Source organism: Stenotrophomonas sp. 63632_Sma, assembly GCF_056482875.1.
Genome location: NZ_CM151220.1, coordinates 4,657,501 through 4,715,171, shown reverse-complemented (window position 1 = coordinate 4,715,171; position 57,671 = coordinate 4,657,501). Strand labels below are relative to the sequence as shown.

The following is a 57,671-nucleotide window of genomic DNA, read 5'->3' as shown; positions in this document are numbered from 1 at the left end:
CACAGGCCGGAAAGGGGGGAAATGGATGGCTCAGACTACCACCGAGCGCCCGCCTTCGGAATGCTTGTCCCCTACTTATTCACAAAAACATCCACAGCTATTGCACAGCCCAGTGAATTCGCGTAGCTGCCAGGGGTTGACTTGGGGCGGGGTACCTCTCTAGAATTTCCGGTTCTTTCCGTCCCATTCATACGAGAGGCCCCCAATGGCCACGAAGCGCACCTACCAGCCCAGCAACCTCAAGCGTAAGCGCGACCACGGCTTCCGTGCCCGTATGAAGACCGCTGACGGCCGCAAGATCCTGTCGCGTCGCCGCGCCAAGGGCCGCAAAGTCCTGAGCGCCTGATTGCCATGCCGCACATCGCGGCAGACGCAATCCCTTCGACAGTGAATACTGCAGACCCGCGCAAGCGATTCCCTCGCTCTGCGCGGGTTCGCACGCGAGCCGAATACTCAACGGTCTTCAACGGCGCCCGCCGTGTGTCCGATCCGCTGATGACCCTGCACTGGCTGCCGGCTGACCGGCCGGCCAGGCTGGGTCTGGCGGTTTCCCGCAAGGTTGATCCGAACGCCGTCGGGCGTAACCGGATCAAGCGCGTCCTGCGCGACATCCTGCGTCAGACACGTACCGACATCCAGCCAGGCGACTTTGTCGTCGTGGCTCGAAGTGCTGCGCGTTCCGCCAGCAACGACGAGATCCGCCAGGCCTTCCTGCGCCTGCTGCGTCGCCTGCGTGCATTGCCCACGCCGGGCGTGGACGGCACAATGCCGCCGCCTGATGGCATCGCAACTCCTTCTTTGACCGAGCCGGCATCGCGTCCCGGCCCCGCCGAGCCTGTCCGCTGATGAACCAGACCCGCGTATTCCTCATTTTTGCCTGGCTGATGGTGGCCGTGCTGCTGTGGATGGAGTGGAGCCGTGAAAAGGCTGCTCCGACCCCGGCACCGACGACCACGTCGGCCCCGGCCGCCGCACAGAGCGTTCCGGGCGCAACCCCGGGCGCCATCCCCAGCGCCCAGGTGCCGGGTGCCCCCGGCCAGGCCGCCGTGCAGGCCCAGGCCAGCGCCACGCCGGCCAGCCAGCGCGTGACCGTCACCACCGACGTGCTGCGCCTGGTGCTCGACGGCGGCCGCGTGCTCGATGCCGAGCTGCTGCAGTTCCCGCAGACCAAGGACGAAGGCAGCCCGCCGGTCCGCCTGCTGACCGAAGACCCCGCGCACCCCTACAGCGCGATCAGTGGCTGGGCCAGCGAAGACAAGAACACCCCGGTCCCCGGCGCCGACGGCTTCAAGCTGGTCGGTGACATCAAGGACTTCGTGCTGGCCAAGGGCCAGAACGAGCTGCAGATCCCGTTCGTGTGGACCGCCGACAACGGCGTGACCATCAAGCGCACGCTGACCGTCTCGCGCAACGAGTATGCCGTGCGCTTCAAGGATGAAGTCAGCAACGCCGGCGCCGCGCCGTGGAACGGCTACGTCTACCGCACCCTGGACCGCACCCCGACCATCCTGTCGCGGAGCATGACCAACCCGGATTCCTTCAGCTTCAACGGTGCCACCTGGTACGACAACGACAAGAAGTACCAGCGTCGTGCGTTCAAGGACTACCTGGAAGACGGCACGCTGAACCAGAACATCACCGGCGGCTGGCTGGCGATGCTGCAGCACCACTTCTTCACCGCCTGGATCCCGCAGAAGGACCAGACCGCACACTACGTGCTGTCGCAGGTGGCCGGTCGTGACCTGATCGAAGCGCGTGGCCCGGCCTTCACCGTGGCCCCGGGCCAGTCCACCAGCACCGAAGCCCGCCTGTGGGTCGGCCCGAAGCTGGTCAACCTGATTGCCAAGGAAGACGTGCCGGGCCTGGACCGCGTGGTCGACTACAGCCGCTTCTCGATGATGGCGGTGATCGGCCAGGGCCTGTTCTGGGTGCTGAACCAGGTGCACAAGCTGGTCGGCAACTGGGGCTGGGCGATCGTCGGCCTGGTGGTGCTGCTGAAGCTGGTGCTGTACCCGCTGTCGGCGACCCAGTACAAGAGCGGCGCCAAGATGCGTCGTTTCCAGCCGCGCATCGCGCAGCTGAAGGAACGCTATGGCGATGACCGCCAGAAGTTCCAGACCGCGATGATGGAGCTGTACAAGAAGGAAAAGATCAATCCGATGGGCGGCTGCCTGCCGATCCTCATCCAGATGCCGATCTTCTTCGCCCTGTACTGGGTGCTGGTGGAATCGGTCGAACTGCGCCAGGCGCCCTGGTTCGGCTGGATCCAGGACCTGACCGCACGCGACCCGTACTTCATCCTGCCGGTGATCAACGTGGCGGTGATGTGGTTCACGCAGAAGCTGACCCCGGCACCGGGCATGGACCCGATGCAGCAGAAGATGATGCAGTTCATGCCGCTGGTGTTCGGCGTCATGATGGCCTTCATGCCGTCCGGCCTGGTCCTGTACTGGGTGGTCAACGGCGGCCTGGGCCTGCTGCAGCAGTGGTGGATGACCAAGCGCCACGGCGGCGAGCCGGTCCCGGCCACCACCGCCCCGGCCCCGGTCAAAAAGAAGTAATCCGACCGGCAGGTCGCCGGCTTCGTAGAGTCGACCTTGGTCGACTGCCATTGAGCCCCGACCGACCCGCAGAAGCCCGCCGCAAGGCGGGCTTTTCGCATGCGGCGTTAGAATCGCCGGCACACCGTTCCTCCATCCATCGAGTCCGCCATGCCGCGTGCGTCGTCGTTCCGCCTGTTCCTGCCCTCGCTGTTGTTGACCCTGGTCGTTGCCGGCTGTGGCGACAAGGACGCGAAGGCACCGGTAACCGGCGTGACCCAGCCCAGCGCGCAGGCCGCGGCCGCCGCCGACCCGGCCGCCGCGCCGTTGCTGGCTGCGCTGCAGAAGCAGCTCGACGGTTACCGTCGGATCATCGTGCTGCTGGCCGACGAAGAACAGCAGTCGGCCGCCGACCGCGGCACCTCCACGCGTGTGGGCCAGCAGCTGTTCCATGATGGCCTGGAGCAACGTACGGCCATCGCCGCGCAGTTCGACACTCTGCTGCGCGGTTCCAGTCCGCAGCGCTTCGCCACCCTGGGTACCGTGCTGGACTACATCGAGTCCGCGCCGGAACTGTTCGATGCCGACCGCCTGGCCTTCCGCGAAGTGCTGCGTGATCTGCATGAGCGGGTCGGTACCGATTCGTCGCTGCCGGCGGTGAAGCTGCACCAGCGCATCGGCGAGGACCTGGAAGCGCTCGACGAGATCGAACGCAACTACAACCAGGAACTGACCCGCATCTTCAGCCGCTTCGAGCGCACCCGCGCCATCGAGCTGAAGCGCGAGAAGTGGGACGATTACATCGCGCACCTGCACAAGGACTACAGCCGCGAAGCGATCCTGCGCGACTACGGGGTGATCGAGCCGTACCCGATGTCCATGAAGGACAGCGACCGCGAAATCTTCGGCCGCGACCTGCCGGCCAAGACCGTGGTGCTGACCTTCGACGATGGCCCGCACAAGGCCTACACCGATGAAGTGGTGGCCATCCTCAAGCGCTACGACGTGCCGGGCGTGTTCTTCGAAGTGGGCCGAAACCTGGGCAAGGTCGAGGCCGATGGCAAGGTCAGCCTGGGCCCGATGGCGAAGATCAGCCGCAACCTGATGGAAGAGGGCTATGCGGTCGGCAACCACAGCCTGACCCACGCCCAGCTGTCGCGCACCACCGGGGATGCGCTGCGCCAGCAGGTGCTGGACACCGACACGCTGCTGAAGGATGTCGACAGCAAGCGCGCACCGCTGTTCCGCTTCCCGTATGGCGCGCGCAATGCCGAAGGCCTGCAGCTGCTCAACGAGGCCGGGCTGAAGTCGATCATGTGGAACATCGACTCGATGGACTGGGCCGACCCGGTACCGGAGTCGATCGTGCAGCGCGTGCTCGACCAGGTGAACAAGGAACAGCGCGGCATCATCCTGTTCCACGACATCCACGATCGTGCGGTGAAGGCGCTGCCGCAGATCCTCGACCGGCTGATCGCCGATGGCTACCAGTTCGCCGGCTGGAATGGCCGCGACTTCACCGTCGCCCGAGCGCGCAAGGGTGATGCCGGTGCCGCCACGGTCACCACCGGCTACGAGAAGTCGTGGGCGATCGTGGTCGGCATCGACAACTACGCCAAGTGGCCGAAGCTGGAGTACGCCAGCCATGATGCACAGGCGGTGGCCGATACCCTGACCGGGCAGTTCGGCTTCCCGTCCTCGCAGGTGATCGTGCTGAAGAACGAGCAGGCCACCCGCAACAACATCCTGGCCGCCTTCCACGACCGCCTGGCCGACGACCGCACCGGAAAGAACGACCGCGTGTTCGTGTTCTTCGCCGGCCATGGCGCGACCCGCCAGCTCGCCTCGGGGCGCGACCTCGGCTACATCATCCCGGTCGATTCGGACCCGAAGGAATTTGCCACCGACGCGATTGCGATGACCGACATCCAGAACATCGCCGAAAGCATGCAGGCCAAGCATGTGATGTTCGTGATGGATGCCTGCTACAGCGGCCTGGGCCTGACCCGTGGCGGCCCCTCGTCGTCGTCGTTCCTGCGCGAGAACGCCCGCCGCAGCGCGCGGCAGATGCTGACCGCCGGTGGTGCCGACCAGCAGGTGGCCGATGCCGGCCCCAACGGCCACTCGGTGTTCACCTGGGTGCTGCTGCAGGCGTTGGCCGGCAAGGGCGACCTCAACGGCGATGGCCTGATCACCGGTACCGAACTGGCCGCCTACGTGGCGCCGGCGGTCTCGGCGGTCTCGCACCAGACCCCGGCCTTCGGCAGCCTGCCCGGTTCGCAGGGCGGCGAGTTCGTGTTCCAGGTGCCGGACAGCCAGGAATTCCTCAACGCCGATACGCGCCAGCTGACCGCCGATGCGATCGCGCTGAACAACAAGGTCGATGCCGCCAGCGAAGCCAAGGGCAGCCAGGCACCAGTGACCGTGGCCGACCTGCAGGGCGGCAAGGCCAAGCTGGTGGTGCCCACCGCCGGACCTGCCTCCGACCGCCAGCGCGCACAGCAGGCCAATGACCGTGGCCTGCAGCTGTACCGCGAGAAGCAGTACGACGAAGCGGTAGCCCAGTTCACCGAGGCGCTGAAGCTGCGCCCGGACTTCGCCCAGGCCGCCAACAACCTCGGCTTCGTCTACTACCGCCAGCAGCGCTATGCCGAAGCGGCGCGCTGGCTGGAGAACACACTGAAGATCGACCCCTCGCGCGCCGTGGCCTATCTCAACCTGGGCGACGCCTACTTCAACGCCGGCGACAAGGCCAAGGCCAAACAGGCCTACACCACCTACCTGGCGCTGCAGCCGCAGGGCAGCGGCGCGGCCCAGGCGCGTGCGCAGCTGGAGAAACTCTGAGCCATGAACGACGCGATCCGCACCGACACCATCGTGGCCATCGCCAGTGCGCCCGGCGCGGGTGGTGTTGGCCTGCTGCGCCTGTCCGGCCCGCGTGCCGCAGCGATTGCCAATGCGCTGGGTGCACCTGCACTGCGTCCGCGCCACGCGCACTACGCGCGCCTGCGTGATGCCGATGGCGAGGTCATCGACGATGGCATCGTGCTGTGGTTCCCGGCACCGAACAGCTTCACCGGCGAAGAGGTGGTGGAGCTGCAGGGCCATGGCAGCCCGGTGCTGCTGCAGCAACTGGTCGCGCGCTGCATCGCGCTCGGTGCGCGCCAGGCGCGCCCGGGTGAGTTCAGCGAACGGGCATTCCTCAACGGCAAGCTCGACCTGGCCCAGGCCGAGGCCATCGCCGACCTGATCGCCGCGGGCGACAACCGTGCCGCGCGCGCTGCGCGCCGTTCGCTGGATGGTGTGTTCTCGCGCCGCATCGACGCCGTGGTCGAACAGCTGGTGCTGCTGCGCATCCATGTGGAAGCGGCCATCGACTTCGCCGACGAACCGCTGGATACCCTCGGTGGAGCACAGGTGCGCCGTGGCCTGGAACAGGCGCGCAGCGACCTGGCCCTGCTGCGGCGGGATGCCGAGCGCGGCCGACGCCTGCGCGATGGCCTGCATGCAGTGCTGATCGGGCCGCCGAATGCCGGCAAGAGTTCACTCCTGAACGCACTGGCCGGCAGCGAGCGCGCCATCGTCACCGACATCGCCGGCACCACCCGCGACACCCTGCGCGAAACCATCCGCCTGGACGGCCTGGAGCTGACCCTGGTCGACACCGCCGGCCTGCGCGACGGCGGCGATGCCATCGAACGCGAAGGCATGCGCCGCGCGCACGTGGAAATCGAACGCACCGACCTGGCGCTGATCGTGCTGGATGCGCGCGATCCAGCGGCCGGCGAAGCGGCGCTGGGCGATGCCGTGGCGGCGGTGCCGCACAAGGTCTACATCCACAACAAGTCGGATCTGCTGACGGCGCTGCCGACGCTGGACGATCCGGATCGGGTGTTCGTTTCGGCGGCCACCGGCGCCGGACTCGAAGATCTGCATGCGCGCCTGCGTTCGATTGCCTCGGCCGGGGCAGGCGAGCAGGTGGACGGCGAGTTCTCCGCGCGCACGCGCCACGTCGATGCGATCGAGCGCGCGCAGGAACATGCGCAGCGCGCCGATGGTGAGCTGGCGCATGAGCACCTGGAACTGGCCGCCGAGGAACTGCGGCTGGCGCATGACGCGCTGGGTGAGATCACCGGGCAGATGAGTGCCGATGACCTGCTGGGAAGGATCTTCTCCAGTTTCTGCATCGGCAAATAAGCCTTGGTAGTGCCGGCCGCTGGCCGGCAACCCAGCTGAACGAGTTGCTCGGGATCAGATCCCCGGAGGGGCTCTGACCCCGTGAAAAATGACGTGATCACCTCCAATACTCCAGAGCCTTGTCCGCTACGTCTTGAGTACCGGCGCCGACCAAGCTAGCGTGCAGGAAACTCAGGCAAAGGAATTGCGGATGCATTCGGACCATGTTCCCTACGTTCACTTCACAAGCCCGGCGCAGCTCACTCGTGCGTTGAACTCTCTGGCGGGCATCATCGAAGGGATCTCCATTGACAAAGAGATCAATGCCGACGAGCGTCGCTTCTTGGCCCACTGGATCCAGGATCATTTACATCAGCGCCAGCAGCATCCGTTCACTGAACTGATGCCTGTGCTCGAGCGCGCACTTGGCGAAGGTCGCATGGAAGAAGATGCGGCGGAAGATCTGCGATGGTTGATCGACCGGATGTGCTCAAGTGATCGGGTCAACGCCACCACAGCAGATCTCCAGCGACTTCATGCCGTACTGGGCGGAATAATCGCTGATGGCCAGGTTTCGGAGGCCGAGCTGCGTGGTCTCTCGGATTGGATGGATGAGCATTCCCATCTACAGGGATGCTGGCCGTACGACGAAATAGGGCACCTCGTGGCCAAGGTACTGGCTGATGGTGTGGTAGATGCGCAGGAACAGGATTTGCTTCGCCAGTTCTTCAGCGAGTTTGTCGTCCTCGGCGATGACCGCACCCTGACCGATCCGTCGTTGCAGATCGCCGGAAGTCTGGTCGGACTTTGTGCAGTCGCTCCCGAGATCGAATTCGAAGAGAGAGGATTCTGCTTCACAGGCGCCTCGTCCCGAGGTTCACGTGCCGATATCCAGGCGTTGGTAACGGAACGGGGAGGTCGGGTGCACAGTGCGCCATCGAAGAAGGTGGACTACCTGGTGATTGGTGCTGAGGGAAATCCCTGCTGGAGTTACGCCTGCTACGGTCGCAAGGTGGAACGCGCCGTGGAACTGCGCAAGGAAGGACTGCGGATCATGATCGTTCACGAACGCGATTTCCATGATGCCTTGGTCGACTGAAGATGCGGGGTCGGAGCCCCTTCGGGGATCCGACCCCAGGTCCCCCACCTGTCACATTGCCGCCGCATACTGACGCCCATCACATACCGCTTGGGGAAGTCGCAGTGAAGTCGTGGGGTTGTGCGTTGCTGTTGTCGCTGGCCGTGGCACCATCGGTGGCCATGAGTGCTGAATCCTCCACCCCGGCCGCGCACAAGGTGTCGGTCTATGGCCACCGCGGGGCAAGCGCACTGCTGCCCGAGCACACCCTGGCGGCCTATGCGCAGGCCATCGCCGATGGCGCCGACTACATCGAACCGGACCTGGTGATGACTAGGGACGGGGTGATGGTGGCCCGCCACGAGAACGAGATCAGTGGCACCACCGATGTCGCCTCGCATCCGGAATTCGCCAGCCGCCGCACCAGCAAGGTCATCGACGGGCAGAAGGTCGATGGCTGGTTCACCGAAGACTTCACCCTGGCCGAGCTGAAGACGCTGTACGCGCGTGAGCGCCTGCCGGAACTGCGCAGCACCGCCTACGATGGCCAGTTCCGCATCGCCAGCCTCGACGAGATCCTTGCGTTCCTGGTGCAACAGGCCGGCCGCGCCAACCGCGGCATCGGCCTGGTGCCGGAGATCAAGCATCCGACCTACTTCCAGTCGATCGGCCTGCCGATGGAAGACAAGCTCCTGACCGCGCTGCGCGGCAACGCCTATACCAACGTGGGCCCGGTCACCATCCAGTCGTTCGAGACCGCCAACCTGCGCTACCTGCGCGGCAAGATCGGGCGGGGCAGCAACATCCGCCTGCTGCAGCTGCTGTGGAAAGGCGATACGCAGCCGGCCGACATCGCCAAGGCCGGTGGCAAGCTGACCTACGCGCAGATGATGACGCCGGCCGGACTGAAGGACATTGCCAGCTACGCCGACAGCATCGGCCCGGAGCTGCGCTCGATCATTCCGCTGGACGCCAAGGGTGCACTGGGGACACCGACCACGCTGGTACAGGACGCACATGCAGTGGGCCTGATGGTGATTCCGTATACCTTCCGCCCGGAGAACCATTTCCAGGCCAGCAACCTGCGCAAGGGCGCCGACAACGCGCGCAATGCAGAGGGGTCGGTTGCCGAGATGCGCGCCTATCTGGCCACCGGCATCGATGCCTTCTTCACCGACGACCCGGCACTGGGCCGGCAGGCGGTGGATGGCATGGGCGCGGCGGGGAATGCGGCGAACTGACCGGCCAATGCCGCCGGACATGGCCCGGCGCTACCGGATGTGACGGAATGCTCTGGTAGTTGCCAACCTTGGTTGGCATGCAGCGGGAGCGCCGACCAAGGTCGGCCACTACCGGGTCATGAAGGTGCCGGACCCCGTCACCCGATCAACCGCGCGGCTCGTCCGGCCGGCGGAACGGGATCACCACGTAGTCCTGGCCCTCGCGCGGCTGCCATAGCACCGGCACGCGCTGCGGTGACGGCGGCTCCAGCTCGTCGTCGGCCAGCGGTTCGGCCTCGTCTTCTTCGTCTTCCCAGCTGTAGCGCGGGCGCGGCGGCAGCGGGTCGGCGTTGCGGAACAGCAGCGCAGCGATGATGCCGGCGAAGGCGCCGCCCATGTGCGACTGCCAGGACACACCATCGGCGTGCGGCAGGATGGTCATCAGCATGCCGCCGTAGAACAGCATGCCGATCAGGCCGGTGGCGATGGCCGCGCGATCGCGGCGCAGCAGGCCCAGGCTGGCCAGCAGGAACATCAGGCCGTGGGTCACGCCGCTGGCGCCCAGGTGCACGCTGCCCGGATTGCCCAGCATCCACGCACCGATGCCCGAGCCCAGCCACAGCAGCGGCAGGGCGCGCACGGTGGCTTTCGGGTAGACGCTGCCGGCCAGCGTGCCCAGGATCAGGATCGCGATGCTGTTGGCGGCGATGTGCTCGACCGAGGCATGCAGCATCGGGCCGCCGATCAGGCCAAGCAGGCCCTTGGCTTCCAGCGGCGCGACCGCCCAGGGCCGCCAGTCGAAGGTGCCCTGCAGGGCGAACACGGCCACCAGCACCAGCACGGCGGCCAGGCTGACATTGAACGCCCGCAGGATGCGCGAGCGGTCATTGCGGGGGGCCGGTACGTCGCCGGCGGGCAGGGGCGCGTTGTTGTCCATACCTCAGCAATGGCGGTGACTGGCGCGAAACCAAGGCCACCGCAACGGGAGAGTGGGTGCGGCCGGCGGGACAATCCCGCCGGCCGGCCATGATCAGGCGTGGCCGGAGCCTTCCTTCGGCGGGTACTTCAGGCTCAGTACCACGGTGGCGGCGATGATCACCGCGACCACGCCCAGCGACACCGGGGTCGGGATCTTGAACAGGTCGATGATCATCATCTTGATGCCGATGAAGCCCAGCACCAGCGCCAGGCCATACGGCAGCAGGTGGAAGCGGTCGGCCATGCCGGCCAGCAGGAAGAACATCGCGCGCAGGCCCAGCACCGCGAACACGTTGGAGGTGAGCACGATGAACGGGTCGGTGGTGATCGCGAAGATCGCCGGGATGCTGTCCACGGCGAAGATCACGTCGGTGACCGCGATCAGGATCAGCACCGCGAACAGCGGGGTGAACCAGCGCACGCCGTCGCGCTTCACGCTCAGTGCGTTGCCGGCATAGTCCGGCAGCAGGCGCAGGTGCTTGCGCATCCAGCGCAGGGCGGGATTGGTCTCCAGGTCCGGCTCCTGGCCGGCGGCGAACCACATCTTCCAGCCGGTGAACAGCAGGAAGGCACCGAACACGTAAAGCAGCCAATGGAACTGGCTGATCAGCACGCTGCCGGCGAAGATCATGATCGTACGCAGCACGATCGCACCCAGGATGCCGATGATCAACACCTTCTGGCGCTGCTCCTCCGGCACCGCGAAGTAGCTCATGATCATCAGGAAGACAAAGATGTTGTCGACCGCCAGCGCCTTCTCGACCAGGTAGCCGGTCAGGAATTCGAGGCCGACCTTGTTGGCCACCACCTGGCCGGCGGTCTCATTCAGGTAGTACCAGAGGCCCGCATTGAACAGGAGGGCCAGCGCGACCCAGCCGATGGACCACCACAGGGCCTCCTTGAAGGTGACCTTGTGCGGTCCACCATGGCGCATCAACACGAGGTCGACCAGCAGGGCGATGACCACCACCGCCGCGAAGCCGCCCCACAACCACACGTTACCGATCGTCTGCATTGGGAATGTCCGTTGGAAAGATGAATGCCAGGCCGGACGGCGAGGATCTGCAACGGAGGATCGGGAGGGGGATCCAGGGACAGAGCTTCGCCAGTACGGCGAAGGTCTCGCTCGCAGTTCCAGTCGGCTGGAACTGCCGTTGCACCGGAGCCTGCGGGCTCGAAATGACGGCGACAACGTCTGGGAGCTACTCCCCTTCTGGCGCCGATTCTGCGGCCTGGCCGGGCTGCCGTCAAATGCCGGGCGGCCGGGGCCCCCGCTCTGGTAGGTGCCAACCTTGGTTGGCACGCCTTGCCCGGGCCGTTCAGCAACGCCCGTCGCGCCAGCTCGACTCTACGAAAGCGCCCCCCGGCTACAATAGGTGGATGAATACCCCCCTTCCGATTGTCCGCCTCAAGAATGCGTGGCGTTCCAGCCACCCGTGGATCTTCCAGAAACTGGTCGAGAAGCCGACCGTCCGGCCCAAGCCCGGTTCCATCGTCGACGTGGTCGGCGTGGACGGGGAGTTCATCGGCCGCGGGTTCTACAACGGGCACTCGCGCATTGCCGTGCGCATCCTCGAAACCGACCAGAACGTGCCGGTCGATGCTGGCTGGTTCTCGCGCAAGATCGCCCAGGCGGTGTCGCTGCGCCGTGAGGTGCTGAAGCTCGACGCGGTGTCCGACGCCTGGCGCGTGGTGCACAGCGAGGGCGATGGCCTGTCCGGCCTGGTGGTGGACCGCTACGGCGACCTGGTGGTGGTCGAATTCTTCGCCGCCGGCATGTTCCGCCACCGCGAGTGGATCTACGACGCCCTGCGCGAGCAGTTCCCGGGCTGCCGCTTCCACAGCTTCGCCGACGAGCACGTGCAGAAGCAGGAAAGCTTCGACTTCCACGGCAACACCACCACCGAAGCGGCAGTGATCACCGAGTACGGCATCAAGTTCCGCGCTGACCCGGCCGGTGCGCACAAGACCGGCTTCTTTGCCGACCAGCGCGAGAACCGCGAGTGGCTGAGCCAGCAGGTGGAAGGCAAGAGCGTGCTCGACCTGTGCTGCAACACCGGCGGTTTCGCCGTGTACGCGGCGGCGCGCGGCGCCTCGGACGTGGTCGGCATCGACATCGATGAAGACGTCATCCAGATCGCCAAGGGCAATTCGCGCCTGAACAACGTGCGCCCGAAGTTCATCCAGTCCGACATCTTCCCGTGGCTGCGCGATGCCGCCAACCGCGGCGAGCAGTACGACGTGGTGATCCTGGACCCGGCGAAGATGACCCGCGACCGCGACCAGGTGATCACCGCGCTGAAGAAGTACCTGGACATGAACAAGCTGGCGCTGGGCGTGGTCAAGCCCGGTGGCCTGTTCGCCACGTTCTCCTGCACCGGCCTGGTGGCCGAGGACCAGTTCCTCGACATGCTGCGCCGCGCGGCCTACTTCTCCGGCCGTACGATCCAGATCCTGAAGGTGGCCGGCGCCGGTCCGGACCATCCGTTCATGGCCCACGTGCAGGAATCGCGTTACCTCAAGGCCGTGTTCTGCCGCGTGGTTGATTGATTCGCGGGATCCCGGCTGCGCTCGGCATCGGGTAGTGCCGGCCGCTGGCCGGCTCCTCCTGGTCTCCGACTCTCGCTGAGAGCCGGCCAGCGGCCGGCACTACCGTTTGTTGTCATCTCGGCGCTATGGTCTGACGCTTCCCATCGAGGTGAAGCGTCATGACGTTGCGCAGTCTGTCTTTGCTGGTCTCCCTGGCGCTGTGCGCGCCACTGTCCGCCCACGCCATCGAGTTCAGCGCACAGGAGCTGGCGCGCGCCAAGGCCCTGCAGCAGCGCCTGGTCACCCTCGACAGCCACCTGGATACGCCGGCCAATTTCGGCCGAACCGGCTTCGACATCGAGCAGCGTCACGACCGCAACGCGCTTTCGCAGGTCGACTACCCGCGCATGGTCGAAGGTGCGCTGGACGGCGGTTTCTGGGCGATCTACACCGATCAGGGCGACCGCAGCCCCGCCGCGCACCTCGCCGAGCGTGACCATGGCCTGCAGCGGCTGCTGGAGATCCGCGAAATGCTGGCGGCCAACCCCGAGCGCTTCGCGCTGGCATTGACCGCAGATGACGCGGCGCGGATCAAGGCCGCCGGCAAGCGCGTGGTCTACATCAGCATGGAAAACGCCAGCCCGCTGGTGGAAGACCCGAGCCTGCTGTCGTTCTACCACCGCGCCGGCCTGCGCCTGCTCAGCACCGTGCACTTTGCCAACAACGAGTTTGCCGATTCGGCCACCGACCCCAAGGGTGCGGAGTGGAAAGGCCTGAGCCCGGCCGGCAAGGACCTGGTGCGGCAGGCGGTGAAGCTGGGCATTGTGATCGACCAGTCACATGCTTCGGATGCGGTGTTCGACGACCTGCTGGCGATGATGCCGGTGCCGTTCGTGCTCTCGCACAGCTCGGCCAAGGCGGTCTACGACCACCCGCGCAATCTGGATGACGCGCGCCTGCGCAAGCTGGCCAAGGCCGGCGGTGTGATCCAGGTGAACGCCTATGGTGGCTACCTGATCGACACCGCAAAGACGCCCGAGCGCAAGCAGGCCGAGGAAGCGCTGAGCAAGCAGCTGGGTGGCTGGGAAGGCATGGGCATCGAACAGGGCGTTGCCCTGCTGAAGGCCGAGCAGGCGCTGGACCACGAGCACCCGGTGCGCCATGCCAGCCTCGACGACTTCTTCGCCCACTTCGAGCACATCCTCAAGGTGGTGGGCCCCGAGCACGTGGGCATCGGCCTGGACTGGGATGGCGGCGGTGGCCTGAGCGACCTGCCCGATGTCAGCCAGCTGCCGAAGATCACCGCGTGGCTGCTGCGCAAGGGCTATACCGAGAAGCAGATTGCCGGCATCTGGGGCGGCAACCTGCTGCGGGTGATGCGCCAGGCGCAGGACTACGCTGCAAAGCAGGGCGGTTGACCGCCCTGCGGTAGTGCCGGCCGCTGGCCGGCATGGCCCGTATCAACAGGATGCGAGGTGCCGGCCAGCGGCCGGCACTACCGGTGATCCGGCTATTTCGCGATCAGCGCGTGGCGGCGGCTGTACAGGAAGTACAGCACCAGGCCGGCCAGGTTCCACAGCAGGAAGTACAGCTGGGTGCTGTGCGGCAGGCTGAGGAACAGATAGATGCAGCCCAGCGCGGCCAGCGGACCAACCACGAAGGCCAGCGGGGTACGGAAGGTACGTTCGCGGTTCGGCTCGCGCAGGCGCAGCACCACCAGGCAGATGCCCACGGCGGTGAACGCGGCCAGGGTGCCGGCATTGGCCAGCGCCGCGATCTCGTCCAGGCGGGCCACGCCGGCCAGCGCCGACACCACCACCGCGGTGAACAGCGTGGTCGCCACCGGCGTGCCGGTACGTGCGTTGACCTTGGACAGGCCACGCGGCAGCAGGCCATCGCGGCTCATCACGAAGAAGATGCGGCTCTGGCCGTACAGGAAGGCCAGCAGTACGGTCGGCAGCGCGATGATCGCGATCACGCCGATCACCATCGCCGCGGTCGGATGGCCCAGCTGACGCATGATCAGGGCCAGCGGCTCGGCGCTGTGGCCGAACACCGCGTAGCTCATCGCACCGACCGCGGCCAGCGCCACCAGCACGTAGACGATGGTGCAGCCGATCATCGAACCGATGATGCCGATCGACAGGTCGCGGCCGGGGTTCTTGGTTTCCTCGGCGGCGGTGGAGATCGCATCGAAGCCGTAGAAGGCGAAGAAGATGATCGCTGCCGCCGCCATTACGCCGTGTTCGACGCCATCAGGGCCCATCGACTTGGCAAAGCCATACGGCATGAACGGCTGCAGGTTGGCGCTGTCGAAGGCGGGCAGGGCCACGGCCACGAAGATGGCCAGCGCGATCAGCTTGAACACCACCAGGATGGCGTTGAGGGTGGCGCTTTCCTTGGTGCCGGCCATCAGCATGCCGGCCACCAGCCAGGTGATGACGATCGCCGGCAGGTTGATCATGCCGCCTTCCACGTGTGGGCCGGCCGCCAGCCAGGCGGGCAGGTGCACGTTCCAGCCGAACTGGGTGTGGACCCATTCGAGGAAGCCGACGAAGTAGCCGGACCAGCCCACCGCCACGGTACTCACCACCAGTGAGTACTCCAGGATCAGGCTCCAGCCCACCACCCAGGCGAACACCTCGCCCAGCGCGCTGTAGCTGTAGGTGTAGGCACTGCCGGCGGCCGGCATCATCGTCGACAGCTCGGCGTAGGACAGTGCCGCGCAGGCGCAGACCGCACCGGCGATGGCGAAGGAGATAAGCACGGCCGGGCCGGCCAGGTTGGCACCGACGCCGATCAGCGTGTAGATGCCGGTACCGACGATGGCGCCAATACCCAGCGCGATCAGGTGCGGCCAGCTGAGCGTCGGGATCAGGCGCCTGCCGGCTTCGTGGACGGTGACGGAATCTAGGGACTTGCGCCGGAACAGGGACATGCAGGCCTCGGAAGGGGTGACTAAGAACGACAAGTTCCCGAGTGTGACCGAACGCAGCGCAGCATTACCACTGACGGGGGTCATGCGAGGGTCAGATGCGTCACCGGCGCGGCTGTACTCCGAGCATTCTGCCGGAATCGGCACAAATGTTGGCAGGATTCGAAATGATTCGATCCCTCAAGGCGAGCCGGGAGGCGCTTGAAGCGTGAGAGCAGGGGCCAGATCGATGCTGACCCGCTGCGGATCAACCACTGGCGCCGCACCTTGGGTTCTCAACTGGGCCACCAGTACTTCGAAGCCCTGCGTGCGGCCGAACGCGTGCTCGTCCAGGGTCAACGGCAGCAGCTGCAGGAAGTCGAATCGTCCCGATGGCAGTTGCTGGGGTCCCGGGAAATGCAACGACGGAACGAAGACGGCCGCCTGCAGCATGCTCCCTGCGTGATCCACCGGCCCCCCCAGCTTCAGCCGGTCCCATGGCGCCAACGGATTGCCGGGCATGCGTGAGTGGCACAGCAGCAGGTGGTACGCGGTGAACCAGCGCAAGGTGGTCAGTGCCCAGGTCGCTTCTTCCTGCGTCTCAAGCATCAGTTCGATGCCCAACCCCGAATCGCCATCTTCGTGCCGCCCTTCCCAGGGGTTGGACAGGCCGGAGCTGACATAGATCCAGTGCCTTCGATCACCGTGCGGAGGGCAGGCATTGACGCCGACATGCAGCCAGCGCGGGTCGATCTGGTCCTGCTTGAAGACGTTGCGCAGCAGATCCATGTCGATCGGATAGATCCCCGGCCCGGTATCGCCGAACAACCGCCGGTACAGCGTCTCCTCCCGATATTCCCAGCTGCGCTCCAGCAGGGTGTCGTCGTCCATGGTGCTCACTCGGCCACCTTGCCGGGCCAGCGGCAGCCGTCTTCCTGCCAGGCCTCGACGTCATCGTGGAAGGTGGTGCGACGTCCGTCGCGGGCACGCTCGTAGCTCAGGTCCAGCACCAGCGCGCCCTGCGTGCTCAGCAGGTAGCGGCCGTTGAGGCGCCCGTTGATGCGCTCTTCCCAGACGCTGTCGAACTGGTAGGGGCGGTCTTCGGCCAGCACCGTGGTCTCCATTGAAACCCGGCGCAGCAGCAGGCGTTCGCGCTGCCCGGCATAGCGAACGTCGGCCTGGCCGTCATCCAGCCAACGCCATTCCAGATGGATGCCGTCATTGCGGCCGCCGCTCAGGCAGCGATGATCCTGTGCGGTGGCCGCCGGGGCGGTCGTGTTGGCCAGAAGCAGCAGGGCGCCCATCGCCGTCGGCCAGGGTTTCATCCGTTCAGCCCCAACCGGATGCCGAACCCCACCAGGAACAGGCCGGCCACGCGGCGCAGCGCATCGCTGATCCGCGGGTGCTGGATCAGCCGGCGGCGGGCCAGGTTGCCCGCGCCGATCAGCATCGAGCAGTAGGCGATGCTGACCACCAGGATGATGCCGGCCAACGCCGCGAAGGTGGCGATGCCCTGGTGCGCCTTCGGATCGATGAACAACGGCAGGAAGGCCATGTAGAACAGGATCGCCTTCGGGTTGAGCAGACTGACCAGGATCGCCTGCTGGAAGTAGCGCCCCGGCTGCATGCGGATCGGGCCGGCGTCGCCGCCCTCGTGCTTCGGCGTGCGCAGCAGGCTGATGCCGACCCACACCAGGTAGGCCGCACCCAGGTACTGCACCGCGTGGAACACCAGCGGGTTGGCCTTGAGCAGCGCCGCCACGCCCGCCAACGCCAGCCACATCAGGATCTGATCGCCGACCAGCAGGCCGGCCAGCGCGGTATAGCCACCACGCACGCCGCCACGGCCGGTGGCGGTCAGCAGGGTGAAGGTGCCGGGGCCGGGCAGGGCGAGAAACACCAGCACGGCGACCAGAAACGTCCACAGGTCCTGGATGCCCATCCACGGCATGGCGGCGTTCTCTTGTTACGTGGGGCCGCCATTGTCGGCCAGTGCCGCCGTTGGCGACAGGGGGCGGGTGAGGCCAGTGGGCATGCCAGACAGCAGCGGTTGCAGGTGCTGGCGCAGCTGCGCATGCAGTTGCCGTACCGCTGGCGAGAACTGCTTGCGGTGCGGGCATACCAGCTGCAGCGGGATGCTGCTGCCAACACCATCGAGCAGCAGCTGCAGGCGCCCGGCCAGCACGTCCTCGCGCAGGTCCAGCCAGGACTTGTAAGTGATGCCTTCGCCGGCCACGGCCCAGCGTCGCACTACATCGGCGTCGTCGCAGACCAGCGGACCGCGCACCGGAATCACGCTGCGACGCCCGTCGACCTCGAATGACCAGCGATCGTAGGCGCGGCCGTTGAGTTGATAGACCAGGCAGTCGTGCTCGCGCAGATCCTCCAGGCGGGTAGGCGTGCCGCGCCGCTGCAGGTAGCCGGGCGAGGCGGCCAGCACGCGTCGATTGCCTTCCAGCAGCGGCAGCGCGACGTAGCTGGCGTCGTCGAAGTGGCCGATGCGGATGGCCACGTCGACCGGGTCGCGGAATACATCGGCCACCTCGTCGGACAGGCGCAGGTGCAGGCGCAGCCGCGGGTGCGCGGCGCGGAAGGCGCTCAGCCAGGGCAGCAGCAGGTTGCGGCCGAGGTCCGAGGGCGCCGACAGCTGCAGGGTGCCGTGCAGCTCGGTGTCCTCGCCCTGCACACGCGCCTGGCCCTCGCGCAGGGTGGCCAGTACCTCCTGCGCATACGGCAGGTACAGCGCACCCTCGCCGGTGAGGCGCAGGCTGCGGGTGGTGCGCACGAACAGGCGCAGGTCCAGCTCGCGTTCCAGCCGCGCCACCGCCGCGGCGACCTGCCCGGGCAGCAGGTCGGCCTCGCGCGCCGCCTGCGAGAAGCTGCCCAGTGCGGCAGTGCGGACGAACAGCTGCAGATCGTTGAAGCGGATCATCTTCATTGCCAGAGTGAAAGTGCTGCCCGATTCTGCGCCTTTCTGCGGGAGCGCGTGCGGCGCAACCTGTCGCCTCCTTCCCCACTGGACCGCTGCCATGCGCGCCATTGCCTACACCCAAGCCGGCCTGCCGATCGATGATGCCCAGGCCCTGATCGACATCGAACTGGAGCTGCCGCAGCCCGGCCCGCGTGACCTGCGCGTGGCGGTGCGCGCGGTGGCGGTGAACCCGGTCGACACCAAGGTCCGTCGCGGCGTGGCCACCGATGGCCCGCGCGTGCTGGGCTGGGATGCGGTCGGCATCGTCGACGCGGTGGGCAGCGAGGTGACCCTGTTCCAGCCCGGCGATGCGGTCTACTACGCCGGCGTCATCGATCGCCCGGGCAGCAACGCCGAGTACCAGCTGGTGGACGAACGCAGCGTCGGCCGCAAGCCGGCCAGCCTCGACGATGCCGCCGCCGCCGCGCTGCCACTGACCGCGATCACCGCCTGGGAACTGCTGTTCGACCGCCTGCGCATCCCCGAGGGCGGTGGCGAAGGCCAGACCCTGCTGGTCATCGGCGCTGCCGGCGGTGTCGGTTCGATCCTGGTGCAGCTGGCGCGGAAGCTGACGAAACTGACGGTGATCGGCACCGCCTCGCGTCCGGATACCCAGGACTGGGCGTACGCAATGGGCGCACACCATGTGATCGACCACAGCCTGCCGCTGGCCGAGGGCCTGGCGCGGCTCGGCATCAGCGAGGTGCAGCACGTGGCCAGCCTGACCCACTCCGACCAGCACTACGCGCAGATCGTGGAACTGCTGGCGCCGCAGGGCCAGCTGGGGCTGATCGATGATCCCGGCCAGGTCGACGTGATGGCGCTCAAGCGCAAGGCGTTGTCACTGCACTGGGAGTCGATGTTCACCCGGCCGCTGTACAAGACCGCCGACATGCAGCGCCAGCATGACCTGTTGAACCGGGTGGCCGAGCTGATCGACACAGGCGTGCTGCAGACCACCCTGGGCGAGCATTTCGGGCGCATCGACGCGGCCAACCTGCGGCGTGCCCACGCGCTGCTGGAGAGCCACCGCGCCAAGGGCAAGATCGTGCTGGAAGGCTGGTAAGGCCCGGTTTTTCCTGTGGAGCCGAGCCTGCGCCCGGCTCTACAGCGTTTCATCCACGCATGGCGTGGATCAGCCGTGTCGACCAAGGTCGACACCTGCCAACAGCTGCGGAAGCCACTGCTCAGGCCACACCGTTGTCGACGTACTCGGCGAAACCGGGCTGCTGCCGCAGGCGTTCGAACCAGGCATCTACGTGTGCCAGTACCGGCTTGCTGCCCGGCGTGCTGCACCAGCGTTGGGTCGACAGCCCGAGCACGATGTCGGCCAGAGTGAAGGTGTTGCCCGCCACGTAGCCGTCGGTAGTGGCCAGCTGTGCATCAAGGACGCCCATCAGCCGGTTCCACTGCGCCAGGCTGGCCTCGGCACGGGCGTCATCCGGATAGTCCGGATGCTGGCGCACGCGCGCCATGAACACATGGCGCCATGCGCTGTTGAGGTCGCTGGCCTGCCAGTCCATCCACTGCTCCACCCGGGCCCGGTCCTTTGCTGCATGTGGCAGCAGATCCTCGCGACCGGCGCGTGCGGCCAGGTAGCGGCAGATGCTGTTGGATTCCCACAGCACGAAGTCGCCATCACGCAGCACCGGCACCTGCCGGTTGGGGTTCAGCGTGGCCAGCAGGTCCGGCGAGGGGGCCGGTTCGTGGTGCAGGGGCAGATCCAGCCCCGCGCACAGCCACAGCACTTTACGCACATTGATGGAGGTGGGCTTTCCGTAGAGGACGACCATGGTCCTGACGCAGCAGTTGAGACTCGGCCAGCCTACACTTGCCCCATGCAAACCGAATATCTGCTCATTGGCGGCCTTCTATTGGCCGTGCTCATCCTGCAGCTGGTCGCCCTGCTGCGCCGCCCGCCGCATGACCGCCTGGAACAGGCGGTGCGCGAGGAGGCGCGGGCCGGGCGCAGCGAGCTGCGCGAACAGCTCGATGGCTTCGCCCGCGCGCTGACCGATCTGTCCACCCGCACCGACCAGCGCCTCGACCTGCTGCGCGAAGCGCTGGGCGAAGATGCCCGCAAGGCGCGCGCCGAAGCGGCCGAGAGCCAGCAGCGCGGCGCGGCGTTGATGGGACAGCGGCTGCAGGAGCTGCGCGGCCAGCTGGAGACCTTCGGCCAGCAGCAGGAAGCCCGCATCCATGCGTTTGGCCAGCAGCTGCAGGAGCTCACCGGGCGTACCGATACCCAGCTCGGCGCGCTGCGGCAGACCCTGGTGGACGATGCACGCAAGGGCCGCGAGGAGGGCGCGCAGTCGCAGCAGCGCCTGACTGAAAGCCTTGGCCTGCGCCTGCAGGAACTGACCCAGCGCAACGAGCAGCGCATCGCCGAGATGCGCACGACGCTGGAAGAGCAGCTGCGCGCGCTGCAGAGCGACAATGCGCAGAAGCTGGAACAGATGCGCGTGACGGTGGATGAGAAGTTGCAGTCCACCCTGGAAACACGCCTTGGCCAGTCCTTCAAACTGGTCTCGGAGCGCCTGGAGCAGGTGCAGCGCGGCCTCGGCGAGATGCAGCAGCTGGCCACCGGCGTGGGTGACCTCAAGCGCGTGCTGACCAACGTCAAGACGCGCGGCAGCTGGGGTGAAGTACAGCTGGAGAACATCCTCGAGCAGACCCTGATCCAGGAGCAGTACGCGCGCGGGGTGAAGGTACGCCCGGATAGTGGCGAAATGGTCGACATCGCCGTGCGCCTGCCGGGCCGCAGCAGCGATGACACGCCGGTGTGGCTGCCGATCGACTCCAAGTTCCCACGCGAAGACTACGAGCGCCTGCTGGACGCACAGGAGCAGGGTGACGCCGAACTGGTACGCGTGCAGGGTGCGCAGCTGGAGCGTGCGGTGAAGGTGCAGGCCAAGTCGATCTGCGAGAAGTACATCGTGCCGCCGCACACCACCGACTTCGCGGTGATGTTCCTGCCTACCGAAGGCCTGTATGCCGAGGTGATCCGGCGCCCCGGCCTGGTCGATCTGCTGCAGCGCGACCACCGCGTGGTGGTCGCCGGGCCGACCACGATCACCGCACTGCTCAACAGCCTGCAGATGGGCTTCCGCACGCTGGCCATCGAGAAGCGGTCCAGCGAGGTGTGGAGCCTGCTGGGTGCGGTGAAGACCGAGTTCGGCAAGTTCGGCGATGTGCTGGACAACGTGAAGGCCAAGCTGGACCAGGCCAGCAAGCAGATCGACCAGACCGGGGTGCGCACCCGCGCGATCGCCCGCAAGCTGAGGGATGTCGAGTCGCTGCCGGTTGAGCAGAGCCGCCAGTTGCTGCCGGACGCGCTGCCAGCAGAGGAAGGCAGTGACGGCGACGAGGCCTGAGCCACGCTGACACGCCGCCTGCATCGCCGATGCGTATGCTGGCGGCCTGTCCGCCTCGATCAGGTATCGTCATGCGCCTGCGCCGCTTCACCAGCCTTGTCCTGACCGCGCTGCTTGCCGCCTGCAGCAGCGCACCACCGGCTGCCGATACGACCGCGGCACCTGCCGCAGCCACCAGCCCTGAAGCGGCCGAGGCGTATCGCGAAGCGCGCGACGTCGACTGCCAGGCCGCCGGTGGCACCCTGCAGCGGCTGGGCCGGCTGCAGCGCGAGCAGTGCGTGATTCCCTATGCCGATGCCGGCAAGGCCTGCAGCCGCAAAAGCGACTGCACGGGCCAGTGCCTGGCCGGTCCCGAGGTGGCCGCTGGCAGCGCCGCTACCGGTACCTGCCAGCGCGATGTGCGCCAGAACTTCGGCTGCCGCCAGCGCATTGATGACGGCAAGGCGCAGGGCACGATCTGCGTGGACTGATCGTAGTGCCGGCCGCTGGCCGGCAACCGCATGAACCCTTGCGAACGGTCGCACGATTGCCGGCCAGCGGCCGGCAATACCGCCATCGCGCGGCGCTATGCTGGTGGGCCATTCCCCGCTGTTGCCGGAGCCCCCGCGTGAGCACCCCGATCCAGGACATTTCCCTCACCACCATCGACGGCCAGCCGTCCTCGCTTGCCGACTACCAGGGCAAGGTACTGCTGCTGGTCAACGTCGCCTCCAAGTGCGGCCTGACCCCGCAGTACGAAGGCCTGCAGGCGCTGTATGCGGAAAAGCACGCGCAGGGTCTGGAAGTACTGGGCTTCCCCGCCAACAACTTCCTCGGCCAGGAGCCGGGCAGCGAGGCAGAGATCCAGCAGTTCTGCCAGCTCACCTACGACGTCAGCTTCCCGATGTTCTCCAAGATCAGCGTGGCCGGTGACGATACCCATCCGCTGTACCAGCAGCTGACCGCCGCCCAGCCGCAGTCGATCGGCGAAGGCCCGCTGCGTGAGCGCCTGGCCAGCAAGGAGATCCCGATCCACGCAGCACCGGCGGTGCTGTGGAACTTCGAGAAGTTCCTGGTTGGCCGCGACGGCAAGGTCATCGCGCGTTTCGCCCCGGACGTGGCTGCCGATGACGCGCGCCTGCGCGAGGCCATCGAGGCAGCGCTGGCAGCCTGAGGAAAGCGTGCCAACCAAGGTTGGCACCTACCGGAAAAGAAAAACCCCGCCGAGGCGGGGTTTTTCATGCGCTGCAGGCCGGACTCAGTGCGTCCACTGCGGCATCGGCATCGCATCGACCGGGATCGGCGAATTGGCATCGTCATGGCCACGGTCGCGCTTGCTGCGCAGATCGTTCTCGATCTGGTAGTTGCGGCGCTGCATCCACGCATCGCGTACCAGCGAGTACTCGTCCACGGCGGTGTCACGCAGGTCGTCGATCGCCAGCAGCTGCGCGCGGGTATCGACCAGCTGCATGCCCTGCAGGCCGATGCGGATCTTGTCCTCTTCGATGCGGCGGATCGGCGACAGCGGAATGTCACCGGCCAGGCCGAACACATCGCGCACGGTGCGAGGGCCGAAGAACGGCAGTTCCACGTAACGCGAACGACGCCAGCCCCAGGCACCCAGGGTCTGCCCGAAGTCCTCATTGCGACGCGGCACCATCGCCTTGCTGGCCGGATCGAACAGGCCGCCGATACCCAGCGTGCTGTTCATCAGGAAGCGGCCGAGGCTGTCCCACGCATCGGCACCGCGGCCCTGCAGCAGCTGGTTGGTGATGGTCACCGGTGCGCGCAGGTTGCTGAAGAAGTTGCTGACGCCGGTGCGGGCGAAGCGCGGCACCACGTGGGTGTAGGCCGTGGCCAGCGGGCGGGCGATGCCACGGTCAACCGCGTTGTTGAACGTGTGCACCTTGCGGTTGAACGGTTCCCACGGATCGTAGGCTGCCGCGCTGCCAGTGTTGCCGGCACCGCCGTAGAGGGCATCGAAGTCGTCGTCACCACCGGGGGCGGTCGCCGCCGCGGCCCTGGCCGCATCGGTGTCGGCGCTGCGGGCCGGTGCGGATGGCGGCGTGGCCGGCGCAGGTGCGGCAACCACGGCTGTTGCCGGTGCGGCATCGACCGTAGCGGTATCGGCGGTGGCGGCAGAGGCCTCGGCGATGGTGCTGGCCGGGACCACGGTGCTGGCTGCGGGCGCATCGCTGCGTGCGGGCTTGCCGGCGCAGGCGGTCAGGGCGGTGGCCAGGACGATCAGGGGGAAAGTGCGTACGACGTTCATGTCAGCTCGCAGCAGAAGTAGCGTTGAAATCCAGGTCGGGCGACAGCCGGTAGGCTGCGCTCAGCTCGTTGTAGCCGGCCGGCGCGCCGGAGACTGCCAGCGGGTGACCGCTCTTGCGCGCACGTGCGGCCAGCTCGGCCAGCAGCGCCAGGCCGGCGCTGTCCACGCGTTCGACCTCACCCAGCTCCAGCCGTGACAGCTTTGCCGGCAGGGCCTGCAGCTGCGGCCACAGCGCGATCACCGCGGCACGGTCGAGCACCCCGCGCAGGCGCAGGGTGTCGCCTTCCAGCAGCGCCAGTGCGTTACTTGCCATTGCCCGCGGGCCCGGCCTGCATGCTGCCGCTGTGCAGTTCGTTGGCCACCTGCTTGATGCCCTTCTGGCGCAGCGGGGTGTCGAACTGGTTGCGGAAGGTCTGCACGTAGGAAATGCCTTCGATGTTGACGTCGAAGATCTTCCACTGGCCGTTCACGTTGCGCATCCAGTACTCGACCGGGGTCGGTTCGTTGCCGGCGCGCACCAGTTCGGTGCTCACGCGCACGCCACGATTGCCCGGCAGCGGGCTCTCACCCTTCAGGCGGAAGCTCGGCTTGCCCTGGATGTTGAGCAGGGTGGAGCCGTAGCGCTGCATCAGGCTGTCGGCCATGGCATCGGCGAACAGCTTGATGTCGGCGTCGGAGGCGCCGCGGGCGTGCGGGCCCAGCACCAGGCGCGCGGCGTAGTCGCGGTCGAAGGTGCGGGTCAGCTCGCTGTCGATGTAGCTGCGCAGGCTGGCCGGGTTGCTGGTGAACTCGCTCTTGCGCTGCTGCAGCGTGGACAGGATGCGGCTGCTGGCATCGATCACCACCTTGCCGGCCTGGCTTTGCGTTGCGGCAGCGGCAGGCGCAGCGGCCTGGGCCTGGGCCAGGAACGGGGTGGCCGCCAGCAGCGCCGAGGCGAGCAGGGCCGGGATCAGTTTCATCTTCATGGTTGCGGTTCCGTTGCAGGCGCCTGCGCGCCATCGTTGGGCTTCTGAGCAGCGCCGCCACCGGCACCGCCACTGAACATGTACTTGCCGACCAGCTGGATCAGGTCCACCGCTGGCTGGGTGAAGACGATCTCGTCACCGGCCTTCAGCACGTCCGGATCACCGCCCGGCTGCAGACCGATATAGCTCTCGCCGAGCAAACCGCTGGTGAAGATGCCGGCCGAGGTGTCCGCCGGCAGGTCCTTGACCTTGCTGTCCATGCGCAGGGTGACGATCGATTCGAACTTCACCGGGTCCAGGTCGATCGAAGCGACCTGGCCGACAGTGACGCCGCCGATCTTCACCGGTGCCTGCTTGCGCAGCTGGCCGACCTGGGAGAAGCGTGCCTTCAGGTCGTAGCCTTCGCTGCCCCAGCTCCAGCGCTGGTTGGTCGAGGCCACGGCCAGCACCATCAGCGAGGCCAGGGCCAGCAGCAGGAAGGCGCCGACGGAAAATTCGAGTCTGGGACCGCGGATGGCCATGTGGATTACCTGATCGAGTCGTTGTGGCCGCGCGCGCCTGCGCACCGCCGGTGGAGGGGTTAGGTGAACAACATTGCCGACAGCACGAAGTTGAACATCAGCACCAGCAGTGAAGCGTTGACCACCGCACGGGTGGTCGCCACCGAAGTGCCTTCAATGGTCGGCTCGGCGTGGAAACCCACATAGGCGGCAACCAGCGCGGCAGTGCCGCCGAAGATCGCCGACTTCAGCATTGCCACGCCGAAGTCGTCCCAGAAGTCCACGCTGTTGCGCAGCGCCGACCAGAACACGCCATTGTCCAGGCCCAGCACGTGCACCGCTTCGAAGTAGCTGGCACTGATTGCAAGCGAACAGAAGATGCCGGTCAGCAGCGGCACGGTCAGCACCGCCGCCCAGAAGCGCGGCGCCACCGCCTTGGCCACCGGGTCGATCGCCATCAGCTCCAGCGCCTTGATCTGGTCGGTGGCACGCATCAGGCCTAGCTCGGCGGCGATCGAGCTGCCAGCGCGGCCAATGAACAGCAGCGCGGTCAGCACCGGTGCCAGCTCGCGGTACAGCGAAAGCCCGAGCAGGGTCGACAGTGCGTCGGCCGCACCGAAGGTGGTCAGCGTGCGGTAGCCCTGCAGGGTCAGCACCAGGCCGACGAAGGCACCGCCGACGGCGATGATCGGCAGCGAGCGCGCACCGATCTTGTAGATCTCGCGGGTCAACTCGGCCAGGAAATCACGGGTCGGCAGCGAACCGCGCAGCACGGTCAGCGAGAACAGGCCGGCACGACCCAGCGAGCGGGTGGCTTGAACGAACGGCATCAGGCGACCCTCGCGCGCGGCGCGGCATCGAACGGGATGGGGCCATCGGGCTGGCCGTGCAGGAACTGCCGCAGCAGCGGGTCCTGGCTGGACTGCAGTGCCTCGGGCGTGCCCTGGAACACGATGCCGCCATTGGCGATCGCGATCACCTGGTCGCAGATCGGCAGGGTCTCGTGCACGTGGTGGCTGACGATGATGCTGGTCAGGCCCAGGCTGTGGTTGAGGCGCTGGATCAGGCTCATGATCACCCCCGAGGCGATCGGGTCCAGCCCGGTCAGCGGCTCGTCGTAGATCATCAGCGGCGGGTCCAGCGCCAGTGCACGGGCCAGCGCCACGCGGCGCGCCATGCCACCTGACAGCTCGCGCGGCCAGGCATCGGCGGCGGCCAGCAAGCCCACCGAATGCAGCTTCATCTGCACCAGCCGCCGCAGCACGGCGGTCGGCAGGCGGGTGTGCGTACGCAGCGGCAGCGCCACGTTTTCCGCCACGGTCAGGTCGGTCAGCAGGCCGTTGCCCTGCAGCAGCACGCCCACGCTCTTGCGCATTTCCAGCAGCGCGCCGCTGTCATGCGGAATCGGCTTGCCGAACAGGGTGACCTCGCCGGCGACCGGGCGCAGTTCGCCGGTCAGCGCCGCCATCAGGGTCGACTTGCCGCTGCCGGACGGACCCAGAACGGCGGTGATGCTGCCCTTGGGCACCTGCAGCGACACGTCGCGCAGGATCGTGCGTCCGCTCCGGTCGATGCGGACGTTGGATAACTGCACCAGACTGGAGGTGGAAGCCGACATGGGCACCATTAACGTTTTTTAGACATCGAAGGATCGGGCCCGTCGGCTGAACATAAGCAGACTGGACGGTGCAGTATTGTTGCACGACAAGCCTCGGCGGAGGCCGGGACAATCGCCTGGTGTCCCGGAACAATCCGTACCGCTCGCGGCCCAACCATTGAATACTGCCTGCTGTCCTGCACACTGTGCATGATGAGTGACCCAGGCAGCGATTTCCGCCTCTACCATTCCAACTCCCTGGACGTGCTGGCCGCGCTGCTGGCGCGCAATGTGCGTGCGCCCGTTCCTGGCCAGCCGCTGCTGGCACCGGAAGTGGTGCTGATCCCGCAGGTAGCGATGCGGCGTTGGCTGCAAGCGACACTGGCCGCCGAGTTCGGTGTGGCTGCGAACCTCGAATTCCTCACCCCGGGTGAGTTCGTGGCGCGCGCGCTGAAGGCCAACGTCAGCGGCGAGCAGGACGACCTGGACGCGGCCGGCCTGCATTGGAAGCTGTACCAGGCCCTGCGCGACCCGGCGTTGCTGGCGCAGCCACCGATGCGCGCGCTGCAGTCCTATCTTGCCGGCGATGACGCATTGAAGCCGTGGGCGCTGGCTGGCGAGCTGGCCTCGGTGTTCGAGAAGTACCAGGCGTGGCGCCGCGACTGGCTGCTGCGCTGGGCGGCCGGTGCCGATCCAGCCGATCCGCAGGCGATCCTGTGGCGCACCATCACCCACGGCCACGACTATCGCGCGCGCCGCATCCAGGAGTACCTGGACCGCTTCGAGGGTGCCGGTAAGCCGCTGCCGCAGGGCTTGCCGCTGCGCATGTCCGCGTTTGCGACGCTCAACATCTCGCCCGACGTGCTGCGGGTGATGGCCACCCAGGCACGTGTTGGCGAGCTGCACTTCTATATGCCCACCCCGGTGCAGTCGTACTGGGGCGATCTGCAGACCCTGGCCGAGCGCCTGCGCAGCGGCGCGCCCGATCCCTTCGGCGAAGCAGCCGGCGAGAACCGTCTGCTGGAAGCCTGGGGCGCGGCCGGGCGCGACTTCATGGCGGTGCTGGGCAGTTACGAGGTGGTGCATCCGGCCGGCGAAATCGCCGCCTATTCCGATCCGGAGGACGACACCCGGCCGACCCTGGACGAAGGCGGCCTGTCCGATAGCCTGCTGCATCGCCTGCAGCGCGATCTGTTCCACCGCCGCGCACTGCCCTCGGGTGAGCTGCGTGACGGGCTTCGCAGCGACGACCCCAGCCTGCAGGTACACGCCTGCCATACCCGCCTGCGCGAGTTGCAGGTGCTGCACGACCAGCTGCGCAGCCTGCTGCAGGACCCGCGCTTCGACCCGCCGCTGCAGGCGCGCGAGATCGCGGTGCTGGCGCCGGACATCGATCCCTACGTGCCGTACCTGGAAGCGGTGTTCGGCGGCCGTGGTGGCGAGGAGGAGCACATCCCCTATGCGCTGGCCGACAGCAGCCCGCTGGCCGGTGAACCGCTGGCTGATGTGTTCGTGCACCTGCTGGGCCTGCCGGTCTCGCGCTTTGGCCTGAATGAAGTGCTGGACCTGCTGGCCAGCGCGCCGCTGGCCGAAGCGGCCGGGCTGGAAGCGGTGGACTTCGACCGCCTGCATGGCTGGCTGCAGCAGGCCGGTGCACGCTGGGGCCTGGATGCGAAGCACCGCCACCAGCACCAGGCGCCGGCCGACGACGCCTACACCTGGCAGTTCGCGCTGGATCGCCTGGTGCTCGGCCATGCCACCGGCAGCGAGGCCGACCTGGCGGGTGTCGCACCGTGGATCGAACTGGAAGGCGGCGCGCTGGACGCGCTGGACCGGCTGCTGCGCCTGCTGCGCGTGCTGGCGATCTACCAGCGTCGCCTCGGCGAGCTGCTGACCCCGGCGCAATGGCGACAGCGCCTGCTGTCGTTGCTGGATGCACTGCTGCCCACCGCGCCGAGTTCACCCAACAGCCAGCGTGCCCTGGAGCGCCTGCGCAAGCTGCTCAACCAGTTCGCCGAGGATGCTGCCAAGGCCGGCTTCGCGGAAGGCGTGCCGCCGGAGGTGGTACGTGCGCACTTCGCCGGCGCGCTGGGCGAGGCCGATACGCGCGCACCGCTGCTGACCGGTGGCATCAGTTTCGGCCGCATGGTGCCGATGCGCCTGCTGCCGTTCCGGGTGATCTGCGTGCTGGGTCTCAATGATGGCGATTTCCCGCGCCGTGACCCGGCGGCCGGTCTCAACCAGCTCACCGCCGAACTGGACACGCCGCGCCGCCGACCGGGCGACCGCTCCACCCGCGAAGACGACCGTTTCCTGTTCCTGCAGCTGTTCGCCGCCGCGCAGGAGGTGTTCTACCTCAGCTACCTCGGTGCCGATCCGCGCGATGGCAGCGTGCGCGAGCCGTCGGTGCTGGTCAGTGAACTGATCGATGCCGCCGCCGCGTATCACCTCGATCGGCCTGCGGCGGTCCGCGACTTCACCGTGCGCCACGCACTGCAGCCGTTCTCACCGGCGGCGTTTGGTGATGGCGATCCGCGTCGCTTCAGCTATCGCCGCCAGTGGCATCCGGCGGCCGGTCGCCTCACTGGCCAGCGCGGTGGACTGCAGCCGTGGTTCGACGCACCGCTGCCACCGCCGCTCGACGATGCGGTGGAGGACGACGTCGCACTCGATACCCTGCGCCGTTTCCTGTGCGATCCGGCCGGGCAGTTCCTCGCGCAGTCGCTGGGCCTGCGCCTGGCCGACGATGTCGAGGAGGTCGATGACCTGGAACCGCTGGTGCTGTCATCGCGCGGCCCGGAAAAGCGCAGCGTGCAGGCGGCCGTGGTGCGCGCCACGCTCAGCGGCGATTCCGAGCCGCTGTATCCGCGACTGCGCGCGCGTGGACTGCTGCCGTCGGGTCCATTGGGCGAGCGCCAGTTCGAGGTGGAGCAGTTGAAGACGCGCCCGTATGCCAGTGCGCTGCTGGGCTGGATGCAGGGCGAACCGCTGGAAAGCCGTCGCTACGAAGTGGACATCGACGGCGTGCGCCTGCACGGCCGCGTGGCTGATCGGCATCCCGAAGGGCTGGTGCGCCTGCGCGCCGGTACCCTCAATGGCAATGCAGTGATCCGCCAGGGCCTGGACTGGCTGCTGGCCAACGCCGCCGGCGATGCGTTGCCGCTGGTGCAGTTCCACGATGGCGGTGACGCCGGTCCCGGCCCGCATGTGCTGCCAGCACTGAGCGCCCCCGCTGCACGCGCCGCGCTGCGTGCGCTGCTGCAATTGCGCCAGCGCGGCCTGCGTGAGCCGCTGCGCTTTGCCCCGTACACCGGCTGGGTGCTGTACAACGCGCCGGCAGAAAAACAGCGCAGCGAAGGCTGGAAGCAGTGGCATGGCAGCGACCGCAGCTGGGGTGAATCCAGCAGCGACGCCTGGCAGCTGCTGCTGCGCGGTGCCGACCCGTTTGCCACCGATGCCAGCTATGCCGAGCTGCTGCGCAACAGCCAGGTGGTCTTCAGCGCGGTGCGCGAAGGCCGCACTCTCGGTACCGAAACACGCCAGGAGGGCAACGCATGAACACCGCCATCGCTGATCAGGAAACCCAGCGTATGGCGGGCGATCCCTACCTGGCCCTGCCGCTGGACGGCATTCGCCTGATTGAAGCCAGCGCAGGCACCGGCAAGACCTTCACCCTGGCCACGTTGTTCACCCGACTGGTGGTGGAGCAGGGCCTGCGTATCGGCCAGATCCTGGCGGTGACCTTCACCGATGCGGCCACCCAGGAACTGCGCAAACGCATCCGCGAGCGCCTGGCGCTGGCCGCGCGCCTGGTCGATCTGGAACCGGCCGAGGGTGAAGCACCCGACGCGAGATTGACCCGCGACGTGCTGCAGCGTCATCTGCAGGGCGGCTCCGAGAGCGCCGCTGCACTGAAGCGCCGCCTGCAGGTGGCTGCCGACGAAATCGACCTGGCGTCCATCTTCACCATCCACGGCTTCTGCACCCGCGTGCTGCGCGAGCATGCGCTGGAAAGCGGCCACACCTTTGATCCGCCGGAACTGCTGGCCAGCGATCGTGAACTGCTGGAGGAGCTGGCCGCTGATCTGTGGCGGGTGCATGCCAATGACCCGGCCACGCTGGAGCCGCTGACCTGGCTGTGGTCCAACCCGGACGCGCTGGCCGCCGATCTGCGCGCGCTGCTGGGCACGCCGCCCCTGCACCCGTTGCCACAGCCGGTGACGCTGGCTGATCCACACCCGGCCTTGCAGGCCACCGCCGCCGAACTGCAGCAGGCGCTTCGCGAGCATGGCGAGCAGTTCTTCATCGACCTCTGCGATGCCGTCGACAACAAGTGGATCAACGGCGTGTCCTACAAGCTGGGCTGGCTGCACCCGCTAGGCCGACAGCTGCTGGCCTGGGCTGAGCGCGGCGACCCGCGCGAGATGCTGGCCAGCGAGCGCCTGCCGGCACTGCTGCCGGAGGTGCTGGCCGACAAGACCAACAAGAAATTCCCCGATCGCACGCCATCGTCGCCATTGCAGGCGCCGTTGGCGCGCTATGTCGCGCTGCTGGCCGAACGCGATGCCTGGTTGCGTGGTACCGCGTTGAACTTCCTGCACGCGCTTCGCGCAGAAGCCACGCAGCGCCTGCAGGCGCTGAAGCGCACGCGCCGGGTACAGACCTACGACGACCTGATCGATGGCGTGGCGTTGGCACTGGAAGGCCCGCAACGGTTGACGCTGGTGAAACAACTGCGTGCGCAGTACCGCATCGCGCTGGTCGATGAGTTCCAGGACACCGACGATCGCCAGTGGGGCATCTTCCACACCGTGTTCGGCGATTCGCCGGAGGTGCGTGAACTCGGCCTGCCACCGGCGCTGTTCCTGATCGGCGACCCCAAGCAGGCGATCTACGGCTTCCGCGGCGGTGATATCCACACCTACCTGAAGGCCAAGCAGGTGGCACAGCAGGCGCCGGTGCTGGACCAGAACTTCCGCTCGCGACCGGCTGTGCTGCGTGCGTTGCAGGCGCTGTACGACAACGGTGGCGAAGACGCCTTCCTCGAACGCGACATCCAGTTCGAGCCGGTGCGGCCCGGTGGCGTGCGCATCGACGAGGACTACCAGCGTGATGGCCATGCCGCCACGGCACTCACCCTGCGCGTGCTGCGCAGTGGCGGTGACAAGGCGATGAGTGCGGACGCCTCGCGTGATGCCGCGACCCAGGCCTGCGTGGCTGCGATTCACCAGATCCTGGTCGAGGCGCGTGCGGGCAATGCCGTGCTGCGTGGGCGCCCGGTTCAACCCGGTGATATCGCGGTGCTGGTGCGCTCGCATCGCGAGGCCACGCTGGTGCAGCGCGCGCTGGCGGCGGTCGGCATTCCCGCGGTGGCAGCCGGCAAGCAGAGCCTGTTCGCCACCGCTGAAGCGCGCGATCTTCGTGCGCTGCTGCTGGCGCTGCTGCAACCGGCTGACGAAGGCCGCCTGCGTGCAGCGTTGGCCACTGTCCTGCTCGGTCAACGCGCCAGCGCGATCGCGGCGATGGAGCGCGAGGGCGACCTGCAACGCGAGTTCCAGGCACAGCTGCTGAACTGGCGCGAGCGCTGGCAGCGCGGCGGACCGTTCGCGGTGATCGCCGATGTCTGTGCCGCACAGGGCGAACGCCTGCTGGCGCTGATCGACGGCGAGCGCCGCCTGACCAATTACCTGCAGCTGGGCGAACTGCTGCAGGAAGCCTCGGCGCAGGCGCTGGGCATGCACGGTCTGCTGGACTGGCTGCAGGGGCAGATGGCCAGCGCCGATCAGGATGACGAGCAACAGCTGCTGCGCCTGGAATCGGATGCGCGCCGGGTACAGATCATCACCCTGCACAAGAGCAAGGGCCTGGAGTATCCGCTGGTGTTCCTGCCCTTCGTCGGCATCGACGGCGGCGCACCGAACACCGCCTCGCACTGCACGGTGCACGTCGGTGGCCAGCGCCAGCTGCACTGGAAGCTGGACAAGGACGAGGCCTGGGAAGCGGCCAGCAACCAACGTGAGCGCGAGCAGCGGGCCGAGGATGCGCGCCTGCTGTATGTGGGACTGACCCGTGCCGAGCATGCGCTGTGGATCGCCGTGGGTGATCTGGCCGGGCTCGGCAAGACGCGGCTGGCGCCGCTGCTGGGTGACCTGCAGGCGCTGCGCGCGCACGCCGATGTGCACATCGATGACAGTGAGGCAGCGGCCGCGCTGCCGCAGCTGGCGGCCGAAGTGGAAGGTGACCTTCCGGCGGTGCGTGCCCTGACCCGGCGCGTCCCGCACGACTGGTGGGTGTACAGCTTCACCCAGCTGGCCCACGCCGATGCGGGTGTTGGCAACGATATCGAAGCGGCGGCCACCGAGTTGCCGGCACCGGCGGCCGACGAACCGGCCGGCCCGGAACTGCCGCTGGAACCGGCGCTGCCCGAACCCACCGTGGCCGCCGAAGACAGCGCGCCGATCGACCCGCGCTTCATGGGCAGTCGCTTCGGCAATGTGCTGCACGAGGCGATGGAGAACGTCGACTTCGCCGCATGGGGTGATTGGCAGCCAGGTCTGCAAGCCCCTGAGGGACAGGCCGAGGTACTGCGCAAGGCGCTGCACGACGAAGGCTATGCCGACGTCGACCTGGACGATGGCGTGGCGGTGCTGGTGCCGCTGGTCGGGCACACGTTGACCGTGCCGCTGCCCGAAGGCGGTGCGCTGCACAGCCTGGGTGAAGGCGAGCGTCGCGCGGAAATCGACTTCCATTTCGCCATCGAGCCGACCACGGTGCCGGCGCTGCTGCAGGTGCTGCATGCGCACGGTGTTTCCAGCACGCGACGCGGCTTCGGCCAGCGCCGCCGGTTGGAAGGGCTGATGACCGGCATGATCGACCTGACCTATGTGCGCGATGGGCGCTGGTACGTGCTCGACTACAAGTCCAACCGCCTGCCTGGTTACAGCCCGGACCTGCTGGCCATTGCCATGCGCCACAGCGAGTACGACCTGCAGGCGCTGATCTACACCGTGGCCCTGCATCGCTGGCTGCGTTTCCGCCTGGGTGCGGCCTACGACTACGAGCGCGACATGGGCGGCATCCGCTATCTGTTCTGCCGCGGCCTGGATGCCGCCGGCAACGGTGTGCATGTGGACCGCTTCCCGTTGGCGCTGGTGGATGCCCTGGATGCGTTGTTCGCCGGTGGCGAACAGGCCCAGGCCGAACTGGCTGCGCGTGCCCGCGGAGCCAGTGCATGAGCCTGCTGAAGGAACTGCACCAGAAGGGCCTGCTGCGCACCCTCGACCATGCACTGGCGACCAGCCTGCAGCGGCTGCGCGACGACACGCCCGAGAGCGTGGCGCTGGCGGCTGCGCTTGCGTCGCTGGCGGTATCGCAAGGCCATGCTGCGTTCGATCCGGCGCAACCGCAGCGGTTGCTGGAAGGCGTACCCGAGTGGCCTGCTGCGCAGGACTGGCTGGCGCAGCTGCGTGCGTCGCCCTGGGTGGCGACGCCCGAGCAGGCCGACGCCATCGCCGAGGATGCGCCGCTGGTGTTGGAGAACGGCCTGCTCTACCTGCGCCGCTATCGCGAGTACGAGCGTCAGCTGGCGGCTGGGCTGCAGCGCATCGGCCGGCATCCGCTGCCGGCGCCGGACATGGCAGCGTTGGCGCCTTTGTTCGCGCAGCTGTTCCCGCAGGCACTGGGCGGCGAAGATCATCAGGCACGCGCCGCCGGCGTGACCCTGCGCCATCCGCTGGCGCTGGTCACCGGCGGCCCCGGCACCGGCAAGACCACCACCATCGCGCGCCTGTTGCTGCTGCTGGCCGCGCAGGCCCGGCACGCCGGCCAGCCACTGCCCGAGGTGGCGCTGGCCGCGCCCACCGGGCGTGCCGCCGAGCGCATGGCCGAGAGCCTTCGCGTCGCCGTGCAACGGCTGCAGGAACAAGGACTGGACCCGGCGTTGTGCGCGGCGCTGCCCAGTACCGGCACCACCCTGCATCGCCTGCTCGGCGTGATTCCCGATTCACCGCGCTTCCGCCACCATGCCGACAATCCGCTGCCGGTGGATGTGGTGGTGGTCGATGAAGCCTCGATGATCGATCTGCCGATGATGGCCAAGCTGGTCGACGCGATCGCCAGCGGCACCCGGTTGATCCTGCTCGGCGATCCCGATCAGTTGCCCTCGGTCGAGGCCGGCGACGTGCTCAGCGCGATCCTGCGTGCCAGCGGTGATGGCATCGGTACCCGCGCTGATGACGCGCAGGCACTGCATGGTCTTCTGGCGCCGGCCATCTTGCAGCCGCAGGCCGCACCACGCGCCTTCGCCGGGCGCCGCGTGCAGCTGCAGCGCGGCTACCGGCAGAGCGATGCGCTGGATCTGGCACCGCTGGCCCACGCCGTGCGCGAGGGCGACAGCAGCACAGCATTGCAGCTGCTGCGCAGCGGTGAACTGGCCGGCGTGCATTTCCACGAAGGCGAGGCCGATCCGCTGCGTGGCCAGCGCGAGCACCTGCTGGGCCACTGGCGCGCACTGGCCGACGCGGCCGATCCAGTGCTTGCCCTGCAGCAGGCCGGGCGCCTGCGTGTGCTGACCGCCTTGCGCGAAGGCCCGCAGGGCGCACGCGGGCTCAACAGCCGCATCGAACAGCTGCTGGCCGGCAACACCCCCGGCTACTTCCAGGGTCGCCTGCTGCTGGTCACCGAGAACAGCTACCGTCATCGCCTGTTCAACGGCGATATCGGCATCTGCCTGCGCGATGGCAGCGGCGCGATGGTGGCCTGGTTCCCCGGCGACAGCGTCGACCAGCCGCGCGCCTTCCACCCGGCCGCACTGCCCGCGCATGAAAGCGCCTTCGCGATGACCGTGCACAAGGCGCAGGGTTCGGAGTTCGACGAAGTGTGGTTGCAGCTGCCGCGCCAGGACAGCCGCGTGCTGTCGCGCGAACTGGTCTACACCGGCCTGACCCGCGCCCGCCAGGTGCTGCATGTGGCCGGCAGCGCCGATGTGCTGCAGGCCGCATTGAAACGCCACGCCAGCCGATTGGGTGGTCTGGCCTGGCGACTGGGTGCGGAAGCGGTGGCCGAAGAGCCGGCGCGCATTGAACAGCCCATGGTGCAGGGCACGTTGTTCTGAAACGGGCGCGATGCGCCCCTGTAGAGTCGAGCCATGCTCGACTGCGCCGCAATAATGTAGAGCCGAGCCATGCTCGGCTGATGGGCCACGGAGTCGAGCATGGCTCGACTCTACAAAAGAGCGTCCTGATCGCTTCGGGGTTCATCCACGCATTGCGTGGATCTACGCGATCAGTACCAGGCCATCCGGGAACACGATCGCCGCTTCATCGGCACTCACATCGAAGAAGCCCACGCCGTGCTTCTCGGCCAGGTCCTGCACGCGGCCATGCGCGCGCTCGGCCACCGAATAGGCGAACGCGCCGTAGATCACCTGACTACCGATGCTGTACTCGGTCACCTCAGCACGATCATCGTCGTCATTGCTCAACGGCCCGTTCATTGGCGGAAATTCCTGTGCCATCTCCGCGAACCACGCCTGCAACGTGGGACTGCTGACCGCCGGGTCGTCGTACTCGTGGCGTTCGTTCCACTGCGTCTGCTTCTCGAACCAGGCGATGAAGGCCGCCGCCTCACGTGGAGCGGTGCTGGCCTCGAACACCATCATGTCGTAACTCATTGAACCGTCCTGTGGGCGTGGTGAAAGGCTGCCGGGCGTCGCCCGGCGCTAGTGCTCATTATCAGGCCGATGCAGTGTTGGCATCCGCCAGCCCCGGCGCCAACGCCTTCGCCTCCGGGAACAGCGCGAAGCGCAGGCCGATCAAGCCCATCAGCGCCTCGTCGCGCGCCTTGCAGGCGGCCACGCTGCCGACCCGGCCCAGCGAGGTATCCAGCCGCTCGCGCAGCGCCTCGGCCGCCACAATCGGTTTGCGCGCGGCGATCTGACGGCGGTAATGCACGGCGATTTCTTCCAGGATGTGCTCGACCGCTTCGCGGCTGCGCTCGGGCAGTTCCAGCCGTGCGCGACGCAACTGCAGGATGTTCAGGCCGATGCGCGCCTCGTTGAGCATGTCCACCGAGGCGATGTCGCTGCCCTCGGGCGTCGCTGCCAGGCGCGGTGCGAGCAGGCCCAGCAGGTCGAGCATGCGTGCGGCGAAGCGCTGCCGGTCCTGCTGGCCACGGCCTTCGGCGGCCTCGGCCAGCGTGGTCCAGCCCTGCCGCACCAGGCGGCGTGCGGTCCACTCGGCACCCACCGAACGGAACAGGCGGGTCATCACCACCGCAAAGCCAATGCCGATGAACATCGCAATCGACGAGTTGAGGAAGGTCTGGATGTTGGCGCTGTAGGTGTTCTGCAGGCTCAGCAGCGCGGCCAGGTTCACCGTCAACGGCAACGCGAACAATGCGCTCTTGGGGTGGTGCAGCATCAAGCCCAGCGGCAGGAACGCCACCGCCAGCACCAATGCCAGCAGGCCGAAGTCGTGCACCGCCGGGAACACGCCGAACAGGTACACGCCAGCCACCACCGAGGCGACCATCGCCCACACCAGGAACGACACCATGCTCGGTGCAGGGTCGTCCTGTGCAGCGAAGAATGCAGCGGTCACCGCGGCCATCATCGCGCCGTTGCCACCACCTTCCCAACCCAGCGCGATCCACAGCACGCAGTAGCTCATCAGCGCCACGCCGGCACTGAGCGCGGAGAACAGCGCCATGCCGTAGTCGACGTGCTTGTCGGCGGCCACGCGTTCGGTGCGGATGCGGTAGTGCGCGCGGTCCAGTGGCGCGGTGCCGTGGTCGATCGCGTGCTGCAGGGTGCGGCAGTCCTGCCACAGGTCCACCAGTTCCTCCAGGCGCAGCAGCAGGCTGGCCAGCTGCAGGTGCTGCAGGTCGCGGTCCACCTGCGGCTTCAGTGCGCTGATGCGCGCGCGCAGGCGGGCGTACTCGCTGGCGTTGGTCGGCCCGTCCAGCCAGTCATGGATATCGTCGACCAGTGCCGGCAGTCCTTCCGGCAGGGCCTGGCCATCGCTGCGCAGCGCGCTCAGGCGGTCGGCAATCGAGGACAGCACTGGCAACAGCAGCAGCATGCGCTCGCGCAGGCGCTCCATCGACACCGCCGAACCGGCATGGCGTGGATCATCACGGCGCAGGAACTCGATCAGCGCCTCGAACTGCACCAGGTCGGCGGCCAGCCGGTTGCGCGGCGCATGCGCGCGGCCACGTTCAAGGATCTGCCGGCACCACTGCGCGGCGTCCTCCATCCAGTTGCCGATGCGCGCGCGCAGCATCGGACGTACCGAGGCCGGGAACAGCAGCGACGCGAACAGCACCGCCACCACCGTGCCAAGGATGATCTCCTCGCTGCGTGCCACCACCGTGTCGAAGATGGTTTCCGGCGAGGTCACCGCCGGGAAGCCGATGAAGGCCGTCGTGTAACCGGCCAGCAGGAACGCGTAGCCGCGCGGGCCGCGGTTGAGCAGGGCCATGAACAGGCAGCCGGCCAGCCAGATCGACATTGCCGCGCTCAGCACCAGCGGCGATTCCACCAGCGCCGGCAGCACCAGCAGGGTGGCCAGGCCCGCCACCAGCGTACCGACGATGCGGTACACGCCCTTGGCGCGGGTCGGGCCCAGCAGCGGCTGGCTGACGATGTACACCGTGCCCATCGCCCAGTACGGGCGCGACAGGTTGCCGGCCATGGCGATGTACAGCGCGGCCACCGCGGCCAGGTAGGTCTTGATCGAGAACAGCCAGGCCTGGCGGTCGGTCAGCGCGTTCATGGCTTACTTCGCTGCGGTCGAGGCGTTGGGCGCGGCGGCGCTGGCCTGCCAACCGCCACCCAGCACCAGGAACAGGTGGATCTGGTCGCGCGAGACCTGCGCTTCGGCGGCGGCCAGGGTGGCATCGCTGGTGGCCAGGCTGCGGTCGGCATCCAGGCTGGACAGGTACGGCGTGCGGCCGCCCTGGTACAGCCGGCGGTTCTGCTCGGCGGCCAGTGCGGCCTGCTCCTGCGCGATGCGCAGCGACTGCAGCCGGCGCAGGTCCTGTGCATAGCGGTCCAGTGCGGTCTGGGTCTCGCGCAGCGCCTGCAGCACGGTGTGGTCGAACTCGGCCAGGGCCGCATCGGCACCGGCTTCGGCGGCGTGGATGCGTGCGTGCGTGCCGGACGACGGCAGCGTCCACGAGATCAGCGGGCCGATCGACCACTGCTGGGTCATCGGCGTGCCGAAGTCTTCCAGCAGGCCGGCGGCACCGAGCGAGGCACCCAGGCGGATGTCCGGGTACAGCTCGGCGGTGGCGACACCAATCCGCGCCGTGGCCGAGGCCAGCTTGCGCTCGGCCTGGCGCACGTCCGGGCGACGCTGCAGCAGTGCACGGCCATCACCGACCGGCAGCGGCTGCGCCAGGGCGGGGGCGTGCGCGCAGTCGATCACACCGGCCGGCAGCTGGCCCGGGGTCTGCCCCAGCAGCGCGGCCAGCGAATAGGCGGCCGCCGAGCGCTGCGCCTGCAGCGGCGGGAGTGCAGCTTCCAGCAGCGCCACCTGGGCATTGGCGCGGGCCAGTTCCGGCGGCGTGCCACGGCCGGCCGCGATCAGGCGCTCGGTGACCGTACGGCTGCGCTGCTGCAGCTGCAGCGAATGCTCGGCCACGTGCAGTTCGTGGTTGGCGTGGCAGATTTCCAGATAGCTGTCGGCCACCTGCGCGACCACGCTGACCTGGGCCAGATCGCGTGCCGCGGCGACCGACTGCTCGTCGGCACGGGCCGCTTCGGCGCCGCGCTTGAGCTTGCCGAACAGGTCGAACTGGTAGCTGACCGCGAACTTGCCATCGGCCAGGTTGATCACCGGCAGCTCGTGTTCCTGCAGGAACGATTCGGCCGACAGCTGCGCGCGGCTGACCCCGGCCTCGGCCTCGTACTCGAAGCCACCGGCGTCCAGCGCCTGTTCGTACACCGCCGCCGCACGACGCAGGTGCGCATCGGCGGCCTTCAGCTCCACGTTGTCACGCAGCGCCTGGGTGATCAGGCCATCCAGCACCGGGTCGTTGTACAGCGACCACCAGCGGTCGGGCAGCGCCTGGTTGGCGGCGATCTGCGGGTTCTGGGTATCGATGAAGGCGGCATTGGCCTGCGGGCGCTTGAACGCCGAACCTTCCGGCAATGCATAGTCCGGGCCGACGGTCCTGCACGCGGCCAGGCTGGCCAGCGCGACGATCAGGCCGAGACGGGGCAGGGCGGCGTTCACAGGCCCGCCTGTGTCGGCGCCGTGCCGGCCTTGTCGTTGTGCGGATGGCGGCCGGTGTCCACGGTCACCGTGGCGGTGCGGCCGGCGATCAGTTCCACACCCTTGGGTACTTCGTCGATGGCGATGCGCACCGGGATGCGCTGCGCCAGGCGCACCCAGTCGAAGGCCGGGGTCACGTTCGGCAGCAGGGTGCTGCCATTGCTGCGGTAACGGTCCTCGATGCCGGCGGCGATGCTTTCGACATGGCCACGCAGCGGGGTCGATTCGCCCATCAGGCGGATGTCCACGGCTTGTCCCGGGGCCACGCCACGCAGGCGGGTTTCCTCGAAGTAACCATCGATGCGGAACGAGCCGGTATCCAGCAGCGCCAGCACCGGCTTGCCGGCCACCACGTAGTCGCCCACGCGCATGGTGCGGTCGTTGACCCGGCCATCAGCCGGTGCGCGCACCTCGGTGCGCCCCAGGTTGAGCTCGGCCAGGTCGACCGCCGCCTGTGCGGTGGCCAGCGCGGCCTGTGCGGCCTGCAGCTTGGCGCGGCGCACTTCGGCGTCCTCGGCGGCGACCAGGTCCTGCAGGCTGCGGTCACGGCCGATCTCGCGGCGCAGCTGTGCCACCGAGGCCTGGCGCTCGCCCAGGCTGGCCTTGGCCTGCTCCAGCGCGATGCGGTAACGGGCACGGTCGACCACGAACAGCAGGTCGCCCTTCTTCACCGCCTGGTTGTCGGCCACCTGCACCGTTTCCACCAGTCCGGATACGTCCGGCGCCACCTGCACCACGTCGGCGCCGACATGGGCATCGCGGGTCCATGGCTCATCCATGTAATAGACCCACAGCTGGCGCAGCACCAGCAGGGCGACGATCACGGCTGCGCTGGTGAGCAGCACCGGCAGGGTCTTCTTCACGATCTTGTTCACGATTGCATCCAACGCAGGAGGTGGAACAGCAGGCCCAGCACGATTCCGTACAGCGCCAGGTTGAACAGCGCCGGGTGCCATACATGGCGATAGGCGCCGGCACGCTGCAGCAGCGCGTGCAGGCCGCTGTTGACCAGATAGGCCAACAACATCAACCCGAGCAGGGTCGGGACGAACACTCCGTGGAGACTGAATTCACCGGGCATCGGTAGGGGCGGGGGCGAGGTGGGGGAGGGGAGGAACAACGAAACAACAGCAACGGGCAAAAGCCGCTGGCGTGTGCACGGCAGCGGCGGTATTCGGGGGCAGCGCTCTTACGTGATGCGGTCGGCAGCCTCGGCCAGCAGGCGCCATGCCTTCAGCACGGCGTGCAGTTCATCCATGGAAAGCTCGCCGAACACGTCCTGGCGCAGGCCGATCAACTGGTCTTCCAGCTCGCTGACCAGCGCGTGTCCCGCGTCGGTCAGCCACAGCAGGTTGGCGCGGCGGTCGCTGGCGTCGCTCTCGCGGCGGACCAGGTCGCTGGCGCACAGCTTGTCCAGCAGGCGCACCAGGGAAGGACCCTCCATGCCCAGCTGCTGGGCCAGCGCCACCTGGCGGATGCCACCGCCGGAGCGGCCGATCATCAGCAGCGGCATGGTGCAGGCGGTGGAGATGCCGTAGCTGCCGAGCCGGCTGTCGGCCAGGCGCTGCCACTGCCGCCCTGCGTACAGCAGGCCGGAGCTGAGCTGCATCTGCAGCACGGTGCGCTCGTCGAGGGGTCGGTCCATAAGAGATAGATAGGATACTACTAATTTCATTCCTATCAATGGTTTTTGCTGAATGGGCGGGGTGTAGTGAGGAAAGCGTTGCGCCTGCCTGGTGTCGGGTGGGGCAGCAGCAGATGCAGTGCGGACCAAGGTCCGCACCCACCAAAGCAGGAAAAACCACAGCAGCGGCGCGGTGCTTCCGGAGCCATGAACCCCGCTTTTGACCCCCGCTTTCGGGCGGTCCGGTCGCGCCCGCAGGAAACCGTCAAGGAGGGGGAGAGGGGGCTGCGCAGGACCGTTGGCGCCATGGATGGCGCCATCGAGCCCCAGGGACGGGTTTACGGCGTGTCCTGCGCAGCCCCCTCTCCCCCTCCAGGCCGACAGCAACGACGCGCCAACAACGACCCCCCGATGAACCGTCCCAACAGGACGACCCACCCCCCGGTCGGGTACGATGCTCGCCCCCCGTTCGGGACGCTGTACGCAATGAGCAAGAACAACGAAAAGGCCGCCCCGCAGGGCGACGTGACCCAGGACCAGGCCGAGGATGCCGTGCGCACCCTGCTGCGCTGGGCCGGTGAGGACCCGTCCCGTGAAGGCCTGCTGGATACCCCCCGCCGTGTTGCCGAAGCCTATGGCGACTGGTTCAGCGGTTACCGCGACGACCCGCGCGCCTACATGGAGCGGACCTTCGAGGAAGTGGCCGGCTATGACGAACTGATCGTCCTGCGCGACATCGAGTACGAAAGCCACTGCGAACACCACATGGCGCCGATCATCGGCCGCGTGCACGTCGGCTACCTGCCGGCCGGCAAGGTGGTGGGCATCAGCAAGCTGGCCCGCGTCGTCGAAGCCTATGCCCGCCGTTTCCAGGTGCAGGAGAAGATGACCGCGCAGATCGCCCAGTGCATCCAGGATGTGCTGCAGCCGATCGGTGTCGGCGTGGTCGTCGAAGGCGCCCACGAATGCATGACCACCCGCGGCATCCACAAGCGCGGCGTCAGCATGGTTACCTCCAAGATGCTGGGCAGCTTCCGCGACGACGCGCGTACCCGCGCCGAGTTCCTGCGCTTCATCGAAGTGGGCGGCAAGCGCTGAGCCGCTTGCCCGCACTCCGCCGGCCGCTGCGGGCCGGCATGCCCACGGCTGCCCGCGCGGCCGCCGTGCGTGGCTGCTCGTCCCTGTCAGCCCAACAGACCTCTTTCGCTGCATGAAGCATCGCGAACGCATCTCCCGTTACCGCCATCTGCGCGAACAGCCCCAGTGGAAGCTGCTCGCCGCCGACCACGCTCCGGAAATCATCGGCCTGCTGCAGGGGCTGCTGATGGACGGCGAGCGCACGCTGTCGTCGTCGGTGCTCAACGAGCGCCTGCAACGTGCGCTGGACCAGCTCAACGGCGACGAACTGTCGCGCGACCTGCCGCGTACCGCGCAGGCCTACATCGCGCACTGGCTGGCCCAGGGTTGGCTGGAACGCCGCCTGCCCGAAGGTGCCGACCAGGAGCAGTACGAGCTGTCGACCGCGGCACTGCAGGCGATCCGCTTCGCCGATGGCCTGGAGCAGGCCCGCGTGGCTGCCACCGAAAGCCGCCTGGCGCTGGTCATCGAACAGCTCTCGCAGCTGGCCGCGCAGACCGAGTCCGATCCGGATGCGCGCCTGTCGGCGCTGCGCGACGAGCGCGACCGCATCGACGCCGAGATCGCCCGCGTTGGTGCCGGCCGTGTGATCGCGCTGGATGGCAAGCGCGCGCTGGAACGTGCGCGCCAGATCATCGGCCTGGCCGACGAGCTGACCGAGGACTTCCGCCGCGTGCGCGACGACTTCGAGCAGCTCAACCGCGATTTCCGCGAACGCATCATCGACGATGAGGGCGAGCGCGGCGATGTGCTGTCGCAGCTGTTCGAAGGCGTGGATGTGATCGGCGAGAGCGATGCCGGCCGCAGCTTCCAGGCGTTCTGGCGACTGCTCAACGACGCCGAACAGAGCGCACAGCTTGATGCTGCGCTGGAGGCGGTGCTGGCGCGTGGCTTTGCGCGCCGCCTGGACCGCAACGAGCGCAACTTCCTGCGCGGCTTCACCAGCACCATGCTCGAGCGCGGTGGCCAGGTACACGATGTGCTGCAGAACTTCGCGCGCAGCCTGCGCGGCTTCGTGCAGAGCCGTGGCTACCTGGAACAGCGCCGCCTCAACCAGTTGCTGAAGCAGGCGCAGTCCGAAGCGCTGGCACTGCGCGACGAGTTCCCCGCACAGCGCGGCATCGGCCGTGACCTGCAGCTGACCACCAGCCGCCTGCGCTCGTGGTCGCAGTGGAGGCTGCACGATCCACGCAGTGCCCAGGTCGATGGCAACGTCGAGTACAACGACGCGGCCGCGATCAGCCTGGAAAGCGTCGGCGATCTGGTCGCTTCATCCGAAATCGACTTCCGCACCCTGCGCCGCGACCTGCACGACCTGCTCGATGCACAGCCGCGGCTCAGCATCGCCCAGGCCCTGTCGCAGCGTGAAGCGCCGCAGGGCCTGGGCAGCGTCATCGGCTACCTGTCGCTGGGCACGCGCTTCGGCAATGTGATCGCCGGCGAGCAGGAGCTTGCCGAATGGCGTGGTGGCGACGGCCAGGTCCGTCGCGCCCGCATCCCGCTGGTTTGGTTCACCCAGGAGAGACGCCATGAGCTGGCATGAAGATCCCATCGACGCAGCCCAGGCCGACGTGGCGGAAGACGCCTACGAGGCCGAGCCGGTGGCGGCCGTGGCGCAGTCCCGCCGTGGCAACGACGTGTATTACCTCGGCGATACCGGGCGCCTGCCGCTGGATGCGCGCCGCGCGCTGTGCCAGCTGCTGATCGGCCCCAGCATCGACCAGCTGCGCCACGCCAAGCTGTGGCCGGCGCTGATCCGCAGCGAGGCGGCCATCCGCTCGTCGCTGGCGGACCTGTTCCTGGAACTGGTGCTCGACCGTGACAGCGGCGTGGCGTTCACCCGCCAGGCCGATACCGAAGACGTGGATGCGCCGGTGCTGCTGCGCACCTCGCCGCTGACCTTCATCGATTCGGTGCTGCTGCTGTACCTGCGCCAGCAGCTGGCCGAGGCCGATGCGCGCGGCAACCGCGCGGTGGTCGCCGACGCCGAGATGGCCGAAGCGCTGGCCATCTACGAGAAGAACCTGTCCACCGACCGCGCCGGCTTCAACCGCCGCGTCGCCTCGGCGGTGCAGAAGATGAAGGACAACCACATCCTGACCCGCCTCAGCGGCCAGGAAGACCGCCACGAAGTCTCGCCGGCGCTGAAGCTGCTGTTCTCCGCCGAAGACGTGTCCCAGCTTTCGGCGGTGTACCGCCAGCTGCGCGAAACCCCGGCCGCCGAGGCCTGAGAGACCCGACCATCGCATGGCTATCTCCAAGCACACTCCCGCACTGTTCAACGAAGGCCTGCCGGACCCGCGCCTGCAGCAGTTCCGCATGCGCCGCCTGCAGGTGCACAACTGGGGCACCTTCAACGGCCTGACCGAAGTGCCGATCGCCGAGCGCGGCTTCCTGTTCGTCGGCCGTTCCGGCTCGGGCAAGTCGACCCTGCTCGATGCCATGTCCGCGCTGCTGACGCCGCCGGCCATCGTCGACTTCAACGCCGCCGCGCGTGAAGCCGAGCGCAGCGGCCGCGACCGCAACCTGGTGTCCTACGTGCGTGGCGCGTGGGCCGACCAGCAGGACAGCGGCACCGGCGAAATCGCTACCCAGTACCTGCGCAAGGGCGCGACCTGGACCGCACTGGTGCTGGAGTACCGCGCCGGCGATGGCCGCGTGGTCAGCCTGGTGCGCCTGCTGTGGATCTCCGGCAACGGCACCTCGGCCGGCGACGTGCGCAAGCACTACATGATCGCCGAGCGTCCGTTCGACATCGCCAAGGATCTCGGCGGCTTCGACCTGGACCTGCGCAAGCTCAAGCAGAAGCTGTCCGACCTGCACCACTTCGACACCTTCTCCGGCTACGCCGAGCGCTTCCGCGACCTGCTCGGTATCGACAACGAAATGGCGCTGCGCCTGCTGCACAAGACGCAGTCGGCGAAGAACCTGGGCGACCTCAACGTCTTCCTGCGCGACTTCATGCTCGACACGCCGAAGACCTTCGACGCCGCCGAGCGCCTGGTCAGCGACTTCGCCGAGCTCGATGGCGCGCACCAGGCCGTGGTCACCGCGCGCCGCCAGGTGGAAACCCTGTTGCCGGCACGCGCCTACTACAACGATCTGAAAGAGATGCACCGCCAGCGTGGCGACGACGAAGCACTGAAGCTCGGCGTCGACAGCTTCCGCGAAAGCCGCCGCCAGGCGCTGATCGAAGCGCGCCTGCGCGAGATGGACGTGCGTGACCGTGGCCTGCTCGGCGAAGAGGCCCAGCGCCGCGCCGCGCTCGACAACCACACCGAGCGCCTGGCCGAACTGGAACTGCAGCGCCGCCAGCAGGGCGGTGAGCGCATCGAGGAACTGGAGCGCGAGCAGGGCCGCGCCGAAGCCGAGCGCGACCGCCGCAAGGCCAAGCGTGACCAGGCCCAGGAGGCGGCACAGCAGCTGCAGGCCGAACTGCCCGACGATGCCCATGGTTTCGCCGAGCTGGTCGAGCGCGCACAGAACGAACTGCAGGACCGCCAGCGTGCCTCGGCGGCACTGGACGATGCGATCAGCGATCGCCTCGGCGGCAAGCGCGATGACGAGCGCCGCTTCGGTGAAGTACGCGTCGAACTCGAAGCGATGCAGCGCACGCCGTCCAACATTCCGGCGCCGATGCAGAAGCTGCGCGCGCGCCTGGCCGAGGAAACCGGCATCGCCGAAGCGGCGCTGCCGTTCGTCGGCGAGCTGATCCAGGTCCGTTCGGAAGAGCAGGGCTGGCAGGGCGCCATCGAACGTGTGCTGGGCGGCTTCGCGCTGTCGCTGCTGGTCGATGACAAGCACTACAACGACGTCGCCGAGTGGGTGAACCGCACTCACCTGGGCATGCGCTTCACCTACTACCGCGTGCGCCGCAACGATGATGCGTTCGCGCGCGAGCCGTCGGCGAAGTCGCTGCTGCACAAGCTGGAGCTGCGCGAGCATGTGTTCGAAAGCTGGCTGCGGCGCGAGCTCGGCAAGCGCTTTGACTACGAATGCGTGGATGCCAAGCAGCTGCGCAACGTCGACCGCGGCATCACCCGCGAAGGCCAGGTCAAGCATCCGGGCGACCGTTTCGAGAAGGACGACCGCAGCGCGGTAGGCGACCGCCGCCGCTGGATCCTCGGCTTCAACAACCACGACAAGGTGGGCGCCTTCGAGCGCGAAGCACAGGAACTGGCCAAGCGCATCGCCAGCTGCGAGACTGACATCGCGCGCCTGCGCGGCCAGCGTGACCGCGACAACGAACGCCGCCTGGCCTGCCACGAGCTGGTCAGCATCAGCTGGAACGAGATCGACATCGCCGCTCCGCAGCAGCGCCTGAGCGACATCGAGGCCACCCTGCGTGACCTGCGCGAAGGCAATGCCGATCTGGCCAAGCTGGCCAAGCAGATCGACGCCGTGCGCGCCGACATCGAGCAGTCCCGCCGCACCTATGAGGACGTCCGCGTCGAGCGCGGCCAGCTGGTCAAGGAGCGCGATCGCCTCGACCGCGCCCGCCAGCAGAGCCGTGCGCTGGTGCTGCCGAGCCTGGCCCAGGAGCAGGAAGCCGGGCTCGCCGAGCGCCTGCAGGAGCAGGGCCCGCTCAGCCTGGAAACGCTGGAGGCGCACATGCGCCAGGTCAGCAACGCGCTGAACGAGCAGCTGTCGTCCTCGCAGCAGGACCTCAACCGCATCGAGAACCAGCTGATCGGTTGCTTCCGTCGCTTCATCCAGCAGTGGCCGGAGGAATCGGGCGACTTCACCGTCTCGGTGGCCTCGGCCGAGGACTTCCTCGCCCGCCTCGAACGCCTGGAGCGCGACGGCCTGCCGCAGCACGAAGAGCGCTTCTTCGATCTGCTGCAGAACCAGAGCAAGAACAACCTGCTGGCCCTGCAGCGCCACAGCGCCGAGGCCCGCAAGTCGATCGGCCAGCGCCTGGACGAGGTGAACGCCAGCCTGGAACAGGTGCCGTTCAACCGTGGCACGCTGCTGACCATTGAACTGAGCGACCGCCGCCTGCCGGAAGTCGGTGAGTTCCACCTGCAGCTGCGCGAGGTGCTGTCGCAGCAGCAGACCGAGCAGCGCGAGCTGGCCGAATCGCAGTTCACCGTGCTGCGCCAGCTGGTCAACCGCCTGGGTTCACAGGAAGGCGAAGACAAGCGCTGGCGCGAACTGGTGCTGGACGTGCGCATGCACGTGGAGTTCATCGGCGTCGAGCTGGATGCGGAAACGCGCCAGCAGGTCGAGATCTACCGCAGCGGCGCCGGCAAGTCCGGCGGCCAGCGCCAGAAACTGGCCACCACCTGCCTGGCTGCGGCACTGCGCTACCAGCTCGGCGGCGCTGACAGCCAGCTGCCCAGCTACGCCGCGGTCGTGCTTGACGAAGCCTTCGACAAGGCCGACAACGAGTTCACCGCACTGGCGATGAACATCTTCGACAACTTCGGCTTCCAGATGGTGGTGGCCACCCCGCTGAAGTCGGTGATGACGCTGGAACCGTTCATCGGCGGTGCCTGCTTCGTCGAAATCAGCGGCCGCCACGACTCCGGCGTGCTGCTGATCGAGTACGACGAAGAAGGCAAGCGCCTGAAGCTGCCCGAGCGCAGCCGCCAGCAGGCCAACGAACCGGAAGAAGCGGAGGCCTGACCCGGCCGATTGAATGGGAATGCCGGCCAGCGGCCGGCACTACCCATGGGCGGGGTTCATGACCCGGTAGTGCCGGCCGCTGGCCGGCAACCGCACTCACGCTCCGCGGAACGTATCCCACGCCATCCGCGCGATCAGCACCACCACCAGCCCCACGAACAGCTTGCGGATGAACGGCGTGCCGCCCTTCAGCGCCAACCGCGTGCCCACCACCGAACCGATGATGTTGGCCGCCGCCATCGGCAGCGCGAACAGCCACAGGATGTTGCCGGTCGGCACGAAGAACGAGATCGCCGCCACATTGGTCGCCAGGTTCACCACCTTCGACGCGGCCGACGCGCGCAGGAAATCCAGGCCGAAGAAGCGCACGAACAGGAAGATCAGGAAGCTGCCGGTGCCCGGCCCGAAGAAGCCATCGTAGAAGCCGATCGCTGCACCGATCGCCAGCGCGATCACCAGCTCGCGGCGGCCGATCTCCTGCGGCCGGTGCAGCGCACCGAAGTCCTTTTTCCACAACGTGTAGGCCAGCATCGCGATCAGCAGCACCAGCACCAGTGGGCGCACCGCGTCCTTGGGCAGCAGGCTCACCGCGGTGGCCCCGGCGAAGGAGAAGATGAAGGCGGTGCCGGCCGCGAACAGCACCGGCTTCCACGGGAAGCGCACGTTGCGCGCATAGCGCCAGGCAGCCGCACCGGTGCCGAACATCGAACTGAACTTGTTGGTACCGAACAGCATCGCCGGCGTCTGCTGCGGCAGCACCGTGAACAGGCCGGGCAGCTGCACCAGGCCACCGCCACCCACGGCGGCATCCACAAGACCGGCGATGAAGGCGATCACCACCAGCCACCACAACTCAGGGGGAACCAGTTCCAGCACGGCGATCAATCAAGGTGGGGGCGCGACAGCATACGCCTGTCCTGCTTCAGCTGGCCCGTGCCGCGCGTGGATCAATCCGCGCAACCCGGCGACAATGCCGGCATGAGCCGAAAACCCGCCGATCCCTGTCCCTGTGGCCTGCCCGCCGACTATGCCGCCTGCTGCGGCCGTTTCCACACCGGTGAAGCCGCGCCCGACGCCGAGCGCCTGATGCGTTCGCGTTACAGCGCCTACGTGCGCGGTCTGGCTGACTACCTGCGCCAGAGCTGGCACCCGGACACGCGTCCGGCCGAGCTGTCACTGGATGAAGCACCCGGCCAGCGTACCCATTGGCTGGGCCTGACCGTGCACGAGCACACCGTCACCGGTGCCGATAGCGCCGATGTCCGCTTCACCGCGCGCTATCGCGTCGGCGGCGGCAGTGCGGTCAAGATGACCGAACACAGCCGCTTCCAGCGCATCGACGGCCGCTGGTACTACCTCGACGCGGTCTGAGCCTCAGCCGCCACGCACGGCCAGCACGCGCTGGCCGGCATGTGCGTGCACCTGGTTGCGCCCCCCGTCCTTGGCCACGTACAGCGCCTGGTCGGCGGCCTTGACCACCGCCATCGGGCGCGGATCCACATGGCTGTCGGCCAGGCCGATGCTCACTGTCACCTGTACCACCTGGCCGCTGCCACCGCGTCCGCGCTGCTGGCGGCCGGCTTCGTCATCGCGGCTGCGGGTGCTGCGGTCGCGCAGCTGCATGCGGGTCTCCTCGATGCTCTGCCGCAGCGCCTCCACGGCATCCATGCAGGCCGCCGCAGGGCGGTCCAGGAACACCACCGCGAACTCCTCACCGCCATAGCGGAATGCACGGCCACCGTCGCCCACCCGCGCCAGCCGCGAGGCCACCAGGCGCAGTACATCGTCTCCGGTGTCGTGGCCATGGGTGTCGTTGAATGATTTGAAGTGGTCCACGTCCACCATCGCGATGCTGTAGGTGCCGCGTGCCCGCTGCAGGGTCTCGTTGAATGCCCGTCGCCCCGGCAGGCCGGTCAACTCATCGCGGAAGGCCATGTGGAAGGACTCCTGCAGCATCGCGCCCAGCATCAGCAGCAGGGCGGCGCTGCTCAGCGCCGGCAGCAGTACAGGGTGCAGGAAGATCCGCGGCAGCATCCACCACAGGCACAGCAGGGCCAGCAGCATCGCCGTGTGCAGTGGCCGAGGATGCCGCCACGCCTGCCAGCCCAACGCTGCGGTCGCCAGCAGGAACAGCAGCGCCGGCAGCTGCGCCAGCGCGTTCCAGTCGGCGGGAATCCAGGCCCAGTGACGGTTCGACAGCAGATCGTGCATGCCGCGCGGCTGCTGTGTGGCTAGCAGCAGGAAGATCATCACCGCGGTGCCGCTGGCAATACCGCGCAGCAGCAGGTCCTGGCGCCGCCGTCCGCGCTCCGGCCACAACGCAAGGCCGGCAGACAACAGCGGCAACCAGGCCGAGATGGCGTGGAAGCGCAGCGGTGTCAGCGTGGTGACATGGCCATTGCGCAGGTAGCCAGCGACGTCCTGGTGCAGCAGCGCGAACATCACCGCCACAACCATCAGCAGGCACAACGTGCGCACCTGGTGGTAGAGCAGGGCCAGGCCGGCACCGAGGCAGGCCAGCAGCCAGGGCAGGATGCGCTGCGCCGGGCTGGCCACGTCTGCGGTATCCAATGCGGTCCACACCACCACGGCAACCAGCACGGCAGGCAGCACGAACAGGTAATGCGCAGGCTGGCGGAGCGGATGCAGGGGCAAGTAGGAATTCCAGCGCGGTGACGACGCGGCCGCAGCATTGCCGTTAGCGGCGTTCGTGGTGGCTTCTTGAATGCGGCAGGCTCATCCATGTGAACGAAGTGATGCCGAACCATGACGTCGCACTCACCATCCAGCGCCGATGCTGCCCACATGGACAGCGTACCCGCCGCCGTCGCTGCCCCGCAGCACGATCTCGCCCGCCAGTTCGCCCATGTACGGACGCGCAGCCTGCAGTTGGCCGCGCCGCTCAGTGCCGAGGACGCCATGCTGCAGAGCATGGCTGACGCCAGCCCGAGCAAATGGCACCTGGCCCACACCACCTGGTTCTTCGAACGCTTCGTGCTGGCGGGTTTCGGCACCGCGCCAGCGCATGACCCGGGCTGGGACTACCTGTTCAACAGCTACTACAAGAGCATCGGCCCGGCGCATGCGCGGCCACAGCGCGGGTTGCTGTCGCGCCCGTCGCTGCAGCAGGTGCGCGACTACCGCCAGCAGGTCGATGCGCAGGTGCAATCGCGGTTGGCGGCGGGCGATCTCGATGAACAGGCACTGCAACATCTGCAGCTGGGCCTGCAGCACGAGCAGCAGCACCAGGAACTGCTGCTCACCGACATCAAGCATGCGTTCTGGTGCAACCCATTGCAGCCCGCCTACCGCGAGGACCTGCAGCCTGCCACCAGCGCTGCCAGTGCGCAGGGCTGGATCGAATCACCCGAGCGCATCGTCACCGTCGGCGCCGCGGCATGGCCGCAGCAGGCCGCGTTCGCCTACGACAACGAATCGCCAGCGCACCGCGTGCTGCTCCCCGCGCACGCATTGGCCGAGCGTCCCGTCAGCAATGCCGAGTATCGGGCCTTCATCGACGCCGGTGGCTATCGCGAACCGCGCTGGTGGCTCAGCGAAGGCTGGGCGCTGCGCGAAGCCGAGGGCTGGCAGCACCCGCTGTACTGGGATGACGCCCTGCAGCGCGAGTACACCCTGGGCGGTTGGCGCGAACTGGATCCGCACGCGCCGGTCTGCCACCTCAGCTACTACGAGGCCGATGCCTGCGCCCGCTGGTCCGGCGCGCGCCTGCCCAGCGAGTACGAATGGGAAGCCGCCGCTGCGTCGCAGCCGCTGCGCGGCCATTTCGCTGACGACGACCGGCTGCACCCGCAGGCATCGCAGGGCAGTGGAATACGGCAGCTGTTCGGCGATGTCTGGGAGTGGACCCACAGCGCGTATGGCGCCTATCCGGGCTTCCGTCCCTTCGCCGGCAACCTCGGTGAGTACAACGGCAAGTTCATGTGCGGGCAGTGGGTGCTGCGTGGCGGCAGCTGCGCGACACCCCGCGGCCATGTGCGCGCCAGCTACCGCAACTTCTTCATGCCGCCGGCGCGCTGGCAGTTCTCCGGGCTGCGCCTGGCCAGGGACCTCACATGAGCACCGTGCATGACGCGCTGCAGGCATTGACCGATCTCACCCCCGGGCGGCAGCAGATCCTCTCCGACGTAGTGGCCGGACTCTCACGTACGCCGCGCCAGCTGCCGTCCAAGTACTTCTACGATGCGCGTGGCTCGCGACTGTTCGAGCAGATCACGCAGACCCCCGAGTACTACCCCACGCGCACCGAGCTGGCCCTGCTTAAGCGTGTGCTGCCGGACATCGCCCGCAGCGTTGGCCCGCGTCTGCACGTGGTGGAGCTGGGCAGCGGCAGCGGACGCAAGACCGCGCTGCTGCTGGCCGCACTTCACGACCCGGTGGCCTATACGCCGATTGAAATCTCGCGGGCCGCGCTGCTGTCCAGCATCGATCATCTGGCGCCGGCGTTGCCGGAGGTGGAGATGCTGCCGGTCTGTGCCGACTTCACCCGCCCCGTCGCCGTTCCCATGCCCGAGCGCGAACCCGCGCGACGGCTGCTGTTCTTCCCCGGTTCCACGCTGGGCAACTTTGAAGGCGAAGACGCGGTCGCACTGCTGCGGGCGATGCGCCAGACGATGGGCCGCGACGGCCTGGCCCTGGTCGGCATCGATCTGCACAAGGACCCGGCTCTGATCGAAGCGGCCTACAACGACGCGCAGGGCGTCACCGCCGCGTTCACTCTCAACCTGCTGGCCCGGCTCAATCGCGAGATCGGCAGCGACTTCGACCTCGACGGCTTCCACCACCGTGCCTGCTACAGCACCGCGCGGCTGCGCATCGAAACCGATCTGGTCAGCCGCTGGGCGCAGGATATGCATCTGGACGGCCGCACCTTCCACTTCGCCGCCGACGAACCGATCCGTGTGGAGTACAGCCACAAGTACACCGACGACAGCTTCGAGGCGCTGCTGCAGCACGCGGGCCTGCAGGTCACGCAGCGCTGGAATGCCGACAGTCCCGCCTACGGCCTGCGCCTGCTGCGTGCCATCTAGGGCGGCCGGCCAGCCGGTACCCCTTCAGGTTCTGCAGCACCGCTACCCCTAAGATGGCCGTGCAACGGCAACACGGAGGACGCCATGCCCATTCTGACCACCCTCGGCCTGGCGGCCGCTCTCGCCTCGCCCCCCGCGCTGCCTGCAGCACCGGATGCCAGCGTCGATCTGGCCTTCAGCCGCTGCCTTTCGGGCCTGCAGGCCACGGCCGCCAGCCAGGGCATCAGCGCCGAGCGCTTCAACGAAATCACCGCCGGCCTCACCCCGGACCTCAGCGTGCTCGGCCTGCTCGACGCGCAGCCGGAATTCACCACGCCGATCTGGGACTACCTGGCCGCGCTGGTCGATCGCCAGCGCGTGGCTGATGGTCGCGCCATGCTGCAGCAGCATCGCGACCTGCTCGATCGAGTGTCGGCGCAGTACGGCGTCGATCCGGCCACCATCGTCGCGGTCTGGGGCGTGGAGAGCGACTACGGCCGCGTGTTCGGCAAGCGCCCCCTGCTGCAGTCACTGGCCACGCTGTCCTGCGCCGGCCGTCGCCAACCCTTCTTCCGCGGTGAATTGCTGGCACTGCTCAAGCTGATCGACCGCGGCGACCTGCAGGCACAGGGCCTCACCGGTTCCTGGGCCGGTGCCTTCGGGCATACGCAGTTCATGCCCAGCACCTACGCACGCATCGCCGTGGACGGTGATGGCGATGGCCGCCGCGATCTGGTCGGCAGCATTCCCGATGCGCTGGCCTCCACTGCCAACTACCTCAAGCGTGCCGGCTGGCGCAGTGGCGAGCCGTGGGGCATGGAAGTTCTTGTTCCCGCTGGCTTCAACGCCAGCCAGGCCGGACGTACCCAGCGTCGCGCCCTGGCCGACTGGCGTGCGCAGGGCCTGACCGCGCTGGATGGCAGTGTGCTGGCTCCGGCCAACCTGCCGGCGGATGCGCGCGCCGCCCTGCTGCTGCCGGCCGGCAACAAGGGCCCGGCGTTGCTGGTGTTCCGCAACTACGACGCGATCTACAGCTACAACGCCGCCGAAAGCTATGCGCTGGCGATCGCCACGCTGGCCGACCAGCTGCGTGGCGGCAATGAGCTGGCCACCGCCTGGCCGACCGATGATCCCGGCATCGGCCGCGATGAACGCCGTCAGCTGCAGACCCTGCTGCTGGCGCGTGGCCACGACATCGGTACCGCCGACGGCATGATCGGTACCGCCACCCGTCGCGCGATCCAGTCCGAGCAGCAGCGCCTGGGCTGGGCCAACGCCGATGGGCGTGCCGGCCAACGCATCCTGCGCGCGCTGCAGGAAGAGGCGGCCGCCATCGCACCCGCTGCGCAGAAGGCCTTGCCCCAGGCACGCTGACCGCGACATCATCGCCGCGGTCTTCAAGGAGCGTCATCGCATGCAGTCGGATCCGGACATCAGCAGCGGCCTGTATCACGGGCTGGAGGCTTGGCACGTGCGCACCCCCAGCGCGACGGCGGTCATCAGCGTGTTCGGCGGACAGCTGCTGTCGTTCATTCCCGATGGGCAGCCCGATGTACTGTGGCTTTCGCCCACGCGCGCCGAGCTGCCCACGCCCATCCGCGGTGGCGTCCCGGTGTGCTGGCCGTGGTTCGGCCGCCAGGGCCAGAACAATGATGTGCCCGCGCATGGCCTGGTGCGCACCGCGCGTTGGGAGCTTCTGCAGGCCAGCCAGAGCGATGACGGTGAGGTCGAGCTGCAGTTGGCACCTGCACCCTGCGCCGATCCCGGCCTGCGCCTGCAGATGCAGTTGCGCATCGGCCGCCAGCTGCGTCAGCAGCTCGTCACCGAAAACACCGGAACCTCGCCGGTGACCTTCACCCAGGCCCTGCACAGCTATTTCCGGGTGGGCGATGCCAACCAGGTCGAGGTCGAGGGCCTTGATGGCCTGCAGTACCTGGACAAGTACGAGGACTATGCGCAGCTTCGCCTGCAACAGGGACCGTGGTCATTGCGCGATCCGCGTGACCCCGGTCGCAGCGATCGCATCTATACCGGTGCCGGCGGCCATTACGTGCTGCGTGATCCCGTACTGCAGCGGCGGATCGAGATCCGCAGCGAAGGCAGCCAGACGCTGGTGGCCTGGAATCCCGGTGCGGAGGCGGCAGCGAAAATGGCCGATGTCGGCGATGGCTGGCACGATTACGTTTGCCTGGAAGTGGCCAACGCAGGCCCGGAGCAGATTACGCTTGCGCCGGGTGAGCGCCATCAACTGGTGCAGACCCTGGCCAGTACCGCGCTGTAGGCGCTGGCAGCGGTTTCAGTTTGTCGATGCAGTAGCAAGGACGGAAAACATGCAGGAAGCACAATGGTGGTACGCCAATGGCAGGCAGAGCAGTGGGCCGGTGGATCTGGCCGGTCTTCGCCAGCTGCAGCGGGAAGGGACGGTCACGGCGCGAACGCTGCTCTGGTGCGAGGGCATGCCCTCGTGGCGGCCGTTGGCGGAGCTGGATCAGGCCTCAACGCAGGTCGAGGTGGCTCCGGTCCTGGATATCGACGCAGCGCCTGCGGCTGAGGGCATCGCGCCGAGTGTCGGCGATCCGTCCGATCCCTATCGTGCACCGGTTGCGGCACCGGAGACGGCCGCGGCGGCTGGGCTGGAGGGCGAAATGGCCTTGTACGCCAGCGTGGTCGGTGGCAACTTCCCGATCTATCGCCAGCGCTGGCGGCTGGATCAGGGCATCGCCACGGGCAGTGGCACCTGGCACTGGCCGGCCTTTCTGCTCGGCCTGATCTGGATGATGTACCGCAAGATGTACCGCCTGGCGGCGATGTGGGCTGGCCTGCTGCTGTTGATCAGTGTGGTGGAGACCTTGCTGGATGTGCCGGATGGCCTGTCACTGGTCATCACCTTTGCGCTCAGCATCACCACCGGCATCTTTGGCAACAGCTGGTACCTGGCACACTGCCAGCGCCTGATCGCCCAGGCCCGTGCCGTGACCGGCGGTGATGACACACGGCTGCGCAGCGAGCTGACCGCGCGCGGCGGCACCAGCGTGGTCGCCACACTGATCGCCATCGTCATCGCGGTGGTGCTAAGTACGGTCGGCGCTGCATTGGCGGGTTAGGCCGGATCAGCCGGCCTGGCGTGGCCGCAGTACCAGCAGGCACAGCGCACCGGCCACCAGGCCCCAGAACGCCGAACCGATGCCGGCCAGCGAGATGCCCGAGGCGGTGACCAGAAAGGTGACCAGTGCCGCCTCGCGGTCCCGCTCTACTGCCAGCGCACTGGCCAGGCTGTTGGCGATGGTGCCGAACAGCGCGATACCGGCCACGCAGGCCACCAGCTCTTTCGGGAACGCCGCGAACAGTGCGGCCACGGTGGCGCCGAACAGCCCGACGACAATGTAGAAGGCGCCGGCCGCCATCGCTGCGGTATAGCGTCGTGCCGGGTCCTCATGCGCATCGCGGCCCATGCAGATCGCTGCGGTGATTGCCGCCAGGTTTAGTGCGTACGCACCGAACGGTGCCAGCAGCGTATTGACCACACCGATCCAGCCGATCAGTGGCGACACCGGGGCGTCGTAGCCGGATGCGCGCATCACCGCCACGCCCGGAATGTTCTGCGAGGCCATGGTGACCACGAACAGGGGCAGGGCGATGCCAGCCACTGCAGTCCAGGACAGGGACGGGGTCACCCATTGCGGTACTGCCAGTTGCAGCTGCACCTGCTGTGCGTGCAGCAGGCCACGGCTGGCCGCCACCGCGATGCCGACCAGCAGGGTGGCGATGACCGCATAGCGCGGGAACAGGCGGCGTCCGCCCAGCCAGGTGGCGAACATGGCCAGCGCCAGTACCAGTTGGGTGTTCATGGCCACGAACACGTCCAGGCCGAAGCGCAGCAGCACCCCG

49 protein-coding genes (1 of these 49 running past the window's edge) are annotated in these 57,671 nt (G+C 67.7%); 26 read left to right on the top strand and 23 right to left on the bottom strand.

The annotated features are described in order from the left end of the window. Positions 1-205: 205 nt before the first annotated feature. The 7 genes from rpmH to ACZK45_RS21780 all read left to right on the top strand — a co-directional run bounded on the left by rpmH (position 206) and on the right by ACZK45_RS21780 (position 9,035). On the top strand, positions 206-346 hold the full coding sequence (gene rpmH, locus ACZK45_RS21810; protein WP_005411729.1) for a 50S ribosomal protein L34: 141 nt from the start codon (positions 206-208) through the stop codon (positions 344-346). Between the two features lie 5 nt (positions 347-351). Next, a complete protein-coding gene (rnpA, locus tag ACZK45_RS21805) occupies positions 352-846 on the top strand; it encodes a ribonuclease P protein component (protein WP_021203275.1) in 495 nt (164 codons plus the stop codon). After that, positions 846-2,561, top strand: a complete 1,716-nt coding sequence (gene yidC / locus ACZK45_RS21800) for a membrane protein insertase YidC (protein ID WP_032128506.1) — start codon at positions 846-848, stop codon at positions 2,559-2,561. The genes rnpA and yidC overlap by 1 nt, the downstream gene beginning before the upstream one ends. Before the next feature lie 150 nt (positions 2,562-2,711). After that, entirely contained in the window at positions 2,712-5,384 is a 2,673-nt protein-coding gene (locus ACZK45_RS21795; RefSeq protein ID WP_285302177.1) for a polysaccharide deacetylase family protein, read from the top strand. Between the two features lie 3 nt (positions 5,385-5,387). Further along, the gene (gene mnmE, locus ACZK45_RS21790) at positions 5,388-6,737 is read left to right on the top strand and encodes a tRNA uridine-5-carboxymethylaminomethyl(34) synthesis GTPase MnmE (protein ID WP_049399027.1); all 1,350 of its coding nucleotides are present in this window, start codon (positions 5,388-5,390) and stop codon (positions 6,735-6,737) included. Between the two features lie 190 nt (positions 6,738-6,927). Continuing rightward, positions 6,928-7,815: a BRCT domain-containing protein gene (locus ACZK45_RS21785; RefSeq protein ID WP_197615878.1), complete on the top strand. Its 888-nt coding sequence runs from the start codon at positions 6,928-6,930 to the stop codon at positions 7,813-7,815. Between the two features lie 104 nt (positions 7,816-7,919). Further along, on the top strand, positions 7,920-9,035 hold the full coding sequence (locus ACZK45_RS21780) for a glycerophosphodiester phosphodiesterase (RefSeq protein WP_478445255.1): 1,116 nt from the start codon (positions 7,920-7,922) through the stop codon (positions 9,033-9,035). Between the two features lie 145 nt (positions 9,036-9,180). Here the strand turns inward: ACZK45_RS21780 and ACZK45_RS21775 are convergent, their stop codons facing one another. Together ACZK45_RS21775 and ACZK45_RS21770 are read right to left on the bottom strand one after the other, a co-directional pair. Then, positions 9,181-9,951, bottom strand: a complete 771-nt coding sequence (locus ACZK45_RS21775; protein WP_059033054.1) for a rhomboid family intramembrane serine protease — start codon at positions 9,949-9,951, stop codon at positions 9,181-9,183. Positions 9,952-10,044: 93 nt separating this feature from the next. After that, a complete protein-coding gene (locus tag ACZK45_RS21770; protein WP_005411722.1) occupies positions 10,045-11,007 on the bottom strand; it encodes a TerC family protein in 963 nt (320 codons plus the stop codon). 365 nt (positions 11,008-11,372) lie between these two features. On the opposite strand from ACZK45_RS21770, the gene ACZK45_RS21765 reads away from it, so the two are divergent. Together ACZK45_RS21765 and ACZK45_RS21760 are read left to right on the top strand one after the other, a co-directional pair. Next, entirely contained in the window at positions 11,373-12,542 is a 1,170-nt protein-coding gene (locus tag ACZK45_RS21765) for a class I SAM-dependent rRNA methyltransferase (RefSeq protein ID WP_125892585.1), read from the top strand. Between the two features lie 158 nt (positions 12,543-12,700). Next, positions 12,701-13,939, top strand: a complete 1,239-nt coding sequence (locus tag ACZK45_RS21760; protein WP_125892583.1) for a dipeptidase — start codon at positions 12,701-12,703, stop codon at positions 13,937-13,939. A gap of 92 nt (positions 13,940-14,031) precedes the next feature. Here ACZK45_RS21760 and ACZK45_RS21755 read toward each other — a convergent pair whose 3' ends face one another. From ACZK45_RS21755 to ACZK45_RS21735, 5 genes are all read right to left on the bottom strand, one after another. Then, positions 14,032-15,459 carry an amino acid permease gene (locus ACZK45_RS21755; RefSeq protein WP_032128498.1) on the bottom strand — a complete coding sequence of 476 codons (1,428 nt, stop codon included), beginning with the start codon at positions 15,457-15,459 and terminating at the stop codon, positions 14,032-14,034. Between the two features lie 177 nt (positions 15,460-15,636). Further along, on the bottom strand, positions 15,637-16,326 hold the full coding sequence (locus ACZK45_RS21750) for a suppressor of fused domain protein (RefSeq protein ID WP_219630944.1): 690 nt from the start codon (positions 16,324-16,326) through the stop codon (positions 15,637-15,639). Between the two features lie 5 nt (positions 16,327-16,331). Continuing rightward, positions 16,332-16,760: a hypothetical protein gene (locus ACZK45_RS21745; RefSeq protein WP_125892579.1), complete on the bottom strand. Its 429-nt coding sequence runs from the start codon at positions 16,758-16,760 to the stop codon at positions 16,332-16,334. Continuing rightward, positions 16,757-17,386 carry a leucine efflux protein LeuE gene (gene leuE, locus ACZK45_RS21740; RefSeq protein WP_155030387.1) on the bottom strand — a complete coding sequence of 210 codons (630 nt, stop codon included), beginning with the start codon at positions 17,384-17,386 and terminating at the stop codon, positions 16,757-16,759. The genes ACZK45_RS21745 and leuE overlap by 4 nt, the downstream gene beginning before the upstream one ends. 15 nt (positions 17,387-17,401) lie before the next feature. Then, the gene (locus tag ACZK45_RS21735; RefSeq protein WP_478445254.1) at positions 17,402-18,373 is read right to left on the bottom strand and encodes a LysR substrate-binding domain-containing protein; all 972 of its coding nucleotides are present in this window, start codon (positions 18,371-18,373) and stop codon (positions 17,402-17,404) included. 91 nt (positions 18,374-18,464) lie between these two features. On the opposite strand from ACZK45_RS21735, the gene ACZK45_RS21730 reads away from it, so the two are divergent. Next, positions 18,465-19,472, top strand: a complete 1,008-nt coding sequence (locus ACZK45_RS21730) for a zinc-binding alcohol dehydrogenase family protein (protein ID WP_049420932.1) — start codon at positions 18,465-18,467, stop codon at positions 19,470-19,472. 121 nt (positions 19,473-19,593) lie between these two features. On the opposite strand, the gene ACZK45_RS21725 is transcribed toward ACZK45_RS21730, so the two are convergent. Beyond that, positions 19,594-20,199 (bottom strand): glutathione S-transferase family protein, encoded by a 606-nt coding sequence (locus ACZK45_RS21725; protein ID WP_071228676.1) that lies wholly within the window; start codon positions 20,197-20,199, stop codon positions 19,594-19,596. A gap of 45 nt (positions 20,200-20,244) precedes the next feature. Between ACZK45_RS21725 and ACZK45_RS21720 the strand changes: the two genes are divergently transcribed. The 3 genes from ACZK45_RS21720 (at position 20,245) to ACZK45_RS21710 (ending at position 22,933) form a co-directional block, all read left to right on the top strand. Beyond that, on the top strand, positions 20,245-21,780 hold the full coding sequence (locus tag ACZK45_RS21720; protein ID WP_049400349.1) for a DNA recombination protein RmuC: 1,536 nt from the start codon (positions 20,245-20,247) through the stop codon (positions 21,778-21,780). A gap of 71 nt (positions 21,781-21,851) precedes the next feature. Continuing rightward, complete coding sequence (locus ACZK45_RS21715; protein ID WP_478445253.1) at positions 21,852-22,250, top strand: hypothetical protein; 399 nt, start codon at positions 21,852-21,854, stop codon at positions 22,248-22,250. A 137-nt stretch (positions 22,251-22,387) separates the two neighbouring features. Then, positions 22,388-22,933 carry a glutathione peroxidase gene (locus ACZK45_RS21710; RefSeq protein WP_010487473.1) on the top strand — a complete coding sequence of 182 codons (546 nt, stop codon included), beginning with the start codon at positions 22,388-22,390 and terminating at the stop codon, positions 22,931-22,933. A gap of 84 nt (positions 22,934-23,017) precedes the next feature. Here ACZK45_RS21710 and ACZK45_RS21705 read toward each other — a convergent pair whose 3' ends face one another. The 6 genes from ACZK45_RS21705 to ACZK45_RS21680 are packed head-to-tail and all read right to left on the bottom strand — an operon-like array spanning position 23,018 to position 27,114. Then, a complete protein-coding gene (locus ACZK45_RS21705) occupies positions 23,018-24,031 on the bottom strand; it encodes an MlaA family lipoprotein (RefSeq protein WP_049420935.1) in 1,014 nt (337 codons plus the stop codon). A 1-nt stretch (position 24,032) separates the two neighbouring features. Continuing rightward, positions 24,033-24,344: an STAS domain-containing protein gene (locus ACZK45_RS21700; protein ID WP_032128488.1), complete on the bottom strand. Its 312-nt coding sequence runs from the start codon at positions 24,342-24,344 to the stop codon at positions 24,033-24,035. Continuing rightward, entirely contained in the window at positions 24,334-24,996 is a 663-nt protein-coding gene (locus ACZK45_RS21695; RefSeq protein ID WP_010487479.1) for an MlaC/ttg2D family ABC transporter substrate-binding protein, read from the bottom strand. The genes ACZK45_RS21700 and ACZK45_RS21695 overlap by 11 nt, the downstream gene beginning before the upstream one ends. Beyond that, entirely contained in the window at positions 24,993-25,517 is a 525-nt protein-coding gene (mlaD, locus tag ACZK45_RS21690; RefSeq protein ID WP_010487482.1) for an outer membrane lipid asymmetry maintenance protein MlaD, read from the bottom strand. The genes ACZK45_RS21695 and mlaD overlap by 4 nt, the downstream gene beginning before the upstream one ends. A gap of 59 nt (positions 25,518-25,576) precedes the next feature. Next, positions 25,577-26,326 carry an MlaE family lipid ABC transporter permease subunit gene (locus tag ACZK45_RS21685; protein ID WP_005414955.1) on the bottom strand — a complete coding sequence of 250 codons (750 nt, stop codon included), beginning with the start codon at positions 26,324-26,326 and terminating at the stop codon, positions 25,577-25,579. Next, complete coding sequence (locus ACZK45_RS21680) at positions 26,326-27,114, bottom strand: ABC transporter ATP-binding protein (RefSeq protein WP_478445252.1); 789 nt, start codon at positions 27,112-27,114, stop codon at positions 26,326-26,328. Before ACZK45_RS21680 ends, ACZK45_RS21685 begins: the two co-directional genes overlap by 1 nt. A 189-nt stretch (positions 27,115-27,303) precedes the next feature. On the opposite strand from ACZK45_RS21680, the gene recC reads away from it, so the two are divergent. Genes recC through recD form a run of 3 tightly spaced genes read left to right on the top strand, consistent with a single transcriptional unit; the run spans position 27,304 to position 36,205 of the window. Next, the gene (recC, locus tag ACZK45_RS21675; RefSeq protein ID WP_478445251.1) at positions 27,304-30,651 is read left to right on the top strand and encodes an exodeoxyribonuclease V subunit gamma; all 3,348 of its coding nucleotides are present in this window, start codon (positions 27,304-27,306) and stop codon (positions 30,649-30,651) included. Next, positions 30,648-34,328 (top strand): exodeoxyribonuclease V subunit beta, encoded by a 3,681-nt coding sequence (recB, locus tag ACZK45_RS21670; protein WP_478445250.1) that lies wholly within the window; start codon positions 30,648-30,650, stop codon positions 34,326-34,328. Before recC ends, recB begins: the two co-directional genes overlap by 4 nt. Then, a complete protein-coding gene (gene recD, locus ACZK45_RS21665) occupies positions 34,325-36,205 on the top strand; it encodes an exodeoxyribonuclease V subunit alpha (protein WP_478445249.1) in 1,881 nt (626 codons plus the stop codon). The genes recB and recD overlap by 4 nt, the downstream gene beginning before the upstream one ends. Positions 36,206-36,367: 162 nt before the next feature. On the opposite strand, the gene ACZK45_RS21660 is transcribed toward recD, so the two are convergent. From ACZK45_RS21660 to ACZK45_RS21635, 6 genes are all read right to left on the bottom strand, one after another. Beyond that, positions 36,368-36,763, bottom strand: a complete 396-nt coding sequence (locus tag ACZK45_RS21660; RefSeq protein ID WP_125895899.1) for a hypothetical protein — start codon at positions 36,761-36,763, stop codon at positions 36,368-36,370. Between the two features lie 61 nt (positions 36,764-36,824). After that, positions 36,825-38,864, bottom strand: a complete 2,040-nt coding sequence (locus ACZK45_RS21655) for an FUSC family protein (protein WP_049462913.1) — start codon at positions 38,862-38,864, stop codon at positions 36,825-36,827. Positions 38,865-38,867: 3 nt separating this feature from the next. Then, positions 38,868-40,328 carry an efflux transporter outer membrane subunit gene (locus ACZK45_RS21650; protein ID WP_049400357.1) on the bottom strand — a complete coding sequence of 487 codons (1,461 nt, stop codon included), beginning with the start codon at positions 40,326-40,328 and terminating at the stop codon, positions 38,868-38,870. Continuing rightward, entirely contained in the window at positions 40,325-41,242 is a 918-nt protein-coding gene (locus tag ACZK45_RS21645; RefSeq protein ID WP_032973896.1) for an efflux RND transporter periplasmic adaptor subunit, read from the bottom strand. The genes ACZK45_RS21650 and ACZK45_RS21645 overlap by 4 nt, the downstream gene beginning before the upstream one ends. After that, entirely contained in the window at positions 41,239-41,448 is a 210-nt protein-coding gene (locus tag ACZK45_RS21640) for a DUF1656 domain-containing protein (RefSeq protein WP_010487502.1), read from the bottom strand. Before ACZK45_RS21640 ends, ACZK45_RS21645 begins: the two co-directional genes overlap by 4 nt. Before the next feature lie 108 nt (positions 41,449-41,556). Further along, complete coding sequence (locus ACZK45_RS21635) at positions 41,557-42,012, bottom strand: MarR family winged helix-turn-helix transcriptional regulator (RefSeq protein WP_012481667.1); 456 nt, start codon at positions 42,010-42,012, stop codon at positions 41,557-41,559. A gap of 465 nt (positions 42,013-42,477) precedes the next feature. Between ACZK45_RS21635 and folE the strand changes: the two genes are divergently transcribed. From folE to ACZK45_RS21615, 4 genes are all read left to right on the top strand, one after another. Beyond that, a complete protein-coding gene (folE, locus tag ACZK45_RS21630) occupies positions 42,478-43,089 on the top strand; it encodes a GTP cyclohydrolase I FolE (RefSeq protein ID WP_004141296.1) in 612 nt (203 codons plus the stop codon). A 112-nt stretch (positions 43,090-43,201) separates the two neighbouring features. After that, positions 43,202-44,671: a DUF3375 domain-containing protein gene (locus tag ACZK45_RS21625; protein WP_107380760.1), complete on the top strand. Its 1,470-nt coding sequence runs from the start codon at positions 43,202-43,204 to the stop codon at positions 44,669-44,671. Next, a complete protein-coding gene (locus ACZK45_RS21620) occupies positions 44,658-45,359 on the top strand; it encodes a DUF4194 domain-containing protein (protein ID WP_121504948.1) in 702 nt (233 codons plus the stop codon). Before ACZK45_RS21625 ends, ACZK45_RS21620 begins: the two co-directional genes overlap by 14 nt. A gap of 16 nt (positions 45,360-45,375) precedes the next feature. Then, positions 45,376-48,756 (top strand): ATP-binding protein, encoded by a 3,381-nt coding sequence (locus tag ACZK45_RS21615; RefSeq protein WP_125895897.1) that lies wholly within the window; start codon positions 45,376-45,378, stop codon positions 48,754-48,756. A 96-nt stretch (positions 48,757-48,852) separates the two neighbouring features. Here ACZK45_RS21615 and ACZK45_RS21610 read toward each other — a convergent pair whose 3' ends face one another. After that, positions 48,853-49,632 (bottom strand): sulfite exporter TauE/SafE family protein, encoded by a 780-nt coding sequence (locus tag ACZK45_RS21610; RefSeq protein ID WP_014039007.1) that lies wholly within the window; start codon positions 49,630-49,632, stop codon positions 48,853-48,855. Between the two features lie 102 nt (positions 49,633-49,734). Here ACZK45_RS21610 and ACZK45_RS21605 point away from each other — a divergent pair, with 102 nt between their 5' ends. Continuing rightward, entirely contained in the window at positions 49,735-50,127 is a 393-nt protein-coding gene (locus ACZK45_RS21605) for a YchJ family protein (protein WP_125895940.1), read from the top strand. Between the two features lie 3 nt (positions 50,128-50,130). On the opposite strand, the gene ACZK45_RS21600 is transcribed toward ACZK45_RS21605, so the two are convergent. Further along, positions 50,131-51,411, bottom strand: a complete 1,281-nt coding sequence (locus tag ACZK45_RS21600; protein WP_125895939.1) for a GGDEF domain-containing protein — start codon at positions 51,409-51,411, stop codon at positions 50,131-50,133. Positions 51,412-51,561: 150 nt separating this feature from the next. On the opposite strand from ACZK45_RS21600, the gene egtB reads away from it, so the two are divergent. The 5 genes from egtB to ACZK45_RS21575 all read left to right on the top strand — a co-directional run bounded on the left by egtB (position 51,562) and on the right by ACZK45_RS21575 (position 56,887). After that, positions 51,562-52,833, top strand: a complete 1,272-nt coding sequence (gene egtB / locus ACZK45_RS21595; RefSeq protein ID WP_125895938.1) for an ergothioneine biosynthesis protein EgtB — start codon at positions 51,562-51,564, stop codon at positions 52,831-52,833. Next, positions 52,830-53,804, top strand: coding sequence for an L-histidine N(alpha)-methyltransferase (egtD, locus tag ACZK45_RS21590; RefSeq protein WP_125895937.1), 975 nt, complete (start codon positions 52,830-52,832; stop codon positions 53,802-53,804). The genes egtB and egtD overlap by 4 nt, the downstream gene beginning before the upstream one ends. Before the next feature lie 84 nt (positions 53,805-53,888). Then, positions 53,889-55,157: a lytic murein transglycosylase gene (locus tag ACZK45_RS21585; protein WP_478445248.1), complete on the top strand. Its 1,269-nt coding sequence runs from the start codon at positions 53,889-53,891 to the stop codon at positions 55,155-55,157. A gap of 40 nt (positions 55,158-55,197) precedes the next feature. After that, positions 55,198-56,064 (top strand): D-hexose-6-phosphate mutarotase, encoded by an 867-nt coding sequence (locus tag ACZK45_RS21580; protein ID WP_071229489.1) that lies wholly within the window; start codon positions 55,198-55,200, stop codon positions 56,062-56,064. Between the two features lie 49 nt (positions 56,065-56,113). After that, on the top strand, positions 56,114-56,887 hold the full coding sequence (locus ACZK45_RS21575; RefSeq protein WP_478445247.1) for a DUF2628 domain-containing protein: 774 nt from the start codon (positions 56,114-56,116) through the stop codon (positions 56,885-56,887). Positions 56,888-56,893: 6 nt separating this feature from the next. Here ACZK45_RS21575 and ACZK45_RS21570 read toward each other — a convergent pair whose 3' ends face one another. Beyond that, positions 56,894-57,671, bottom strand: the 3' portion of a protein-coding gene (locus ACZK45_RS21570; RefSeq protein ID WP_478445246.1) for a benzoate/H(+) symporter BenE family transporter. The gene runs 410 nt beyond the window's last position; the window shows 778 of its 1,188 coding nt (coding positions 411-1,188); its start codon lies beyond the right edge, outside the window — the gene reads right to left on this strand; the stop codon is at positions 56,894-56,896.

Coding starts and splice junctions, on each gene's coding strand:
- rpmH (WP_005411729.1), top strand. CDS start 206: ATGGCCACGAAGCGCACCTACCAGCCCAGCAACCTCAAGCGTAAGCGC.
- rnpA (WP_021203275.1), top strand. CDS start 352: ATGCCGCACATCGCGGCAGACGCAATCCCTTCGACAGTGAATACTGCA.
- yidC (WP_032128506.1), top strand. CDS start 846: ATGAACCAGACCCGCGTATTCCTCATTTTTGCCTGGCTGATGGTGGCC.
- ACZK45_RS21795 (WP_285302177.1), top strand. CDS start 2,712: ATGCCGCGTGCGTCGTCGTTCCGCCTGTTCCTGCCCTCGCTGTTGTTG.
- mnmE (WP_049399027.1), top strand. CDS start 5,388: ATGAACGACGCGATCCGCACCGACACCATCGTGGCCATCGCCAGTGCG.
- ACZK45_RS21785 (WP_197615878.1), top strand. CDS start 6,928: ATGCATTCGGACCATGTTCCCTACGTTCACTTCACAAGCCCGGCGCAG.
- ACZK45_RS21775 (WP_059033054.1), bottom strand. CDS start 9,951: ATGGACAACAACGCGCCCCTGCCCGCCGGCGACGTACCGGCCCCCCGC.
- ACZK45_RS21770 (WP_005411722.1), bottom strand. CDS start 11,007: ATGCAGACGATCGGTAACGTGTGGTTGTGGGGCGGCTTCGCGGCGGTG.
- ACZK45_RS21765 (WP_125892585.1), top strand. CDS start 11,373: ATGAATACCCCCCTTCCGATTGTCCGCCTCAAGAATGCGTGGCGTTCC.
- ACZK45_RS21760 (WP_125892583.1), top strand. CDS start 12,701: ATGACGTTGCGCAGTCTGTCTTTGCTGGTCTCCCTGGCGCTGTGCGCG.
- ACZK45_RS21755 (WP_032128498.1), bottom strand. CDS start 15,459: ATGTCCCTGTTCCGGCGCAAGTCCCTAGATTCCGTCACCGTCCACGAA.
- ACZK45_RS21750 (WP_219630944.1), bottom strand. CDS start 16,326: ATGGACGACGACACCCTGCTGGAGCGCAGCTGGGAATATCGGGAGGAG.
- ACZK45_RS21745 (WP_125892579.1), bottom strand. CDS start 16,760: ATGAAACCCTGGCCGACGGCGATGGGCGCCCTGCTGCTTCTGGCCAAC.
- leuE (WP_155030387.1), bottom strand. CDS start 17,386: ATGCCGTGGATGGGCATCCAGGACCTGTGGACGTTTCTGGTCGCCGTG.
- ACZK45_RS21735 (WP_478445254.1), bottom strand. CDS start 18,373: ATGAAGATGATCCGCTTCAACGATCTGCAGCTGTTCGTCCGCACTGCC.
- ACZK45_RS21730 (WP_049420932.1), top strand. CDS start 18,465: ATGCGCGCCATTGCCTACACCCAAGCCGGCCTGCCGATCGATGATGCC.
- ACZK45_RS21725 (WP_071228676.1), bottom strand. CDS start 20,199: ATGGTCGTCCTCTACGGAAAGCCCACCTCCATCAATGTGCGTAAAGTG.
- ACZK45_RS21720 (WP_049400349.1), top strand. CDS start 20,245: ATGCAAACCGAATATCTGCTCATTGGCGGCCTTCTATTGGCCGTGCTC.
- ACZK45_RS21715 (WP_478445253.1), top strand. CDS start 21,852: ATGCGCCTGCGCCGCTTCACCAGCCTTGTCCTGACCGCGCTGCTTGCC.
- ACZK45_RS21705 (WP_049420935.1), bottom strand. CDS start 24,031: ATGAACGTCGTACGCACTTTCCCCCTGATCGTCCTGGCCACCGCCCTG.
- ACZK45_RS21700 (WP_032128488.1), bottom strand. CDS start 24,344: ATGGCAAGTAACGCACTGGCGCTGCTGGAAGGCGACACCCTGCGCCTG.
- ACZK45_RS21695 (WP_010487479.1), bottom strand. CDS start 24,996: ATGAAGATGAAACTGATCCCGGCCCTGCTCGCCTCGGCGCTGCTGGCG.
- mlaD (WP_010487482.1), bottom strand. CDS start 25,517: ATGGCCATCCGCGGTCCCAGACTCGAATTTTCCGTCGGCGCCTTCCTG.
- ACZK45_RS21685 (WP_005414955.1), bottom strand. CDS start 26,326: ATGCCGTTCGTTCAAGCCACCCGCTCGCTGGGTCGTGCCGGCCTGTTC.
- ACZK45_RS21680 (WP_478445252.1), bottom strand. CDS start 27,114: ATGTCGGCTTCCACCTCCAGTCTGGTGCAGTTATCCAACGTCCGCATC.
- recC (WP_478445251.1), top strand. CDS start 27,304: ATGATGAGTGACCCAGGCAGCGATTTCCGCCTCTACCATTCCAACTCC.
- recB (WP_478445250.1), top strand. CDS start 30,648: ATGAACACCGCCATCGCTGATCAGGAAACCCAGCGTATGGCGGGCGAT.
- recD (WP_478445249.1), top strand. CDS start 34,325: ATGAGCCTGCTGAAGGAACTGCACCAGAAGGGCCTGCTGCGCACCCTC.
- ACZK45_RS21660 (WP_125895899.1), bottom strand. CDS start 36,763: ATGAGTTACGACATGATGGTGTTCGAGGCCAGCACCGCTCCACGTGAG.
- ACZK45_RS21655 (WP_049462913.1), bottom strand. CDS start 38,864: ATGAACGCGCTGACCGACCGCCAGGCCTGGCTGTTCTCGATCAAGACC.
- ACZK45_RS21640 (WP_010487502.1), bottom strand. CDS start 41,448: ATGCCCGGTGAATTCAGTCTCCACGGAGTGTTCGTCCCGACCCTGCTC.
- ACZK45_RS21635 (WP_012481667.1), bottom strand. CDS start 42,012: ATGGACCGACCCCTCGACGAGCGCACCGTGCTGCAGATGCAGCTCAGC.
- folE (WP_004141296.1), top strand. CDS start 42,478: ATGAGCAAGAACAACGAAAAGGCCGCCCCGCAGGGCGACGTGACCCAG.
- ACZK45_RS21625 (WP_107380760.1), top strand. CDS start 43,202: ATGAAGCATCGCGAACGCATCTCCCGTTACCGCCATCTGCGCGAACAG.
- ACZK45_RS21620 (WP_121504948.1), top strand. CDS start 44,658: ATGAGCTGGCATGAAGATCCCATCGACGCAGCCCAGGCCGACGTGGCG.
- ACZK45_RS21615 (WP_125895897.1), top strand. CDS start 45,376: ATGGCTATCTCCAAGCACACTCCCGCACTGTTCAACGAAGGCCTGCCG.
- ACZK45_RS21605 (WP_125895940.1), top strand. CDS start 49,735: ATGAGCCGAAAACCCGCCGATCCCTGTCCCTGTGGCCTGCCCGCCGAC.
- egtB (WP_125895938.1), top strand. CDS start 51,562: ATGGACAGCGTACCCGCCGCCGTCGCTGCCCCGCAGCACGATCTCGCC.
- egtD (WP_125895937.1), top strand. CDS start 52,830: ATGAGCACCGTGCATGACGCGCTGCAGGCATTGACCGATCTCACCCCC.
- ACZK45_RS21585 (WP_478445248.1), top strand. CDS start 53,889: ATGCCCATTCTGACCACCCTCGGCCTGGCGGCCGCTCTCGCCTCGCCC.
- ACZK45_RS21580 (WP_071229489.1), top strand. CDS start 55,198: ATGCAGTCGGATCCGGACATCAGCAGCGGCCTGTATCACGGGCTGGAG.
- ACZK45_RS21575 (WP_478445247.1), top strand. CDS start 56,114: ATGCAGGAAGCACAATGGTGGTACGCCAATGGCAGGCAGAGCAGTGGG.